The sequence below is a fragment of the candidate division WOR-3 bacterium genome, assembly GCA_029858255.1.
Taxonomy (GTDB): domain Bacteria; phylum Hydrothermota; class Tepidihabitantia; order SM23-42; family SM23-42; genus SM23-42.
Map to the genome: position 1 here is coordinate 1 of JAOUFJ010000006.1, position 57671 is coordinate 57671.

The 57671-nt window shown below is 48.0% G+C and carries 41 protein-coding genes and 1 pseudogene (1 of these 42 running past the window's edge); 19 read left to right on the forward strand and 23 right to left on the reverse strand.

Annotated features, from left to right (window positions below; all coding sequences use genetic code 11):
• Positions 1–163: 163 nt before the first annotated feature.
• From OEV79_04450 to folD, 3 genes are all read right to left on the reverse strand, one after another.
• Complete coding sequence (locus OEV79_04450; GenBank protein MDH4210678.1) at positions 164–1423, reverse strand: hypothetical protein; 1260 nt, start codon at positions 1421–1423, stop codon at positions 164–166.
• A 115-nt stretch (positions 1424–1538) separates the two neighbouring features.
• Positions 1539–2540 carry an S-methyl-5-thioribose-1-phosphate isomerase gene (mtnA, locus tag OEV79_04455; GenBank protein ID MDH4210679.1) on the reverse strand — a complete coding sequence of 334 codons (1002 nt, stop codon included), beginning with the start codon at positions 2538–2540 and terminating at the stop codon, positions 1539–1541.
• Positions 2540–3433: a bifunctional methylenetetrahydrofolate dehydrogenase/methenyltetrahydrofolate cyclohydrolase FolD gene (folD, locus tag OEV79_04460; GenBank protein ID MDH4210680.1), complete on the reverse strand. Its 894-nt coding sequence runs from the start codon at positions 3431–3433 to the stop codon at positions 2540–2542. The genes mtnA and folD overlap by 1 nt, the downstream gene beginning before the upstream one ends.
• Positions 3434–3647: 214 nt before the next feature.
• Here folD and OEV79_04465 point away from each other — a divergent pair, with 214 nt between their 5' ends.
• The 4 genes from OEV79_04465 to purL all read left to right on the forward strand — a co-directional run bounded on the left by OEV79_04465 (position 3648) and on the right by purL (position 10032).
• Positions 3648–4739, forward strand: coding sequence for an inositol-3-phosphate synthase (locus tag OEV79_04465; protein ID MDH4210681.1), 1092 nt, complete (start codon positions 3648–3650; stop codon positions 4737–4739).
• Positions 4740–4756: 17 nt separating this feature from the next.
• The gene (gene tmk, locus OEV79_04470) at positions 4757–5398 is read left to right on the forward strand and encodes a dTMP kinase (protein ID MDH4210682.1); all 642 of its coding nucleotides are present in this window, start codon (positions 4757–4759) and stop codon (positions 5396–5398) included.
• Entirely contained in the window at positions 5395–7077 is a 1683-nt protein-coding gene (locus tag OEV79_04475; GenBank protein ID MDH4210683.1) for a S41 family peptidase, read from the forward strand. Before tmk ends, OEV79_04475 begins: the two co-directional genes overlap by 4 nt.
• 138 nt (positions 7078–7215) lie before the next feature.
• The gene (gene purL / locus OEV79_04480) at positions 7216–10032 is read left to right on the forward strand and encodes a phosphoribosylformylglycinamidine synthase subunit PurL (GenBank protein MDH4210684.1); all 2817 of its coding nucleotides are present in this window, start codon (positions 7216–7218) and stop codon (positions 10030–10032) included.
• Positions 10033–10090: 58 nt separating this feature from the next.
• Here the strand turns inward: purL and OEV79_04485 are convergent, their stop codons facing one another.
• Genes OEV79_04485 through OEV79_04505 form a run of 5 tightly spaced genes read right to left on the reverse strand, consistent with a single transcriptional unit; the run spans position 10091 to position 16847 of the window.
• Positions 10091–12766: a S8 family serine peptidase gene (locus OEV79_04485; protein ID MDH4210685.1), complete on the reverse strand. Its 2676-nt coding sequence runs from the start codon at positions 12764–12766 to the stop codon at positions 10091–10093.
• A gap of 37 nt (positions 12767–12803) precedes the next feature.
• Positions 12804–13475 carry a rhomboid family intramembrane serine protease gene (locus tag OEV79_04490; GenBank protein MDH4210686.1) on the reverse strand — a complete coding sequence of 224 codons (672 nt, stop codon included), beginning with the start codon at positions 13473–13475 and terminating at the stop codon, positions 12804–12806.
• Positions 13456–13947, reverse strand: a complete 492-nt coding sequence (gene ispF, locus OEV79_04495; protein MDH4210687.1) for a 2-C-methyl-D-erythritol 2,4-cyclodiphosphate synthase — start codon at positions 13945–13947, stop codon at positions 13456–13458. Before ispF ends, OEV79_04490 begins: the two co-directional genes overlap by 20 nt.
• A 34-nt stretch (positions 13948–13981) precedes the next feature.
• The gene (locus OEV79_04500) at positions 13982–15829 is read right to left on the reverse strand and encodes an amino acid permease (GenBank protein MDH4210688.1); all 1848 of its coding nucleotides are present in this window, start codon (positions 15827–15829) and stop codon (positions 13982–13984) included.
• A 16-nt stretch (positions 15830–15845) separates the two neighbouring features.
• Complete coding sequence (locus OEV79_04505) at positions 15846–16847, reverse strand: potassium channel protein (GenBank protein ID MDH4210689.1); 1002 nt, start codon at positions 16845–16847, stop codon at positions 15846–15848.
• An 88-nt stretch (positions 16848–16935) separates the two neighbouring features.
• Here OEV79_04505 and OEV79_04510 point away from each other — a divergent pair, with 88 nt between their 5' ends.
• From OEV79_04510 to OEV79_04525, 4 genes are read left to right on the forward strand one after another with little or no spacing between them, the layout of a single operon-like run.
• Positions 16936–17910 (forward strand): ABC transporter ATP-binding protein, encoded by a 975-nt coding sequence (locus OEV79_04510; GenBank protein ID MDH4210690.1) that lies wholly within the window; start codon positions 16936–16938, stop codon positions 17908–17910.
• Positions 17911–17944: 34 nt separating this feature from the next.
• Entirely contained in the window at positions 17945–18748 is an 804-nt protein-coding gene (locus tag OEV79_04515; protein ID MDH4210691.1) for an ABC transporter permease, read from the forward strand.
• 3 nt (positions 18749–18751) lie between these two features.
• Entirely contained in the window at positions 18752–19615 is an 864-nt protein-coding gene (locus OEV79_04520; protein ID MDH4210692.1) for an ABC transporter permease, read from the forward strand.
• Positions 19616–19627: 12 nt separating this feature from the next.
• Entirely contained in the window at positions 19628–21055 is a 1428-nt protein-coding gene (locus tag OEV79_04525; protein ID MDH4210693.1) for a sodium/proline symporter, read from the forward strand.
• 9 nt (positions 21056–21064) lie between these two features.
• On the opposite strand, the gene OEV79_04530 is transcribed toward OEV79_04525, so the two are convergent.
• From OEV79_04530 to OEV79_04560, 7 genes and pseudogenes are all read right to left on the reverse strand, one after another.
• Positions 21065–23272 carry a patatin-like phospholipase family protein gene (locus OEV79_04530; GenBank protein MDH4210694.1) on the reverse strand — a complete coding sequence of 736 codons (2208 nt, stop codon included), beginning with the start codon at positions 23270–23272 and terminating at the stop codon, positions 21065–21067.
• A gap of 59 nt (positions 23273–23331) precedes the next feature.
• Positions 23332–23415: pseudogene (locus tag OEV79_04535) on the reverse strand (SEC-C metal-binding domain-containing protein).
• A gap of 707 nt (positions 23416–24122) precedes the next feature.
• On the reverse strand, positions 24123–24752 hold the full coding sequence (locus OEV79_04540; protein MDH4210695.1) for a hypothetical protein: 630 nt from the start codon (positions 24750–24752) through the stop codon (positions 24123–24125).
• Entirely contained in the window at positions 24749–25591 is an 843-nt protein-coding gene (locus OEV79_04545; GenBank protein ID MDH4210696.1) for a hypothetical protein, read from the reverse strand. Before OEV79_04545 ends, OEV79_04540 begins: the two co-directional genes overlap by 4 nt.
• Positions 25588–26214 carry a hypothetical protein gene (locus tag OEV79_04550; protein ID MDH4210697.1) on the reverse strand — a complete coding sequence of 209 codons (627 nt, stop codon included), beginning with the start codon at positions 26212–26214 and terminating at the stop codon, positions 25588–25590. Before OEV79_04550 ends, OEV79_04545 begins: the two co-directional genes overlap by 4 nt.
• 14 nt (positions 26215–26228) lie before the next feature.
• Positions 26229–27323, reverse strand: a complete 1095-nt coding sequence (locus tag OEV79_04555; protein ID MDH4210698.1) for a hypothetical protein — start codon at positions 27321–27323, stop codon at positions 26229–26231.
• A 103-nt stretch (positions 27324–27426) separates the two neighbouring features.
• Positions 27427–28683 carry an SLBB domain-containing protein gene (locus OEV79_04560; protein MDH4210699.1) on the reverse strand — a complete coding sequence of 419 codons (1257 nt, stop codon included), beginning with the start codon at positions 28681–28683 and terminating at the stop codon, positions 27427–27429.
• Positions 28684–28814: 131 nt separating this feature from the next.
• Here OEV79_04560 and OEV79_04565 point away from each other — a divergent pair, with 131 nt between their 5' ends.
• From OEV79_04565 to OEV79_04585, 5 genes are all read left to right on the forward strand, one after another.
• Positions 28815–31370, forward strand: coding sequence for a TonB-dependent receptor (locus tag OEV79_04565; GenBank protein ID MDH4210700.1), 2556 nt, complete (start codon positions 28815–28817; stop codon positions 31368–31370).
• Positions 31371–31383: 13 nt separating this feature from the next.
• Positions 31384–34134 carry a hypothetical protein gene (locus tag OEV79_04570; protein MDH4210701.1) on the forward strand — a complete coding sequence of 917 codons (2751 nt, stop codon included), beginning with the start codon at positions 31384–31386 and terminating at the stop codon, positions 34132–34134.
• 8 nt (positions 34135–34142) lie between these two features.
• Positions 34143–35171, forward strand: coding sequence for a PorV/PorQ family protein (locus OEV79_04575; protein MDH4210702.1), 1029 nt, complete (start codon positions 34143–34145; stop codon positions 35169–35171).
• A 200-nt stretch (positions 35172–35371) separates the two neighbouring features.
• Positions 35372–36229, forward strand: coding sequence for a hypothetical protein (locus OEV79_04580; GenBank protein MDH4210703.1), 858 nt, complete (start codon positions 35372–35374; stop codon positions 36227–36229).
• Positions 36230–36359: 130 nt separating this feature from the next.
• Positions 36360–37307 (forward strand): T9SS type A sorting domain-containing protein, encoded by a 948-nt coding sequence (locus OEV79_04585; GenBank protein MDH4210704.1) that lies wholly within the window; start codon positions 36360–36362, stop codon positions 37305–37307.
• Positions 37308–37350: 43 nt separating this feature from the next.
• On the opposite strand, the gene OEV79_04590 is transcribed toward OEV79_04585, so the two are convergent.
• Positions 37351–38883 (reverse strand): T9SS type A sorting domain-containing protein, encoded by a 1533-nt coding sequence (locus tag OEV79_04590; GenBank protein ID MDH4210705.1) that lies wholly within the window; start codon positions 38881–38883, stop codon positions 37351–37353.
• 106 nt (positions 38884–38989) lie between these two features.
• Here OEV79_04590 and OEV79_04595 point away from each other — a divergent pair, with 106 nt between their 5' ends.
• Both OEV79_04595 and OEV79_04600 read left to right on the forward strand, forming a co-directional pair.
• Positions 38990–40903, forward strand: coding sequence for a UvrD-helicase domain-containing protein (locus tag OEV79_04595; protein ID MDH4210706.1), 1914 nt, complete (start codon positions 38990–38992; stop codon positions 40901–40903).
• A 30-nt stretch (positions 40904–40933) separates the two neighbouring features.
• Positions 40934–42061 (forward strand): aminotransferase class V-fold PLP-dependent enzyme, encoded by a 1128-nt coding sequence (locus tag OEV79_04600; protein ID MDH4210707.1) that lies wholly within the window; start codon positions 40934–40936, stop codon positions 42059–42061.
• A 27-nt stretch (positions 42062–42088) separates the two neighbouring features.
• Here OEV79_04600 and OEV79_04605 read toward each other — a convergent pair whose 3' ends face one another.
• The 5 genes from OEV79_04605 to OEV79_04625 all read right to left on the reverse strand — a co-directional run bounded on the left by OEV79_04605 (position 42089) and on the right by OEV79_04625 (position 51504).
• Positions 42089–45544: a C25 family cysteine peptidase gene (locus tag OEV79_04605; GenBank protein ID MDH4210708.1), complete on the reverse strand. Its 3456-nt coding sequence runs from the start codon at positions 45542–45544 to the stop codon at positions 42089–42091.
• Positions 45541–47544, reverse strand: a complete 2004-nt coding sequence (locus tag OEV79_04610; GenBank protein ID MDH4210709.1) for a diguanylate cyclase — start codon at positions 47542–47544, stop codon at positions 45541–45543. Before OEV79_04610 ends, OEV79_04605 begins: the two co-directional genes overlap by 4 nt.
• A gap of 83 nt (positions 47545–47627) precedes the next feature.
• Positions 47628–49112, reverse strand: a complete 1485-nt coding sequence (gene lnt / locus OEV79_04615; GenBank protein ID MDH4210710.1) for an apolipoprotein N-acyltransferase — start codon at positions 49110–49112, stop codon at positions 47628–47630.
• Positions 49113–49132: 20 nt separating this feature from the next.
• Positions 49133–50140 carry a Gfo/Idh/MocA family oxidoreductase gene (locus OEV79_04620; GenBank protein MDH4210711.1) on the reverse strand — a complete coding sequence of 336 codons (1008 nt, stop codon included), beginning with the start codon at positions 50138–50140 and terminating at the stop codon, positions 49133–49135.
• A gap of 14 nt (positions 50141–50154) precedes the next feature.
• Positions 50155–51504: a glutamine synthetase beta-grasp domain-containing protein gene (locus OEV79_04625; GenBank protein ID MDH4210712.1), complete on the reverse strand. Its 1350-nt coding sequence runs from the start codon at positions 51502–51504 to the stop codon at positions 50155–50157.
• A 98-nt stretch (positions 51505–51602) separates the two neighbouring features.
• On the opposite strand from OEV79_04625, the gene OEV79_04630 reads away from it, so the two are divergent.
• From OEV79_04630 to OEV79_04645, 4 genes are all read left to right on the forward strand, one after another.
• Positions 51603–52526 (forward strand): branched-chain amino acid transaminase, encoded by a 924-nt coding sequence (locus OEV79_04630; GenBank protein ID MDH4210713.1) that lies wholly within the window; start codon positions 51603–51605, stop codon positions 52524–52526.
• 115 nt (positions 52527–52641) lie between these two features.
• On the forward strand, positions 52642–53097 hold the full coding sequence (gene rpiB, locus OEV79_04635) for a ribose 5-phosphate isomerase B (GenBank protein MDH4210714.1): 456 nt from the start codon (positions 52642–52644) through the stop codon (positions 53095–53097).
• On the forward strand, positions 53072–53929 hold the full coding sequence (locus OEV79_04640; protein MDH4210715.1) for a hypothetical protein: 858 nt from the start codon (positions 53072–53074) through the stop codon (positions 53927–53929). The genes rpiB and OEV79_04640 overlap by 26 nt, the downstream gene beginning before the upstream one ends.
• Before the next feature lie 165 nt (positions 53930–54094).
• Positions 54095–55078 carry a MoxR family ATPase gene (locus OEV79_04645; GenBank protein ID MDH4210716.1) on the forward strand — a complete coding sequence of 328 codons (984 nt, stop codon included), beginning with the start codon at positions 54095–54097 and terminating at the stop codon, positions 55076–55078.
• 12 nt (positions 55079–55090) lie between these two features.
• On the opposite strand, the gene OEV79_04650 is transcribed toward OEV79_04645, so the two are convergent.
• The gene (locus OEV79_04650; GenBank protein ID MDH4210717.1) at positions 55091–55945 is read right to left on the reverse strand and encodes a UbiA family prenyltransferase; all 855 of its coding nucleotides are present in this window, start codon (positions 55943–55945) and stop codon (positions 55091–55093) included.
• Positions 55938–57671, reverse strand: partial view of a tetratricopeptide repeat protein gene (locus OEV79_04655; GenBank protein MDH4210718.1) — the 3' portion only. 339 nt of this gene lie beyond the right edge of the window; only the last 1734 of its 2073 coding nucleotides appear in the window; its start codon lies beyond the right edge, outside the window — the gene reads right to left on this strand; it ends in the stop codon at positions 55938–55940. The genes OEV79_04650 and OEV79_04655 overlap by 8 nt, the downstream gene beginning before the upstream one ends.

Sequence of the window (57671 nt, forward strand, 5' to 3'; positions counted from 1 at the left end):
CCGCTTCGTTGATCCTGAGAGAGGCGGGGGGTAAGATCACGGATTTCAAAGGCCGTGCCTTCAATATCTACGGTGATGAAGTACTTGGTACAAACGGCTTGATACATCGCCAAATGATGAAGGTTTTGGAAAAAGTAGCGGGGTGATGTTGTTGCTGACCCGGCTATAACCGCCGGTTTATTTCGATTCCTCCTGCGTATTGTCTTCCGGTCATAAAGTAGTTGTCGTATATTTCGGATGTGTTATCCGTTACATTATTGATCGCCGCGTAGAATTTGGCGAAGGATAATTTCAAACCAAATGTAGTATTGACAGTGGAGTATGCAGGTAGAGATTTTTCTAAACCGCTCCTTTCCGATATGAACCGCGCATCTACGCTCAGTTCGATAATGCCGATGGTGATGGTCAATGTGTCGGTGACTGAATAATCCGGACTGAATGCAAGTGCGCTATCACTGGTGTTATAGGCAATGTGCAGCCAATTGCTGAACTGGATTAGTCTCAATGGAATGACATTTCGCGCCGATAGGCTCAGGTTGGATTCCTGTACATCCAGGGTTTGAGATATCAAGTAATCACTGCCAATATCAAGACGGCACAGCCATTCCTTGTATGAGCCCGAGAGACTGAAATGGTGGTTGAGGAATTTGATTTCAAGTATTATGTCCGCCGCCAGACTCAGGGTTTCTGCCGGAAGGCTTGTTGGATATCTGACTGGCAGGTGGGGATCGAACAAGGAGATTAGGGTGCTGTGCTGGACACCGCTGTTAAAACCGGTTGATATGTTGAGATATGGTGTTGCGTAGGTTATAGACAGTCGGGGGGAAGGGAAACTTCTATTCACCAGAGAACCCAGTTTTAGGTGAAAGTTCCCGACATTGACCTGAGTATAGAGTGAAGGTTTTATCCGCTGCCCGGTGTACACGCCGGTCATCTCGAATTGTGGTATATAACTTAACCGGTCAAAAGTAAAGAGGATCCTTCCTGAAGCTTCTCGTACTGTTTCATTATTCAACTCCCAGTGATTGTAATCGAGCGCACCGCTTGTGACCAATGAGCGTGAAAACAGATTGAATTCGAACCCTGGTGAGATGTTTTTATATTCCTCATCTCTCGTTACCAGATCCGCCCTCAACCGGGGTTTTAGCCAGATAGTAGGTCCGAACATCGCGTAGGACAACGATGCGCTGCCTATGTCTGCAGTGTCCCATTCGTTCGTCCGACTATAGGCTGCATCGAGTGAGAGATTCCAAAGACAAAGGTCGACACCGGCGCCGAAGAAATGGCCGGCATAGCCGTTGAAGCGAAGGGTATCAGAGGTCTGCACGGACAATAGCTGTGGTTCGGGAAAGTCACTCTTTGAAAGATCGGGGAGAGGCGGTAGGGAATCATAGGTTGCCAGCAGCAGAACGACCAGAATCATATAACTCGATTACCTGACAGTGAACAATGTTATTGAAAGGTCTGATGAACGGTCGAAAATTCCCTTGGTGTTCCCACAAAGATAATTCATGAGGTTCTTACCTCCAAGATATATACTACATCAAATTCGCTATATTCTCTGCATAGGGGCAGGTGATTATGCCGTGCTCGGTTATGATGCCACTGATCAACTCCGAAGGCGTTACATCGAATGCCGGGTTGCATATTTTCGCCGCAGGTGCAACCACACATCTGTCATTAAACGTTCTGATCTCCTCTTCTGCTCTCTCTTCGATCGGTATCTGGTCGCCCGATGCGATTCTGAGGTCGAATGTTGATGATGGTGCTGCAACGTACAGCGGGATTTTGTAGTAACTGGCAATTATCGCCAACCCCTTTGTACCGATCTTATTTGCCACGTCGCCGTTGGATGCAATGCGGTCCGCTCCAACTAGTACGAGTTTCATGCCGGCCATGAAATTTGCGGCCATGTTGTCGCAGATCGTGTAGGTGTCGATACCGTTCTTCGTGAGTTCCCATGAAGTCAATCGCGCGCCCTGCAGCAGTGGTCGTGTTTCACAGGAGAAGACGGAGAATTTTTTCCCTTGTTGGCTGGCCGTGTATAAAACACCGAGTGCCGTGCCTATACCACTCGTGGCGAGAGCGCCGGCATTACAGTGTACCATGATCTTTGCGTTGTCGTTTATCAAATCCGCTCCGTACCTTCCTATTGCCGCGCACGCCTCTTTGTCTTCTGTTTCTATTGCCTTTGCTTCTGCCAATAGTTCGGCGAAATGGTCGCCGGATCCTGCGAGTCTTTTCTCCATGCGGTCGATCGCCCATGAGAGATTGACTGCAGTTGGCCTGGCAGATTTGATGAGGGCACATGCCTTCTTTATTGACTCTTGATCGCCAATTCGGGCAGCCAAGACCACACCATATGCTGCCGCAACACCAATGAGCGGCGCGCCCCTGATATTCATATGCCGGATTGCCCTGCGGACATCCTCGGCGGTTTTGAGGGTCAGGTATACTTCTTCTTCAGGAAGTTTTGTTTGATCGAGAATTGTTAATTCATTCGTCTTACTGTTATATTCGACTGTCTTGAAATCTAGCATTACTCTTTGATACCGGATTGTTTCCTTGCTGCCTTTATAACATTGTGCAAGAGCATGGTGATTGTCATTGGTCCGACTCCACCCGGAACAGGTGATATGGCACTTGCCTTTTCACTTACCTCTTCGAAATCAACGTCGCCGATCAGCCTGAAACCGCTTTTCTTCGTGGCATCTTCGATACGATTCACGCCGACATCAATTACCACCGCTCCCGGCTTGACCATGTCAGCGTGTACCGTGTGAGGTCTTCCGGCTGCGACAACGAGAATGTCCGCAAGGCGGGTGATTTCGCTCATGTTTTTTGTTCCAGTATGACATATCGTTACCGTTGCGTTAGCTTCCTTTTTCTTCTGGACGAGCAGCAAGGCGAGTGGCTTGCCGACAATGTTGCTTCTGCCTACGATCACTACATGCTTGCCCGAGACGTCGATGTCATTGCGCGAGAGCATCTTCTGGATCCCATGTGGCGTGCCGGGAACATAGCCGGGGGCACCGATCATCAGTCTGCCTACGTTTATCGGATGAAAGCCGTCGACGTCCTTCTCCGGGTCAATTGCATACAGGACCTTCTCCTCGTTGATATGATCGGGTAGGGGAAGCTGGACGAGTATCCCGTTGACCTTCGGGTCATTGTTCAGATCGGCAATCAGCTTGAGCAGGCTGTTCTCTTCATAATTAGCGTCGAATTTATACTTATTGACCTCAATGCCCACTTCAGCACATGCCTTCTCCTTGCCTTTAACGTACGACAATGAGCCAGGATCATCGCCGACCAGTATAACGGCAAGGGACGGAACGAGGCCGTGTTTTTCCTTCAATTTAGACAATTCTGCTTTCATTTCATCGCGCATCTTTTGCGCAAGTTCTTTGCCACTCAGTATCTTTGCCATCAAACCTCCCTTGAAGCTCCTGATTCAAATGTAAAGAGATATGGATTTCCGTAACATATCAAGGAACCATTACAAAAAGGACTGAAGCCACGGATTTCCGTGAGATATCAGTGGCTCATCCAAAATATCATAGCCAAAATGATTGCATTGTCAATCTTGGCTTTGCCGACCTTGACATCCTTGGCAAAAGGTGTAAAATTAAAACTAAGGAGGACTCATGTCAAAGGTCAGAGTCGCAATCATTGGTGTGGGAAATTGTGCTTCCAGTTTGGTCCAGGGCATTCATTACTATCGCAATGCCAAAGAAGGAGATATAATTCCAGGTATCATGCACGCCCGGCTGGGTGGGTATCACATTGAAGATATTGAATTCTCGTTTGGCATAGATATTGACAAGAACAAGGTTGGAAAGGATCTGGCCGAAGCAATATATACGAAGCCTAATAATACTTTCAAGTTTTGTGATGTGCCAAGGTTGAACGTGCCCGTCGTGAGGGGCATGACCCATGATGGATTGGGCTTTTATTTGTCGCAAATCATCCAAAAAGCACCCGGCCCGACCGCTGATATCGTCGGCTTACTGCGTGAAACCAAGACAGACGTGGTGATCAATTATTTGCCTGTGGGTAGCGAAGAAGCGACGAAATGGTATGTTGAACAGGTACTGACCGCAGGATGTGCTTTCATTAACTGTATTCCGGTTTTTATAGCCAGTGAGAAATACTGGCAGAAACGGTTTGTCGAAAAAGGCATTCCAGTATTGGGCGATGATATCAAGTCGCAGGTTGGTGCAACGATCCTGCACCGTGTTCTGGTCAATCTCTTTAACGATCGAGGCGTTAAACTTGAGCGGACGTCACAGCTCAATGTCGGCGGCAATACAGATTTTCTGAACATGCTCGAACGCTCAAGATTGGTATCTAAGAAAGTATCGAAAACCAGGGCAGTGACTTCCCTTCTGCATTATGATATTGGTGAAGATAATATATATATCGGTCCTTCTGACTACGTGGCTTGGCTAAAAGACCGCAAATGGGCGCATATGAGACTCGAGGGTCGCACTTTCGGTGACGTACCGTTGAATATCGAATTGAAACTCGAAGTCTGGGATTCTCCGAACTCTGCCGGCGTGGTCATCGACGCCGTGAGATGCGCAAAACTCGCTCTTGATAATAGACTGAGCGGCGCCATGGTTGGGCCATCCAGTTATTTCTTCAAATCTCCGCCAGTGCAGTTTCCTGATTATATATGCCGCGAAAAGACTGAGAAATACATTAAGAGATATACTAAAGGGAAAAAACGAAAATAGGACAACGGTAGTCCCGGATGCATGGCGTTAAACGCGGAATATTGATCAGTTTTGAGGGAGTCGAGGGTTCGGGGAAAACTACTCAGGCCAAAGCGCTGGTAGATTGGTTGGCCGCAGGTAAGATCCCACATATATTTGTGAGAGACCCGGGGAGCACAGAGATCGGCGAGAGGGTAAGAGATATTCTCCTCGATAGAAAGAACCGAGGCATGCACGCCAAGTGTGAAGTGTTGTTGTTTTTGGCAGCTCGAAGTCAGTTGGCATATGAAGTACTACTGCCGGCTCTCAAGGATAAAAAGATCGTAATTACAGATCGTTTTTCCGATTCTACTTTTGCCTACCAGTGCTACGCGCGCGGTCTGCCGCTGCGTTTGATCACTATTTTCAACCGATTTGCTGCTGCGGGATTGAAACCCGATCTGACTTTTCTTGTTGATATCGATGCGGCAAAGCGCCGGGAGCGGGGCAAATATATTGACCGGATGGAGACTGAAGCCGAAGGTTATCATCAGAAGGTGCAGCGCGGCTTTCAATTGATGGCAATGCGTGCAAAGAAGCGATATAGAGTACTGGATGGTGAGAAATCAGTCGATGCGCTTCACCGTGAAGTAGTGAATCATGTTAAGGAAATTTTGGTGAGAAAGGGGTACAAGATATGAAAAAGGCTTATATATTGGTGTGTCTCATTTTCCTCGTTTGCGGGGGAATGTTCATTGGTCAGAAACTATGGGCAGCCCCGGATACCTATTCAATGCTCAGAGCTTTCAACAAAATACTCAAGGAGTTACAGGATAGTTACGTAACACCGGTCAGCCCTGATAGTCTTATAAGGGGCGCGATCGATGGTATGATCGATATGGTCCACGACCCCCACACAGATTTCTTGACGCGTGAGGAATATAGTGCTCTGCGGGAATCGACGACTGGTGAGTTCGGGGGGATCGGAGCGACTATCGGCAAGCGCGACGAGCGTATCATGGTAATATCGCCGCTCGAGGGTACGCCGGCGTATCGGTCGGGTCTTCAGCCTGGTGATGAAATCTTGAATGTCAATGGTGTTTCGACCGAGGGCAAGAGTGTTGATGTGGTCGTAAAGGAGATTCGCGGCGATCCCGGCACCGAGGTTGTGCTCACAATACACCGTTCGTTGATCGATGAGCCATTCGATGTTGAGATCACACGTGCAATCATAAAACTCGATGCCGTGCCATATTTCGGCATGATCGACGACAAGATCGGTTATGTGTACCTGCGTAATTTTTCGATCTCCGCCGACGTTGAATTGAAAAAAGCTCTTGACTCGCTGTTCGCGATGGGCGTGGAAAAGCTGGTATTCGATCTGCGCCTGAATTCCGGGGGTTTGCTCAATGAGGGACTCACCGTGAGTGAACTATTTCTGCCGAAGGGCAAAGAGATCGTTGCTACCAAGGGAAGGAATGAGCGTGAGCGGATGTTCAGGTCACAGAAGACTTATTCTTATGTAGATTTTCCCATGGTGACCCTCGTGGATGGTGGGTCGGCTTCGGCATCCGAGATCGTGGCCGGTGCACTTCAGGATTGGGATAGAAGTCTGATAATCGGTACCACTACTTTTGGCAAGGGTTCGGTGCAGAATATCATACCCTTTGAAGACAGTACAGCTCTTAAGTTAACCACCGCCCGCTGGTATACTCCTTCGGGCAGGAGCATTGACAAACCAGTTGACTGGGACGGGTTGGACGGCAGGGTCACCTCGGCACAGCAAAGGTTAGTCGATAGGCTGATAAATGAACTTGAAGAGCTGCGGGAGCAGGCGAAAACCGATGGTGAGAAGAAGATCGTGGAAATGATCGAGGATGACCTGTATGATATTGAGGATAACATTTACAGGCTTCGCGTGGATTCGACGAAATTGAATGAGCAAAAGGAATTTACTACATTGGGACCGCTCAAGCGCAAGGTGTACGGCGAAGGAGGTATAATACCTGATGTTGTCATCGAACCTCAGCGGTTGTCCCAGCTGGAAACCGATATACTGACAAAGGGCCTGGGTTTTGATTTTGTCGTGAAGTACACGGCGGAACATAACGACATCGATAAGAATTTCGAGGTTGGGGATAAGCTGCTGAAAGAATTCGCGGTTTATCTTCTCGAACACGAAGTCGAGTTCACCGATAAAGAGTATGAAGACGTAAAGGAAAGGCTGCGCAGCCGGTTGAAGCAAGAGTTTTATACGAACCGGTGGGGTATGAAAGAGGGATACAGGATACGCGTGGCTGATGATTCCCTGGTTCAGCAAGCCGTGAAAATGCTAAAGGAGGTTGCGTCTTCGCAGGACCTTTTTCGTCACGCAAAATGATGCAGATTCAACGACACAAAGGCAGCCGCTGACACCGCGTGTACCGTGGGAATTTCCGGTGCTCGTCCTCCTCGCGGCGGTGTTAGCTGGTATTGTATGGTTTATTTCGCGAAGACATTCATGAAGGCGTAGAACTATATGGTGGATGAATCTTTCCGTATTGAGATAACGAATCGCTCAGACCCGAGGGGTAATTTCATTAAGGAGTCTTTTCATTCTTTTGGTCTGTCCGGTGTCGAAGGAGTATTGGTAAGCGATATTTATTACATATCCGGTGCCGTGTCGATGTCGCAGATCGAAAAGATCGCCCGGGAATTGTTATGCGATCCTGTTGTTGAGGAGTACCGAATAGGCGAGGGTGGAGAAGCGGCAGAAGGTTTTGAGGTATTGTTCAATTACGGGGTTACCGATCCCAAGGAAGAAAGCGTAAGAAAGGCGATCGCCGATCTGCGTATCGAGATCCAATCGGTCAAGACCGGCAACAGTTATGTCATAAGAGGCGAATTCGACAGGAAACAGTTGATAAAGAGTGCCGAACTTTTCTTGTACAACCCGTTGATCCAACACGTAAAACACGGCAAAGAGGATACGCACAAGCCTGAAGCATATGAGCTGCGTATTAACTGTGTAGATCTGGGGGGCGACGTACTCAAGCTGAGTCGCGATATGGGGCTTTCTCTTTCAAAGACAGAAATGGAATGCATCAAAGATTACTTCGGTTCGGAAAAAAGGAAGCCAACAGATGTCGAACTCGAGACAATTGCTCAGACATGGAGCGAGCACTGCCGACACAAGACATTCCTCGGAAAGATCCTATTCGACGGTGAGCACATTGACAATCTCCTGAAGAATACAATAATGCAAGCCACACGGGAAATTGACCATCCGCTGTGTCTGTCTGTATTCCACGATAATTCCGGAGTCATTGATTTTGATGAAGATCATGGAGTGTGTTTCAAGGTGGAAACGCATAATCATCCTTCGGCCCTTGAACCTTACGGTGGCGCGGCTACAGGAATTGGGGGAGTGATACGTGATATTCTCGGTACCGGATTAGGTGCTAGACCGATCCTCAACACGGACGTTTTCTGCTTCGGCATGCCCGATTTCGATTACCATGAATTGCCCGACGGTATTCTACACCCAAAGACAATTATCAAGGGTGTGATCCGCGGTGTCCGCGACTACGGCAACCGGATGGGAATACCTACGGCCAGCGGAGCGATATGTTTTGATGAATCATTCCTCTACAATCCACTCGTATACTGTGGCTGCGTCGGTCTGATCAGAAAGGACCGTATAAAGAAAGGTGCAAAGCCAGGTGATATGGTCTTGCTCGTTGGCGGTCGGACTGGCCGTGATGGCATACACGGTGTTACATTTGCCTCGGCCGAGCTATCCGGAGAATCGGAAAAATCATGTGTCCAGATTGGCAATCCCATTATGGAAAGGCGCGTTATGGATTGTTTGCTGCAGGTGAACGAGCAGGGTATTCTGAATTCAGTGACTGACTGCGGCGGTGGTGGATTATCGAGTGCAGTGGGTGAGATGGGGAAGGAGACCGGGGTCAAGGTATTCCTCGATCGAGTGCCCCTGAAATACAAAGGCCTTTCCCCTCGAGAAATATGGATATCCGAATCCCAGGAAAGAATGGTACTTGCTGTCCCTCAAGAGCATATCCAAAAGGTCATCCAGGTCTTTGAAGGTGAGGGAGTCCTGGCAACCGTCATTGGTGAATTCACCGATGATAGACGTCTAGTATTGCACTATAGAGAAAGCGAGGTGTGCGATCTGGATATGGAATTCCTACACGACGGGCTGCCAATGCCAGTAAAGAAAGCAGTGATAAAGGCAAAAGCACCGGGCGAAGTCGATGTCCCCAAACCTGTAGATTTAAATTCATTGATCATCGAAATAGTCAGTGGTTTGAATGCGTGTTCAAGGGAATGGGTCATCAGGGAATACGATCACGAGGTCCAGGGCGCGAGCGCCATAAAACCATTGGTAGGAGTATACGGGATTGGTCCTCAGGACGCGGTCGTGGTTCGTCCCGATCTGAACAAGAAAAGGGGAGTGGTGATTTCCTGCGGGATCAATGTCCGGTACGGCAAACTGGATGCCTACAACATGGCGTTATCGGTCATCGATGAGGCGATGCGAAACATGGTCGCGACTGGCGGTGACATAACAAAGGCCACGATGTTAGATAATTTCTGTTTATCCTCACCGGAACGCGAAGCGGTTCTTGGCGATCTCGTCCTTTCGGCAAGGGGCTGTTATGACGCCGCAAAATGCTTTGGTGTTCCTTTCATATCGGGTAAGGATAGCCTCTATAATGAATGGGTTGACAAAGATGGAAAAGTCATTGCGATCCCACCGGTGCTTCTAATATCAGCGATCGGTATTGTCGAGGATGTGGACAAATGCGTGACAATGGATCTTAAGGAGATCGGTTCTGAACTCTACATGCTGGGCGAGACCAAAGAGGAACTGGGCGGTTCTGAATACTACCGGGTACTGGGCGTGGAAGCCGGAGCCGTTCCGGGTCTGGACCTTGTGAATGCTCCGAAGATAATGGCGCGTCTGCATTCGGCGATCCAGAAGGGTCTGGTTGTCGCCTGCCATGATCTTTCTGAAGGTGGCCTTGCACTGGCCGTGAGTGAAATGGCATTCAGCGGTGATATCGGTGCAGAGATCGACCTTCACACCATTCCATTTACAGGCAAGAAGAAACGGTTTGATACGATCCTTTTTTCGGAGTCCAATACGCGCTTCCTGGTCGAGGTGCGTCAGGAGAACAAAGACGAATTCACCCGATTGTTCAGCGGAACACCCGTTGCGAGGATCGGTAAGACGGTCCGTGACAAGCGTCTAAGAATATTCGCCGACGACCGCAAGCTCGTCGACCTGCCACTTCTTGTTCTAAGGAAGAAGTGGCTTAGAAAAGTTGTCTGATATCCCCGGAACCGTCATTGCGAGGGAGTGAAACGACCGAAGCAATCTCCTGGTGTGATTATTTAACCACAGCGATCTTCACGACATCATTACCCGCGCCGTGTGTTATCAGTAGACAATAGTAAAGTCCGCTTCCCACATCTTTACCATCCTCGTCTGTGCCGTCCCATACAAAAGCCGATTCTCCGGTGTAGCTGCCTGGCAGGAGTAATCCTGAACGTTCTTCCTTTCTGACCAGACGGCCGCTCATCGAATATACTTTGAACTCGACCAAAGATTCGCGGTCCAATCTGAACGGCATGTATATATTATCGTGCTGGCTCAGCAGGAAGGGATTTGGATAAGGAGTCAACCACCCGCTACCCCCAACAGAATCCACCTGGATCGGTGAGTGAGTGATCGCTGCGTAAGCATCAGGCCACCCGTAGCCCATACTATCACTAGGAGTGTCTGCGAAGCTCGCCGTGCTGTAAAGCGCCGTTTGGACCGAATCGACGGTCCAGTTCGGATGTGCTTCGAGGAGCAGGGCACATATGCCGGTGATCATCGCAGTGGCGCCTGAAGTGCCAAATGAATAGAGGTATGAATCGGTTGAGTCTGGATTTATGACGACCGGTGCCGCGGACAGGCACATTATTTCCGGTTTCATTCTTCCGTCAAATGTGGGGCCGTATCCGGAATACTGCCAGCGGTTATACAGCGAGTCGATACCTCCAACCGTGATGACATTCATTGCATCACCCGGTATTTCTATTCTCGGCACCGATACATTACCTGCTGCAGTCACGACCAGAAGACCGCGTTTTGTTGCCTCATAGGCAGCGATCGAAGCGGGCGATGTCTTTCCATCGAAATCCCTGGGCCAGGCATACCAATCTGCATAGCCGAGTGAACTCGATACGATATCGGCTCCCTGTGCTTCACACCATTCAAGGCCCGCAATGTAAGTGTCCTCTTCCACAGGGAATTCGTATGATGTATCCGGATTCTCGGTTTTTGCGACAATGAATTGGGCGCCCGGTGCTACACCGATATAACGACCGCTGAAATATCCTCCAACGAGTGCAAGCATTTCTGTTCCGTGTCTTGGATAATAATAGTCAGGATCAGTGACTGAATAGCCGTCGGTTATCGAATCACCTCTAACACTGGAGAATCGAACGATTTGCGCCTCAGGCGCAGCAAGTGTTGGCAAGTATGCGAATAGTGTGCTCATCGAATCAATACCACCGAAGGTAGTACCATTGTCATTTGATGTTCTTGAGTATATTCTACCGGCTGATTCCCATGTGACTGTTAGCGTATTGCTTGTTCTTGCCAGGGATATCTTGCCGATCGCATTTATTTCTGGTGTCAGGAAAAGATGTGTAGTAAAGGTTTCTCCGAAATCCTCAGATCTCGCGAATAGCACGCGAAACAGCGGGTCATTGGAAGTGTCCTTCCATATTGCATATATCGTGTCTCCTGCGGTGATCGCTTCAGCATCTTTGCCGGTTGTCGTGAACGTCTGGTTGAAAGTTGTCGGAGGTATGGCTGATTTTGTGAAGTACAGTGTGTTCGTTGGTGAAACGTGATAGAATATGCCGATCGCAGAATTACCCGTAACCATCTTTGGCGCCCGGATATTCATGGGGGAAGATTCAATCACCGATTCCTGTGGAAATCCGGATATTGTGCCTCGTTTGAGCAGTAAGAAAGTTGTGTCGCTATCGCTGTCTTTACTGTGATATGCCACGTATACGGTATCACCCACCCTAATCGAGCTTGGTTCCCTGCGCGGCGGGTCGCCGAGGGGCATTGATTGGACGAGGATAGTATCAGTGTGCACCAGGTATTTCAGGCCGTAGCGGTCGCGGTAGAACACGAACATCGTATCACCTCCACAGGCGTCCAGTTCCACTACCCAGTTGTTGTAATAGTTTGTCAACTTAATGAGGTTGGGTGACCATGTCTGACCGTTATCGGTTGAATATGTGTAGAGCAGGTCACGAACCGGGTCATTATATTGTAGCGTGTCTCCGGAAAGGAACAAATTGTAGCGGCTGCTTGTTCTGCGAAATATCAGATCACTGAAAGTACCGTATTTCGGAGTTATGGGCATGTTGTTCATCCAAATTTGGTCTCCACCAAGAAAATCATATTCGGCGATGACGTTCACATTGTTCACTGCGATATGTGTGCGTCTTAATCCGGTATCAAGAAATCCAACTCTGACATTGGAGCCGAATATGCCCATATCATGAATACGTTCGATACCGAACATCTGCGACTGTCTATAGGTCAATCCATAAATTGCCGTATCCTGAACCGTCGCTTCAGCTTCCAGGGGCGCGCGGAAAGGTGCAACCCTGGTGATTTTGTGCACAAAATCGAGCTGTGCGATCTGGTCGATATCTTCGATGGCAATGAGAAAACTCGCGGCATTGAGCCATTTTGAACAGGTGATCAGTAACCCTCCATTGGCCTCAACTTCTGCGATGTAATCTTCGTATACCGGGATATCTGCATAGTCGGTCACGCCCCGGCGCAGTGCCCTCCGCTGCCTGGCCGCGTCTGTCAACTGCGTCCGCACAACCCTGATCGCCGCATCGTAATCTTCCACGGTGATATTCTTGTCGGTGAAGTAGACCCAGGCTCTGACATGAGCATCCGTGTAGCACCTGGGATCAACTTTGTTCTGGAGCGGTGCCTGATAGTCATACATCACTCCCACCAGAAGTAAAAAAGTTAACATCAATCCTCCTTTTTATCCCAAATTAATACAAATTCAATCAGTAAATATTATAATCGATCGTTTTTCCTCTCTTCCTGAAAGGTAGTGCGAGAAGCAGACCGGCAACAAAGCCTCCGATGTGGGCAAAATACGCCACGCCGCCGCGTGCTCCGAGAGAAGAAACTCCAATAAGAAATTGGTACAAGAACCATATGCCGAGAAAGATAAAAGACGGCAGATATGATATTCTCAAAAAGAACCCGAGGGGGATGAGCGCGAGGACCCGTGCTTTGGGGAACAGCAGTATATATGCACCAAGAACACCGGACACTGCTCCGCTTGCACCGATCATCGGGATCTTCGAACCCGGATCAATGGCACTTTGCAGTAGCGCCGCGGCAATACCGCAGGCAAAATAGAACAATATGAACTTCGCGTGTCCCATCCGGTCCTCGACATTATCTGCAAAGATCCAGAGAAAAAGCATATTCCCGAGAATATGCATGATGCTGTCGGCGTGGATGAACATGCTGGTAAAAAGCCTCATATAGCTTTCAATACCGGTCGGATGAAACAGCAGATAAGGGACGACGCCGAACTGCCGGACGAAATCGTTGAGCTCAGCCCCAAGTGATATTTCATAAAGGTAAACGAGGATGTTGGCCGTGAGAATGGCGTAGACAACGACCGGTCTGGTATGCGATTTCAGGTCATCTTTCAGGGGTAGCATATATTCTCCCTATCTGGCAAACAGCCCAGGCAGCGATTGCCTTTCCCTCACCGATTTCGCCCATTCCTTCATTTGTCTTTCCCTTTATGGAGATCGCATCGCTTGAGATGTTGATCGCGTTGGCAATGGTGGTTTTCATTTGTTCGATATGTGGCAGGATTCTGGGTGCTTCTGCTATGACAACAGTGTCAATATGTTTCACCATGTATCCTGTATTTTTCAGGAACTTGCTCACTGATTTCAGTAGCTTCAGGCTCGAGATGTCCTTGTAGCGGTTGTCATCGGGCGGGAAATGTCTTCCGATATCACCTAAATTGGCAGCTCCCAGTAGTGCATCGCATATGGCATGGATCAGTACATCGCCGTCTGAATGTCCCGCAAGTCCTTTTGGAAAATCGATTTTCACGCCGCCCAAAAATAACTGCCTTTTGGGCACGAGCTGATGTATGTCATAGCCGATTCCAACCATCAATAATTCTACTCGGGACGCGCATCAAAGTCAAGAACTAGTGCCTTTTGCGCTTGCCGAGTAGTATGATGTCACGCAGGTCTTCGGTCGTTCCTGCTTTGTGCCACGTTTTGTCAAAATCAGGGTCTTGTGATATCTGAGCAATTGCCATCAGTGCTCTCAGATGTGATCGGCGTCTGTCTTGAGTGCCGACCAGCACGAAGATGATGTGGACTGGTTCAGGCGCATCGGGGAATATTATACCTTCCTTAGCGCGCACAAGTAGCACATCGAATTTATCTTTTCCCTCGATGATGATATGTGGGATCGCCAATCCCGGCCTCAATGCCGTGCAGGATTGTTTCTCGCGTTCAATGAAGAGTTGAACGAATTTTGCCTTTTCAACACCCAGTCGATTGCTCAATTGCTCAGAGGCTATTTGTACAAAATCATCAAATTGCAGGGTTTTTTCGAAATCGAGTACTACGGCTTCTTTGATCAAATGGTCGAAGTCATCCTCGATTATCTCTTCTCGTTCTTTCACTACTTCGCGTAATTCCTCGCGTAGTGTATCTGTCGCGATCTGTCTGTCGGTAACACGTTCGACTATGCACATGAGCGCCGATTCTCTTGTTATCTTCGGCCGTACGTATAGCAAGTACCAGATTAGTGCAGCGGCGATGAATGTCGCTGTCATCGCGAGCGTTAGAACGCCCATGTCAGCGATGAGAAAAAGATAGCCAAGGATGCCGGCGATCTGGATATACGGGTAAAAGGGTGCATGGAAACTTGGCTGATAGTTCTGAAGCCGACTCTCGCGCATTACTATCACCGCAAGATTTGCCGAAATGTACAGGAGGAGCAGCATGGTCGAGGCGGCTTTTATCAGCACCTCGAGATCGAGAAATAGTATTGTGATGATCATAATAGAGGAGGTTACTATTATCGCGATATGCGGTGTCTTGAATTTTTTGCTTATTTTGGAGAAGAAGTGGGGCAGAATTTCGTCGCGGCTCATCGCAAGCGGATAGCGAGATGCAGACATGATCCCCGCGTTGGCGGTTGAAATGAATGCCAGAAGAGCGGCAATAGCAGTAACAACGATGCCACCCATTCCCCAGAATGTTTTTGCTCCGGCGGAAATCGGCGTGAGAGATGTTCTTAACGATTCTGGATCGAGTATGCCTACGGTCACGAAAGCCACGGCGACATAGAGGCCGAGAACCATTATGTACGCGAGCATCATCCCGAGCGGCACTGTTGTTTTTGGGTTCTTGATCTCCTCGGCAACGCTCGCGACCTTGGTGAGTCCACCAAAAGAGATGAACACAAGCCCGGCAGTGGAAAGTACGCGGCCAAAACCATAGGGTGTGAAATTGTCGAGACGGTCCGGATGCACATTCGTGAAACCTACGATCACGTAGAGACAGAGAATGACAAACAGTGCTACAACGAGGAGGATCTGAGTTCTGCCGGCCTCCTTTATGCCTAAGAGATTTACCATCATGAAGAAAAGGCATAATATGACCGCTATTGCCTTGATTGCCGGAATGCTGAGACCGGGGTTGATCAGCAGTGCGAATATTCCCATCCCCATCAATGCAAACGCCGTCTTCAGACTCAGTGACAGCCAGCTTGCCATCCCGGCAACCGTGCCCGGAGCAAAACCCATGCTTCTTGTTATGTAGAAATAGTCGCCGCCTGCTTTGGGCATGGCAGTTACCAGCTCTGCTTTGCTGAGCAGCGCCGGTATAACGAGCACCCCGGCGATTATGTACGAAAGGATCATGGCCGGCCCAGCTTTGGCAAATGCGATGCCGGGCAGCACAAACAACCCGGAACTAATCATGGCTCCGGACGCGATAGCGAACACTTCGAAAAGGCCGAGTTCCTTTTTCAGAGCCATATCAACCCTTTTGTTTTCAGGAACACATTTTTCTGAGCTGAATAATCTGCTCGGGTGATCCGAATCCGATTAGGGTGTCGCCCGGATTGATTATACTGTCCGAACTTGGATTGAAAGTCAATTTGTTCAGTTCTGCAGACTTCAACGCAGGAATGACGATTCCGATCTTTCTGGATATTTCTGTTTCTTTCAGTGTTTTACCGGCGATCGCTGAGCCCGTTTTCACAGTCACTTCATCGAGCAGGAGGTTGAGGTGTTGTCCACGTAGTATCGTATCGAGAAAAGACATGACCGTTGGCCTCAGTGCAGCCGCGGCAAGGTGTATCCCGCCGATCTTCTCCGGAGAAAATACGTAGTCGGCGCCCGCCTTTCTTAGTTTATCGATGGATGCTGCCTCAACGGCGCGCGATATGATGCGTAATTTTGGATTCAGAGATCGCGCGGTCAGACAAATGTATAGGTTATCCGCGTCATTTCCCAATGCGGCTATGATACCTTTGGCATTCTTGATCCCCGCGTACTTCAATACTTCATCATGGGTTGCATCACCTGTAAAGTAGAGTATCTTCGGATTTTCCCTGACGAATTTCTCGAGGACCTCCTGTTCTCTATCTATCAGGACAAAAGGCTCATCGGCACTGATGAATTCCTGTATAATATCTTCGCCGACTGCGCCCACCCCGCAAATCACAAAATGATCTTTCATTTTCGAAATTCTCTGCTGCATTCCTTGCCTCCTGAATATCTCGCCGAACGTTCCCTCCATGATTGAAGAGAAGATGAAGTTAGCACCTGTTGCGATGAGCAAAATGCCGCTGATTATTAGGGCGGCGGTGAAGATCCGCCCTGCCTCGCTTAACGGCCTCACTTCTCCGTATCCAACCGTCGATACAGTGATGATGGTCATATAAACTGCTTCATTGAATGACCATCCTTCGATGACCATATATCCAACCGTTCCCCCGAAAAAAACCGCAACGATTGCCATTACTATGATAGCTACGCGTCTGTGGATCATCTATTTAATTATACTTTTTATCTTTATGCCTGTCAACAATAACTGGAATCCATACTTGAAAGTTGAACATAAATGTGTATTATTGGGCATGGTGGAAAACGGCGAAATCGTTGTCAACGGTATACACAAAGTATTCAAGAAGGGCAAGCCAGATGAAGTCCGGGCAGTGGACGGCATTAGTTTTAATATCAACAAAGGCGAGCTATTTGGCCTGCTGGGTCCCAATGGTGCCGGTAAGACGACACTCATAAAGTGTATCTCGACTCTCTTGATCCCCGACAGTGGATCAGTGGAGGTCGGCGGTTACGATATCTGCCGTGAGCCGGTTGAGGTGAGACGGCATATTGGAGTGTTGACCGGAGGCGAGCGTTCCCTCTATTGGAAACTCACTCCGGTCGAGAATCTGCGTTATTTTGCTGCTCTCTATGGTGTGCCCCGCAAGGTCACGAAAGAACGAATCGGGTATCTCCTTGAGTTAATGGGGTTGAAGGATAAGTCGAAGGTCCGGGTCGAGAAACTATCTTCGGGGATGAAGCAGAAGTTGTCCCTGGCCAGGGTTCTGGTCCATGACCCGCCGATACTGCTCGTGGACGAACCAACACTGGGTCTTGATCCTTATTTCGCACGTTTCATCAGGGATTTTGTGAAGAATGAACTTAACAAGAGACTCAAAAAGACGATTCTCCTGACCACTCATTATATGGATGAAGCCGATGAACTGTGTGAGCGGATCGCTTTTATGAATCGTGGCAAGATCGAGGCCATGGATACTCCAAATCGGTTGAAGCAGAGCATGCCACAGAAACAGGTGCTGGAAATAAAATGTCGGGGCACGATCGAGAAAGAAATGTTTGAAAACATCGAGGGCGCAGCTAGCATCAATATTTCACATGGAGAGGGATTCGCTTATCTGAGGTGGAATACGGACAATTCGGAAATGATCCTGGGTAATATCATTGAACTCGTGCGGGAAAAGGCAAAGATATTTTCCGTGCGTGTGACCGTGCCTACCCTCGAAGACGTTTTTGTGCATCTGACAGGCGCAAGCCTAAAAGACGGATGAGATTAGCCGGACAAAATAAACGATAACGAGAATTATGTGGGTGATAGTCGAGGAAGTGAGAAAGAGCGTCAGAATACTGCTCGCATACCCTGCTGAAGTTATATTCTGGATATTTTCACCGCTGTTATGGGTGATCCCGCTTGTATTTCAGGGCAAGGCATTGGTCGGTGCTTTCAGCAGTACCCAGTTCGGCAGGCTTGCGGGTACTGATGAGTTCATCCCATATGTGCTAATCGGCGCGATCATAAGTACATATATGTTCTCTGCAGTGTGGAGCATGGGTAATTCGTTTCGAGATGAAACATACTACGGAACGCTCGAACACATTCTGTCATCCCCTGCGCGTCCGGCCTACATTCTCATAGGAAAAGGTTTGTACAACTCGATTCTATCTACCTCTTTTGTCATAGTGCAACTGCTTATCTGCGTTTTTATTTTTGGTCTGGACATCACACTGGTCAAGATCCTGCCAATCTTCATGTTTCTGCTTTTACTCATTGTTGGTCTTTACGGTATCGGTTTCATGGCTGCCGCGCTCACCCTTCTTGTAAAGGAAGCCCACGGTTTGTTACACATGTTTGAGTACATACTTTTTCTATTTTCACCGATCCGCTATCCAGTCGAAGTGAATCCCATAACGAAAGCGATCAGTGTTTTTATACCGCTCACTTATGCACTCATTGCCCTTCGCGGTCTTATGCTCAACATCGAATTCAACTTTCTCAAGAACAGCATCATTCTGCTCGGAATTGACTGCGTGTTGATCCCCCTTGGTCTGGTTATCTTCCATTACGTTGAGAAGCGGACAAAGACCAGAGGTACGCTGTCAGACTATTAGTATATGGCATTGAAGCAGGGTCATAAAGGATTAGTCAAGACGTTCTTACACTATCTCCGTGCCGTGAACGCGGAGAATATCAAGGAATGGAAGATTGAATTGACCTACAAACCTGATTTTATCCGGCAATTCATCGAGCCTTTTGTGTATCTGTTTCCTTATTTTTTGTATGGTTTTGCTCTGCTCGGTGGTCGGTACTCAGAGCATCTGAGAAGCCTCACCGGGATAAGTGATATGGTTGCCTATACGTTCATTGGCTACTTGTTCATAGGCTTCTTGAACACCGCATGTTGGGCGATGGGTTTCTCGTTGCGTAAGGAACAATGGTTTGGTACTCTTGAAACGATCTTCGTCGCACCGGTCCCGCGTTGGGTTTATGTGGCTGGGATGGCTCTCCATTCAACATGCCACCAGGGGTTGATAATGCTCATTCAAGCGGTGGTGATCGCTACTTTCTTCGCAATCGTCCTTCACATGAGCGGCATTTTCATGGCGCTGCTGATCGTTCTGCTGATGTTGCTTGGTTTGTACGGGCTGGGCATTATTGTCGCTGGTTTGACGATCGCACTCAAACAGTGGTGGGTCGTTTCAGAAGCGCTCTCGACGCTCATCGTCGTCGTAACCCCGATCGCGTATCCGCTTGCGGTATTACCGTTTGTATTGCGTAAGATATCGATGTTCCTACCGACCACTTATGGCATCATCGGGGTCCGGCATCTCCTGCTGGGCGAGGAACTTGTTATTGGCCTGCCGGCGATCTTCTTGCGTCTCTTCGTGATATTAGTTGTTTGGTTGACATTCGGGATGATCGTATTTCTGGTCATGGACCGGTATGGCCGTAAGAAAGGTTCACTTTCCATATATTAAGAGGAGGAGAAGATGAATAGCATTGTCACGATAGAATTTGTGCTATACCTGGCATTGATCATGGGGATTGGACTGTATTTTGCCAGGAAGAAGATGACCCAGGCTGATTTTCACCTCGGCGGTAAGAAGATTCCCGGCTGGGCACTTGCTCTTTCGGAAAGAGCGACCGGCGAATCGGCCTGGTGTCTGCTCGGGTTAACTGGTTTTGCATTTGCCGCCGGCCTTTCATCGGTGTGGATCGCTGTCGGGTGTGTGGCAGGTATCACTGTTTCCTGGCTCTGGCTGGCAAAAGAATTCAGACGGGAACGCGATAAATACGATACCCTGACGCTGCCCGATTACCTGGCTACGAAATATGCAAGTAGGGGTAAATTCATAAGATGGTTCTCCAGTATCATCATCATTTTCTTCTTTGTCCTCTATGTGGCGGCACAGTTCAGCGGCGGCGGTAAGACGTTGAACATCACATTCGGCATTCCGGTCACATGGGGGATCATTATTTCTGCGGTCGTTGTTATTCTATATGCGATGGCAGGGGGTTTCTTGTCTGTGGTCTGGACCGATGTAGTACAGGCTATTCTGATGATCATAACACTGGTAGTAACACCCATCGTGGCGCTCATTGCCATTGCGCAGAGTAATATATCAATCCCCGGAGCTCTGACTGTTGCCGGAGGTGGTTTGGATTCCTGGACCGGCGGTGCGGTCGGATTTGCCGCGGGGACCTTAATATTCAACAATTTTTCCTGGTTCTTCGGGTATTTGGGCGGACAGCCGCAGCTCGATGCACGCTGGATGGCAATGCGATCTGACCGGGATGTCAAGATCGGCGCGGCAGTTGCGATCACCTGGACACTACTTGCTTATGCCGGAGCGATCACACTTGGTATTGCGGCGATTGCGCTTTTCGGCGCGGGCGTGGTCTCTGATCCTGAACAGATCCTTCCGTTTATGCTATTGAAACTCATGCCTCCCTGGCTTGCGGGTATTCTCCTCGCCGGTGCGGTTGCGGCAATGATGTCGACTGCGGATTCGCAGTTATTGATTGCGACATCATCGATCAGCGAAGACATCGTGCACAAAGCATTGCGCAGGGACTTTGACGATCGGAAGCTGGTTATGATCTCACGTATTACGATCCTTGTCGTCGGATTGATCGCACTCGTCATGGCATTTACTTCAAAGAGTCTGATCTACACTATAGTCAGCTGGGCCTGGGCAGGTATCGGATGTTCTTTTGCCCCGGCCGTCATTCTATCGTTCTTCTGGAAGAAATTCAACTCGCGTGGCGTTATTGCTTCGCTCGTCTCGGGTTTTGTTACGACCATTATCTGGATGACCACGGGTCTCGATTCTATCTTCACCGCACGAGCCGCAACATTTATTATCGCCTTTGTTTGTGCTGTGGTCGTTACTCTCTGGAAATCAGACAGAGACTAACAGCGCACGCTATTTTGTATACCGGAATTCCCTGCCTATTGATATATAGTAATTAACGCGAGCTCCGATAAAATTTTCTTCATCGGTTTCGCCAATTCCCATAACGACGGTGAACGGACCGATCGGTGTATTGGTTCTGACGCCAATGCCTGCACCCCAGTGAAGTTCTGATGCCGGGTTCTCGTTCCGGATAAGATCATCAAGACGTTCAAATGTAGCGACGTTGGAAACCAACTGCAAATATACTGGGTAATCTTTCTGGTCCAGCAGGTTGAGTATCCTGTATTCAAGACCGAGATGCAAGATGGTACGGTTCTTGGTCGTGAAGAATCCATTTTCGTATCCGGTGAGATTACTGCCGCCTGTATGATAATAGTAATCCCATGCCGGATCGCCGTGAGAGAATCCCAGGTTCAATCCCGGATTGATCAATACACGTGAGGACAATGGTATATAGTGATCAAATGAAAAATCGATCCGGATGAAATCAGAGGAAGCTTTTAACCTTTCTGTAGAATATATGATTTCTGTTTTATATGATGAACCTTTATTGGGCAAATGCAGATCGTCGTAAGTGTTGTACTCCATCCGGAAAGTTGGTCCAACTATCCATTCATTCTCTGGTATCGAATCGAAGACCGGTATTTGTGGCAATCTGTGAATCGCTTCCCGTGCCGTAATGCCGAAGTTGAAAAAAGCATTGCGTCCGAGTATATACCCTGCCTCAATCAACGCTCCATGGTAGGTTGTAGTATAAGCTGTCAACCAGGTATTATTCTCGAAAAAAGGTCTATCTATGGATCCCCGGAAGATATCGATCCGGTAGCCCATCGGGACGGCGAATAGCCGGGTGCCTGTTAATCCGAGTCTTACGGCACGTGGATTGCCGAGATTGAGCGCGCCGCGTATGCTCGCTCCGGTTCCCCATAGGTTGCTTTGTCCACCCTCAATGCCAAGGATGAGATTGTCGCTGTTGTCATATCGAACACCCAGTGCGTAGAATCCATATTCAGACTCTTTGGTTTGGTAGATAACTTCAACCGAATCTTCGCCGTGAAATATCAGTCTGTAATTTATGTCCGAGAACAAACCTGTGTTGTATAGCGAGATCATATCTCTGTGCAGCAATTGAAAATCGAGTTTCATGCCTTTCTTCGTCCTCACGAGATGGCTTATAGTCGAAGAACCGGTGACTTCAAGACCTTCAAATCGAATACCGCTTACGAAAGGCAAGGGACGACGCGTTATCCCGTTGGGCTTTACATATGCCTTTCTACCATTCAACTTAGCTCTTATCTCAGGTAATGCAGCTTCCGCTGCTTTTTCGCCGGCCGCGATCAGTTCACGGGCACGGTTGAAGTCCGATGACATGAAAGGATCGACATTCGGTTCAATAACAATATCCGTAAGCTGCAATTGTGCACGGTAATCGCAGATATTTATTAGATCCATTGTGCGTGAAATTACGTCTATCAAACCTTCGTTGTTCGATCTTTGTTTGTTACGGATAGTTGTACTTGCTATGATCAGATCGGGCTCGAATTCAAGCAGAGGCTGAACCGGAAGAAACTGCTGGACACCGCCATCAATGAGCTCAAGTGTATCAATCGTCTCCGGAGAGAATACTCCGGGAATAGCTATACTTGCTCTTATTGCCTGTTCGAGTCGTCCATTCTTCATGGTGATAAGATCGCCGCTTGTGAGATCGACTGCTATTGCCCGATAAGGGATGGGAAGGCTGTCAAAATCGTAGTAAGTGTCGAATTCGATTTCTGACAATAGATTCATTAGCAAGAATTCGACGTTTTGAAGCGATATCAAACCGGACGGAAGGGTTGGAACGAATTTCTTGTGTCCTAATACAAGGATATATCGTTGGTTCTGCTGGCGTTCAGGTAGATAAAGCGCACCAAATGGAACGCTCGAGCTGAAGAGTTTGGAAAAATCTGCGTTGACAGCAATACTCTCTATTTCTGCTGCGGTGTATCCGGCTGCGTACACACCGCCCACGAGTGAGCCCATACTGTTTCCAACAATACAGCATGGGTGAATGCCCTCGCGCTCCAGTACCTTTAGCACACCGATGTGTGCAAATCCAAGCGCAGCACCGCCCGATAGGGCATATCCGATACGGACCTGCGATGTATCACCATCCTTAGTGTCAGGGGAAGGAACGAGGCTAACAAAGAACGCTGTAATGATAAATATCGATATCATCTTATACTGAGCGCAGTCAAACGCAATGGCTTATATTCAGATGTATGCTTATACCGTTATCAGTTCTGCCCGCAGCATTTCTTGAATTTCTTTCCACTGCCGCAAGGGCAGGGGTCGTTGCGGCCTATTTTTGCCTCAGTTTTCGCTTTTTGTGCTGTTTTGCCTTTGCCTGTTTTCTTCGGAGCAACCGGGCTTTTTGATTTCCTGGATTGTGTCCGAGCGGGCAGTGCTTTTTGGAAGGCCTTGTTTTCCTTCTTGATCATTCCATTGAGTTGTTCGCCGTTCTTTATGTGTCCGGTGTCATCGAGAAAACCAATAAAGTCTATCAATATGTCAGATACATGCTCTTTCACTTGTGAGGACAAGGTAAGTTTGCTGGGGGCGTAAACGAGCATGAAGTGCTGGATGTGATTTTCGTGCAGTTCTCTCAGTTCCTTTCTTTCCTCGAAGAAGAGGTAATCGAGCAGGCTCTTGGTCAGGTATTCTGCAGCGTCTTTATATGACTTTGTTTTTGCCTTGAATGCTTTTGACTCAAGAAACCCGCGACTCAATGCATTGGTTGTATGTACCAGTCTTTTTTCCCGCTTCCGTTCCTCTGCGCTTTTTTTCTGAATGTCTGCTAATGCCATACGTTCATTATACGCGGGTTTGTTGCGTTGTCAATCCTGGAGACACGCCTCCGGCTGAAGAAATTTAGCTTCGCTCCTGCAGACACGCTTACGCTGAAGCATAATTTAAAGACAGAAATTAGGAGGTTAAGAGGATGAGAACTTGAGAAACGAAAGTAACGGTATTAACGAGAATAACGAAATTAACGAACGTAACGTCTCTTAGTAAATTCGAAATACCGTCACCGTATTATCCCCAACCACTCTCCCAAGAGGAATTGCAGCCTGCCGATGAGCAGGCTTATACGAGCCATGACCGTATAGCCGAAAGAAGCGCCGAATCCGAGCATGATGAATATAATACCGAGATTCGCCACCGGTTTGATTATGCCCTTGCGTTCCCTCGAGAAAAAGAAGTAGACCAAAGTTGATATGACACCGATCAGTATTACTACAGCCCAGAGGCCTGTGTCCCATTTTGCGAATGCATCACGTACCAGCAAGGTTCCTCGTGTTTGTCCCAGGATGTCTCTCTGGAAGTAAGCAGGAATTGCCACGCCAGAACCCCATCCCAAAACGAATGCGATAGGCAGCCGTATCAGATGATTGAATCTGGGGACAAATCGAGCGAAGTAACATAGTGCAAAGAGGAGCGGTACGATATAAAGCAGGTTACCCTGGATGAACAGTGGTTCGATAAGATTTGGCCGTATTTGATTATGCCAGGTCAGGGCTACAAGATATCCTGCAGAGACGCCGACGAACAAATGTTCGGCAAAGCGGTAGAGTATATTATCACGGTATAGAAATGAAAATATGCAGAGGGTCAGGAAAGCAGCAAGCCAAACCCAGGGATCTGGTGATATATTCATTTCTTCCTCCTGAGGTAGAAATACCCAACATTTCCAAGAATAATAAAGATCATGATCAATAGATGACCGAGTGACTGTGCGTCCATACCTTGTGAAGCCTTGAATGTTCCTTTTGCATATCCCTTTCTTTGTACGAGATTTTCATATTCAGACGCGCCCTTCATTCCTGCGAGGAGCCCGGTGACCTGTCCGGTTTCTACATAAGGATAAACGTCAGCTGCGGATACCGCTGTTACTCCAACTCCGAGGCGCGCACCGTACCTTGATTGGGCAAAGAGTAACCACTGTCGCCATCCAGGATCGCCCGTTGACAGTGTGACGATCATACTTACGTCCCTGTAATTCTTTACCGAACGCATCATTGGCAGCGAATCAAGGGGAGTGCCGTAGTAATCGACAGGGAACACCGCTTTAATGTTTTCGCCCATTCCCAGGAGTACTGCTGCAACACCGAACTTGTAGCCCAGAAAGGCAAAGTCGACACCATATTGCTTGCTGAAATCGTTAGAGAGTTCTTCCAGTCCCATTTCCACCATGCCGGTACCCTGCGGCCAGAGCGCCATGAGAATCACCCTTACGTTCTTCGAAAAGCATTGACGCGATATTGCCAGAAACATTGGGTAGAGCTCAGGGAGTGACTGTGGATCAAAATCACATGATATCAGAACGGGTTTTGATTCGCTGTCGAGTGCCTCGATCGCTTCGAAGAGTTTTTTGCTTTGAGGCATGACATTCACGGGTATTCCTATCGGTATGACAAGAGGTATAGCCACAGCGAGCGCAATAGTGAGAAAGATAATGCGTCGGGGTATTTTTGTTAAAGACTCGAGAAATTTCATTTCGAACCTCCTCCGAGCCATGAGCGTTCGATACCGAGGATGATCTTGAGTGCAGTTGAGATACTGCCAAAGGCAACACCGAAAATTATTCCGCGTTTTGCCGCTGTGTTAGGTACGCTCAAAAGCCATTCAGCGAATTCGGGGAGTCTCGGTGTGATATAATATCCGAACGGGACCATGCCGAGCATTACCACGAAGGCAGCCACGAGCAGTATCGTCGCTTCTGTTGTTCGGGCGCGGAACGCACGGTATGCTGCCGACGCCATGTAGAATGCGAGAATGGCGTACATCGAAGCGCCCAGCGGTAAGATAATGTACGTCCACAGGGTCATGAATAAACTTCCTCTTTGTATACCCCAGAAGATCCCCAGTGTGGCCATTACCGCTAGTCCAGCCAGAGTAACATAACTGAAATACCAACTTTCCTTTTTCCTCCTGATGCGATTTGTGTGGTGGTCGATGATACTCCCGATCCCGAGAACCCAGGCAAACCCGACGATCGCGATGTACCAGCGTGTTGTGTGATCATAGAATTGAGTGCTGATAGAGTGCGGTACGAAGAACTGAATGATCATTGCAAGCCCGAGGAACATACATATTATTAGTGGCATTTTCTTATTCATCTTATCCTCCTACGTCAAATGCTGAATAGATCGCGAATCCACGGCAGGCCAAGTAATATAAGGGCCGAGCCAGCGAGCAGGATACCCAGGATGATCATTTTGCCCCAGTCCTGGCCTTTTATCGATCCCATGAGTAATGGTTCCTTTGATAGATATGCCGACGCCGCGTATAGTTCCTCGCCGATCAGGGTATAGTCACATGCAGTGATGAAGAATGGTAGTTGGAAGACGGAATCGGTTCCGGCGATCTGGATCGCTCCCGTTGCTGCGCCGGTTTCTGCGAGCACTAAAGATTCGGCCCAGAAATATCCAAGGAAGAGATTCGTTGCAGGTTTTTCCCTCACCATCGTACCGCAGACTGCTGCCGTGTACGCCCACTGGTTTTCGGTCAGGAAGTACACATTGTCTGGATTGAAGGCATCCGGTCTGCCCGCATCGGTATAGGCTTCTTTCACTATCTCGCGGGCAACGACGTAGACAACCGGACTTCGGTTGGGCACGAGTAATGTCGTGTTGTATTCGGCTGTTTTCTTGGCGACGAGGGATAGTATGTTCAGTGAGGCAAGGGTTGCGATATCGTCGATCGTAGAAAGGCCAGGAACGTATAGAATGGGTTTACCCATTTCCGTTGCCCTGCCTACCGCGTCTTCCAACGCTTCGAGCCCGGCCAGTTTTCGTATGAAGAGATTTTTCCCCTTACGTGCGCTGTAGATGAACCAGAATAGTAGTATCGCATATATAATGAACCCGATGAGCACATTGGTCCGGTCTGTATTGAACCATTGCTGATAGCTCATTGCGTATTCCGATATTTCAGACTGCGCGATAGCGTCTCCATCTTTGATGGCAAGTATTTGGTAGCGGTAGGGGATACCATCCTCTGTTTGTGAATCAAGATATTCCTGCTCGAGTCGGTTCAGGCTGGCGACTTTTTCGAGTTCCTCGTCCTGTTCAGCGCGCCAGACTTCATAAGCATCGATCGACATGTCTCCGATGTATGGTTCCCAGGAAACGAGGATCCTGCCACCATCATCGTTAGGATTGTCCCTCGCATGCGGTACACCTATTTCCCCGAATAGCGATACTGCAATGATGAGTATTATTCCCATCACTTCCTCCTCACGTGATTGTTGTTGCTATATCATTAAAAATATTGGAAGTATTCCGCGTGTTTGGATTTCTTGATCACTCGGGATGATATGAAATCGCAAACTATTTGGTGAGTGTAAGATATGATATTAGAAGGGATGCGATGACCGCTGTGATTTCAAGATAGTCCTGCCAGAATTTGAAAACCTTTCGCGGCACAAAGACTACATCGCCCTCCTCGATCAGCGGATCACTGTCTACGTCGATCTTTTTGTTATCCCTCTTCACGTATGCGCTTCCCATACTTGCGTCGCCGAGGGGCCCGCCTGCGATGCCGATATAATCAGTTGCTCGCAAGTTGGGTTGGAACGGAAAAGATCCGGGGGTGACAACTTGGCCCTGCACGTAGACCACGGAATTCACGGATGGAACAACCAGAACATCGCCGGTTTTCAATCTTATGTTCTGTTGGCTGCTCGTATCGACAAGAACGTCTGAAAGATTGATGTAGAGTTTATCTTCGTTTCTTTCGATATATGTATGAATTGGGTCAGCCCAGGGTGTAAGACCACCTGCTTTCAGTACTAGATCGGCGACACGTTCGCCTTCCAGGAGCTCATACAACCCCTCGCTTGATTTTTCTCTCGCCGCAGTGAGTTCTGCTACGCGTAATTCGTACTCCCTCTTCCCGAAAACCGCACCCTTCACGACCACTGATTGTTCCATTTTTGGGATTATCACCACGTCTCCGTCTTGAACGAACGGATTCGAGAGTGCATCACCAGTTTTTTCGAATTCTGTGAGATTCACTTTAGCATATAGGCGCCCTTGTCTTCTCAGTTCAATTTTTGCTCTCGAACCGATTGCATTGATGCCGCCAGCGTCATCGATGACCCTTGAGGCCCGGTAGATTGGTAACGCCCGGACGACGCCCGGGTTAGTCACTTCGCCGACCACCAGTACATCAAAGGTGCGCATGCCGATCAGGGTGAGATCCAACCTGAAATTCCTGAGGTATCTGGAGAACGCCCTGGCTACCGAGTCCTTGGCAGCCTTCAGAGTCAATCCGTAGACGGGGATAGCCGCGACTACATCATATTGAGGTATGTAGGACCCATCCATGGTTGGGAGTGAAGCCACAGGTGTATTCAGGGTCATCTTTCCCTCGAAGGTGACACCTGTGATATAGGAATAGTTGGTCGCGCCGGTGATCGTCACAAGCAGTGAGTCACCGGGCATGAGCATGTATTCTTCATCAGATACGACCGGTTTTGGAAATGTTGCTTCCTGGTTTACATCAGATGTTCCTTGTGTTTCGGTTGCATTCGATTGTAGGGCGATGGCAATCAAAACAATGACCAGCAGCGAGAATTTTTTCATGGTTAAATTATACAAAAATCACCGAACCTGTCAACATAAAAAATGCCATGTTCATGCGCCGTAAACATCTGCTTGACGCGCCATGATATCGAGCTATAATCTGTAATAATACTCTAAGAGAAAGGAGGCATATGAGCAAATTACTACTGATTTTGACTCCCCTAATTCTATATGCAGGTACTGTAGGTAAGATAGCTGGTCGCGTACTCGACGGCGAGACAAATGAACCTTTGATTGCGGTCGACGTCTATATTGAGGCCCTCGGTGCGGGTGGTGCCACGGATTTGGAGGGGTACTACTTCATCCTGAATGTTCCTCCTGGTAGTTACGAAGTAGAGGCATCGATGATCGGCTATCGTGCTGAGATAAAAAAGTCGGTAGCGGTTTTTTCTGACCGTACCACTTATGTAGATTTCAAACTCGACCCCACGGTTATTGAACTTGAGACACCTGTGGTCGTTGTGGCAAAGAAACCGGTTATTGAGATAGACATGACCTCGAAAGAGACCCGTATTACACGGGAACAGTTCGACATTACCCCGGTCGAAAAACCTTCAGAAGCCCTGGCTCTCCAGGGCGGGGTAACCACTGACGCGGCTGGCGATCTCCACGTGCGCGGTGGCCGCAGCGGCGAACTGGCATACTATATTGAGGGGATCGAGGTTTCAAACGCCCTGTTGGGCAGTGCCCCGGTCCTCAACAAGAATCTCATCTCCGAAATGTCCCTTCTCTCAGGTACTTTCAATGCTGAGTACGGAAACATAATGAGCGGCGTTGTCAACATCATTACACCGGAAGGTGGTAGAGAGATATCAACAAATTTAGAGTACACTTCTTTTTTGATCAACTCGTCGCCGTATCGTAAGAAGGATTGGATCAACGATATCGATTCTTCTTACTATGACGCGCATCGCACTTTTGACTCCGTCTCGCAGGAGTGGATCTCGGATTACGAGGTGCCTGATTTGATGGATTCCAAGGATTTGCATTTTCTCGGTGAGATAAATGGAAGTATCGAAGGGCCGGTTCCCGGTGACCGTTCGACGCGCTTTTTCATCGCCGGCAATTATGCGAATCAGGAGTCCTATCTTCCTTTTGGCTACGATCTGACCCGGTCGGTCAATGGCAAGCTGACACGGAGATTCGGTCCCAATTTTAAAGTACTTATCGACGCGCAGTACATCGATGATGAATCGCAGCGCTACAGCCACTTATACAAGTATTTGTATGATAACTATCTGGTGAGTCGAGAAAAGAGTATGCGTGGTATCATTGGGTTGAATCATTCACCGGCAAACAATTTCTTCTACAACGTGCGTGTTGGGTATATAGAAGACAGATTCGATACAAAGGTGCCATCGGATAGTTTAGACATATTTGGCTCCATCGAAGAGCCGGTCAGTGATAATTACTCTGAATTCTACATCTCGGGTTACCCGCAATTCCGTCAGGAAGTGAAAACCAAACAGTACATTGCGAAAGCCGACTTCAACTGGCAGCTGGGCAAAATGCACAGCCTGAAATTTGGCGGAGAACAAAGCTTCTACGTTTTTGAACTGGCGAACCGGCAGCAATTGTTCCCGCGGACGCCGATCATATATCAGCAGTATGAGCAGAAACCACGTGATGCGGCAATCTTCGTCCAGGATAAGATCGAGCACAAGTATCTCGTGGTAAATGCTGGCTTGCGTTTTGACTACAGCTACCCGAATGCTGATATGTGGGAGGATATAGAGGACCCTACATCTGATGTCACCGATGTGAAACCGCAGTACCAGGTTTCTCCAAGGCTGGGCCTTTCTCATCCTATAACCGATGATGCGATGCTTCATTTCGCTTACGGCCATTTCTTCCAGATGCCGCCTTATGAGATCATGTATTTTAACAGCAGCTACGTGGCCAACCCCGAGGACATCCCGCGGTACGGATTGGTCGGTAACCCGCGCATATTGCCCCAGCGTGCGACCGCGTATGAGGTTGGCATAAAGTATGCGATCCTGGATATCTACGGCGTCGATGTTACACTTTTCCTGAAGGATATCAAGAACCTGCTTTCGACGACCGAAGTGCGTACGTTTCCGTACAATTACATAATCTACACGAACGATGATTTCGGGAGCGTGCAGGGGATCGATGTTACGTTGCAGAGGGAACTCGTATCCAATATCGGCTTTAGCATTAACTACACTTATCAAGTGGCGCGCGGTAACCGCTCGTTCGCGATGCAGGGTTTCTATGATGTCTACACTGGTCTGCCCGAGCGCATAAAGGAATACTTCCTTGATTTTGACCGCCGACACACGCTCGCGTCAACGTTCCAATTTCTCCTGACAGAGCGGGGCGGTATCGGTGTCAATTTCAGGATTGCGAGTGGATTACCTTACACACCTTATATCAGTGAAGGCGTAGTCGTTGAAGAGAATTCCGCACGCATGGCCTGGTCGTATTCGCTGGACATCCTTCTTCATCAGGGTATTCAGGTTGGCGGCGCACTGCTTGAGTTCTTCGTCAGCGCCACGAATCTGACCGATGCAAAGAATCCTCTTTACGTCTATTCACGCAGCGGTGAGCCGTGGGTGACTGGCGAGGAAGCAGGTGGACTAATGGGCTCGCAAGACTATATCATCGATCCTTCGAACGTCGGACCAAGAAGAACGATCAAAGCCGGTCTGAGAACAAAACTGTGAACAAGGAGTCTGTATGTTATTAATTCTATTTTTGTTTTTCTACCCCGAGGCCGATAAGGCAGTCGGTATTTCGGACAAAGGTGAATTATCCAACGTCACTTCCAACTTCGGATTGATCGCGAATTTGCATTATTTCACGCCAGCCTTCCACTGGCCGAATTCGGCACCTTTTCAACATCAATACAGTCCCGGATGCGGAATCTTTGCCGCGAGGAACGATACGGTTATCGAATCTTTCCTGAGTCTGGCAACTCCGGAATGGGCGCCGTTGGAGGGTTCATACGGAACGTTCTATTCAGGTACAGTGACGACCCCCGACGGCACGCCAGTCATCGCCACATCGGATGACATGGAGACGTGGCCGTTGATAGGAGGAGTACCTACATGGCCGGGACCGTGGCGCAAGGATACCACAGGGCAGCAGGTGCCTGGCGAATTTACTTCGGACCAGGATCTTTTCTGTATCTTCAACGACCAGTCTGTCTTGGGGTTGCAGGTGAATCAATCCACTTATTCTTACGGCCGTAACTACGCCCAGGATTTTATCTTCTACGATTTTAAAATCTACAATACAAACGGTACATCGATCGATGATATCTATTTTGGTTTCCGGGGGAATTTCAGGTGCGACTATGACATGCAGGACTATGTCGGACTCTACCGTGACTCTGCCGTGACATTCGTTTATCACTGGGATGCCGATGGTATACCGCAGGATCCCTGGGAATCGGTGGGTATGATCGGCGTGGCATTTCTTAATCAGCAGATCGACAATTTCCATTACTATCGCAAAGAGGATGAGCCGAGTGATGATTTCCGTCTGTTCCCGATAATAGCATCTGACCCCAGTAATCCTAATATCGATCCCAGCCTTTACTTCCATGGTTCGAATGTTTATATTGATGACCCATCGTTCGTGCAATCCCTGCCACCTGAATCGACAAGCGCATACAATTACATGGTTTCAGCGGGACCCAGAACGATCATGCCTGATGATACGCTTCAATTTACGATTGCAGTCATCTGTGGTGAGGATTCGGCAGACTTGTTCGAAAATCTCGAGACGGCGCTCATGATGGCCGACAACTACTTTCTGGGTAGTGGTGCACCAGCAGCACCGACAGTGCAGGCAGTGGCTGACTACAGGAAGATCACGTTATTCTGGGATGCGCAACCCTCCGAATCATCGACCGACATACTGACCGGTAAACAGGATTTCGAAGGTTACAAGATATACCGAAGCGAAGATCTGGGTATTAGTTGGGGAGACGAGATTACCGATCATACAGGGTCTTTGGTCGGGTATGTCCCGCTCGCTCAATTCGACCTTATCGACGGCATCGAGGGAGTAGACCCGGCTTTCCCGTATCAGTCCCTGGGTCGTGAGACAGGATTGGCGCATACCTTCGTCGATACTACGGTCTATAATGGTATCGAATACTGGTACTGTGTCGCTGCATATGATCAGGGCAATCAGGTTCCTGATTCTCTCGAACCGTCCTATGAGAATTCCAAAGGACGTCCCAGCGCAGCCAATGTTGTTTCGGCTGTTGCCGCGACAATGCCATCTGGCTATGTCCCGGCCTACATCGAGGGCGGTGATACGCTCGCTCCTATCGGTGGCAGCTGTGACGGATCGGCGTTGGTGAGAGTCATTGACCCCGCTCAGATCCTACCTCATACCTACCGGATAACCTTTTCGGTTGATTCTGTATACCACCCGGCAGAAACGACATGGGTCGACACTACTATGTTCACTCTTTTCGACGTGACCGATCAGGAGACCCTCCTGAGCAAATACGAAATTTCCGATAACTCACTCGATAACATTCCTGTAGTCGATGGTTTCAGACTCATCCTTGCGAATTCAGAGAAGACCGTGTCAATGGATTGGACTCAAACCTCAGCCACGCCAAGCACTTTCGAGTGGTGGGTTTGGTCTGAGCCTTATAGCCCTATGGTTGGCCCGTCCTATATTTATGGTAATCCAAACTTCCGTGTTGTCGTGGACCATGATGCGCACTCTGTATTCGGCATTGAAGACGGTTTTGGCGGCGATACCCTGACGATCGAGATGCCATTACGGGTATACGATATAACCGACGAGTTGAACCCGGTCGACGTCAGCGAGTACTGCTGGCTGCTCGATTATGCATACTCTGACGTCTTCTCACCGCAGATCGAATCATTGTATTTCGGTCCGGAAGGATGGGACCTCATTCCGGGCGGGGCTGGTTATAACGGCACGGCTGCCGGGCAAACTGCCGGGTTCTATGATCAGCTCGGGCTGTGGAATGGCGACGCGTCAACGGCAACGGCTGTTGTCTACTTTGGTACTCAAAACGGCGACAGCAGCGCAATTCCGCCGGTGGATGGTGATGAATTTACGGTGAAGCTCCTGGCTCCTTTTTCCGATTCAATATCATATGAGTTCAGTGCCGTGCCATACGCGATCAACGCCGCGCAGGTACGCCTGGATAGTGTCAGGGTCGTGCCCAACCCCTACATACTTGCATCGAAATTCGAGAGCACGCCATATGACCGCCGGTTGATGTTCACGCACCTGCCTGAGGAGTGTAAAATAATGATATACAACGTTGCTGGAGAGCACATCAACACAATAGAGCACAACAATAATCTGGGCTACGAGTACTGGGATTTACGCACGAAATTCGGTGTGGAAGTGGCATATGGAATGTACATATTCGTGGTTAGAGCGGATGGCAATGTCAAGGCAGAAGGCAAATTCGTAATAATCAAATAGGAGGAGTCATGGTGAAAATGATAACACGCATAATGAAAATGGTTGCCCTTGTGGTCATGATATCCCTTTCCCTGGGTTTCTGTTTCACTAAGGTTGGTACTACAGCGGCACCTTTCCTGAAGATCGAGTATGGTGCGCGGCCTGTGGCGATGGGCGGTGCATTCGTGGCTTTGGCTAATGATCCATCCGGGATATACTACAATCCTGCCGGCATTGCTGAGATCAAGACTGCTCACTTCATGGGTGGCTATACTGTATGGTTTGCCGATCTGAAATACAACTATGCCACGTTCATATTGCCGACTCAAAGGATGAACTTTGCCCTCTGGGGTTCTTTCCTATATTCTGATGAAATTGAGGTTACTACAGTAGAGAATCCTGAGGGTACTGGGCAGGAATTCAGTTATGTAGACGGTCTGCTCGGTATTACGGTGTCAGCATTTCTGTCAGACCGGCTTTCAATTGGGATCTCAGGCAAGTATATCCAGCAGAAGTTGTTCAATGAAAGCGCTTCAACATTTGCCCTGGATGTTGGTTCAATACTGCGTACACCTTTGAAAGGTGCACGACTGGGAATGTGTCTGGCGAACTACGGCGGGCGGATGCAGCTGTTCGGTAACGATCTTATCGTGCAGACAGATCCCTGGCCTGAATATACGGGTAACCCGGAAGTCGAAGCGAGGCTTACAACAGAATCATTTCCGCTGCCGCTCGCCTTCAAACTGGGTATTGCAGTCGACCTTTTTGGTCCTGGGGAGGCGTTCGCAAATAGTGAAGTTCACCGGGTGACGCTGGCAGTGGATGGAATACATCCAAACGATGGCGAAGAGAAATTACAGTTCGGCATAGAGTATGGTCTCTATAACACGCTCTTTCTCCGCGGTGGGTACAAGGTCAATTATGATACCCAGAAATACACCGCGGGTGCGGGCATGAAGTTCAGTATCGGACAGCGAACCTTCGCATTCGATTATGCCTACGTTGATATGGATGTGCTGGAAGCCACACATCGTTTTTCACTTTTTATCGGGTTCTGACACTGTGAAACGGTGAAAATGAGAAGCGGAGGCCCGGAGAACATGCTTACTATATGACAACCACGATTATGACAATATTGATGAATTGTCGGTTCCTAAATCTGACTATCGAATGACCTGGATCCGGCCTACGCTTTCTGTTATTTGTATTTTGGGTTTGTTTAGGATTTCGTGTTCAGTTATTAGTGGAAGGAGGTTGCATGGATAGAAGAAGTTTTCTGAAAACGATTGGATTTTTGGCACCGGTCGTCGTTTTCTTTGGTAAAATACCACGGTTGCTGTGGGCCGGGAAGCTGGAGCGCGGCAAAAAGAATTTCTGGCAGAACGGTGGGTTCACCCAGCCATCCGTAAATATTTCGGGATACGAGAAGGGTATCATAAAGGCGCGGATTGACAATGAATGGCACGATTTCAATATACGGAACGCCAGTAAGGATTTCGTCGAGTGGAATATGAGCAAGCGTATCGAGTTTCTCGAGCACATAAAGACAGGGCAGATGCCCGGATTTGGTGGTCCGCATTCCGGCGCGGTCGCCACCTATGGGCTCGGCCGCCTCGATTCGGAGTTCACGCTGAATAACGCGATCAAGGGTATTGGTCTGGCGCCGAAAGATGAGAACATCGATACTGCGATCGAGCGATTGCGCGACACTTACGAGAGTTCAATGAAGGAAAAGATGGATGTGCTAAAATCATTCTATGAAGACCCCGATTTCATCGATTGGCGCAAGCAGACATCACTCGAGTTGTATGCTACACCCGATTTCGAGACCCATACCTTTCTCAATGTCATGGATAATCCGATCGCGACCCTGGTCTTTCTTGATATTCCTTCGATTGAGCTGAGGACCATCGCACGAATCGTACATCCGGATGACAAGAATGCATTGCCGTCGGAAAAGAAACTGCTCGAGTTCGTTAACCTGGCCCACTCGTATATGCACGGAGAATTCCCCCGCCTTTATCCGCTCCTGCTTTTCTACATCGTTGAGGAGTTCGATAACACGCCGGGACGCAAGCGCGGTATTAGAGTTGTGCCAGAAAGACCAAAAGAATAGACATGGACAGAAGGCGGATAATGGTTGGAGAAGGCGGAAAAGGGCAGTAATGATAAGTCGGACAAGCCTGAATAGCCCGCTTTTTGCCTTTTTGATCTTTTTTCAGCCTTCTTAAGATAGGGGAGGTATTATGAAGTTATTATGTACAGTCATGTTGTTGAGCAGCATGCTCTTCGGTCAAATACTTTATGAAGAGCATTTTACGGGTGGTGCCACTCAGCTGCAATGGGATCCCTGGGTTATATACACGACAATGGATGTGGTCAATGATCCCACCACTCCTGGCGGTGATTCGTGGATAGGCAGTGTTTCAAATGATTCTGCTCCGATCGCCGCTATGTACGCGGGCAGCTACGACCTCAACGATTATATCGCTGAGGCATGGATTTTTACCGAAGTCAGCCCGGCAATGGGATCATACAACGGGCTATGCGTGAGGATCGACACGGCGACCGGCGTGAATGCATTGTATCACCTGGTTTCAGATTTTGACAACAGCGCAAGGTTGATGTTGCGTCATATCACCGGTGCCACGCCTTCGATTATCAGGGAATGGACGTCCGGAGAGATCCCCGGAGGAATACCGGCCTCATCGTCCTGGCACAAGTTCAAGATAAAGATCGTAGCAGATTCGATCTGGGCATATTACGATGATGTCGAACTACCAGACTGTCCGTTCATCGACAATCGCGTGACAAAGGGCTTCTTCGGAATATATTTCTTCAATGCACTTGCTTTCAGTTCGACCAACTGTGATGATATCGTTGTAACCGGTCCGACCGGTATCAGTGAATATGGTTCCGAGTCAGTAAGTTCCTTCAGAGTCTATCCGAACCCTTTCCGCACCACGACAGCTATCAGATATCAGATACCAGATATCGGAAATCCGTCACTCATGATATATGATGCGGCAGGACGGCTAGTCAGGGATATTTCAAGTCAGGTATCTGTTATCGGTGATCAGGTATCGGTAAGCTGGGACGGTCGGGATGCCTCAGGTAATGCGGTTACGCCCGGTGTGTATTTTATTGCCGATGGTATTGGTAACGGACTTGAAAAAGTGATCAAACTGCCTTAGTCAGTATGTAAAAAAAAGGGGGCAGCTAGGCTGCCCCTTTTTTTTATTCGATCTTGACTATTTTTCGCGTGATGGCGTCCGTACCGATCTCCGCTCTTAGCAGATATATGCCGGTGGGCAGAGACATGCCGTTCATGTCTCTCATGCTCAGCAGCATGCTATTATTACCGGCATTAAACCTGCCACTGTAGATTGTATTGATTTTGCGTCCAAGACAATCGTAAAGAACCAGGTTGATGTGTTGTGCATCATCGAGTAGCAGGCTTAGGTTGATTTGGTCGCTCACCGGATTACTGACAGAAAGTTCGGTACCAGGAAGTGTATTGATAACGTTTTCTGCTATCTGTGTGCTGTGTCCGGTCGGTTTAAGAAAAGGATCACCGAGTAGTGTCATTCCATAATGCCAGCAAACTCTTTCAAGTGTTATGCCGATGGAATCGTAAATGCAGTCAAACCAATAACGGAATGCTTCGCCCATTGTTTTGTATTCACCCAACGGTCGGTAGAAGAATTGAAAGTCGAGCATGCTACCGGATTTGGTTGAACCGATCGCACCTATTCCATAGTCTTCGTTAAAGATGGCCTGACCGCCGCCATAGCCGGCTTGTGTGTAACGGCAGAAAGAGCACGCGAAGAAATTATAGAAGTTTGTTGGCGGGTTCTGGTTTATGTATTCATAGGCATAGTAATAATCATACTGGGAACCACTATTATAGGAGAATTGGTGTATGCTGGGTGATGAATGGGCAAATACCGAGACCCATGCCTGCAAGCTGTCGAGTCTTGTCCGGTATAACGATGCCCTGGTCGTTTCTGGATGCCAGTAATTTGTGGTATCAGGGAAAAGTAGTGATACGTCATTTGCCCACGTCGGAGCCCAGGGTACCCAGTCGTCATCAACAAAGACGAGCGCACGTTTCTGCAAATTCATCGAACCTTCGCGGTATCTTTTGTCCTTAGCGAAGTATTTTCTCAATACGAGCGTGTCGAGGCCAATACCGGTCGGGAGCAACCTTCCAACATATATTTCGAGGTTGGTGTTTCCAACATGTCCGTCGTATTTTCCGTTACCAGTGCTTATGGTATCGAGCCAGGTGCCGTCCAGATCCATGTAGAAAAGGTCCATGGGGAACTGGGCCAGACTTCCGCCGTAATCGTATACTTCAAACCATGCGACCGGCATGTTTCCAATCATCAGGACACCTTCGATCCCATCGGTGCTGTATATTTCTTGCAGAAAGGTCCGTAGCGTCTCGGGCGTGCCTCCTGAAGTCTGGTAGTCGAATACGGTGTAGCCCTCGGCGGTCAATGATTGTGCCAGTTGTTCGATCTCGGTTTCCAGATACTGGGCGATGGTTTGTTCCGTAAGAACGGCAACATTACCGAGACGGCCGTCACCCTGGTACACTCTGTTCAGTATGTAGTGGAATTGACTGTAAGGATGATCTTCCATCCATTCTTCATAAGTACCGGGCCTGCTGCCTGATGGATCTGCCCATTTGAGTATTGGAATGTCTTCTATGCCAGCACCAAATAACGAAGTCAGGCAAAACAATATTATCATGAGTCGAATCATTTATCCTCCATGAGAGATTATAGTAATGAATTCAGATAAGTCAATGAAGCAATGGCGGTGAGGTGGGTTCCTTGACTTGAAATTGAATAATGATATAATGATGAAAATGGACGAGTTGCTTGCGCAATTGAATTCTGAACAAAGTAAGGCCGTCAAGATCACCAAGGGGCCGATCTTGATACTGGCCGGAGCTGGCAGTGGGAAGACGAGAGTGATCACCTACCGGATTGCATATCTGATAAAGAACAAGAAAGTAGCCCCGAAGAACATACTTGCCATAACGTTCACGAACAAGGCAGCTGGTGAGATGCAATCGAGGATTCAGGCGCTCCTGGGAAGCGACCATGAAGTCTGGATAAGGACATTCCATTCGACATGCGCCAAGATCTTGCGGGGTGGAGCAGAGAGAATTGGTATCAAGAACAATTTTGTGATATATGATGAATACGATCAGCTCAGTGTCATAAAAGAGTGTCTGTCCGACCTTGAAATAGACGCAAAAGCTTTTTCACCGGCGTATGTTGCCGCGGTAATCAATAACACAAAAGAAAATCTGTCATCGGCCAGCACGATCGAGGATGATACACTGAGGCATATATACAATTTATATAATAAGAAATTGTCCGAATACAATGCGCTCGATTTTGATGATTTGATAATGAAGGTCGTGGAACTCTTCAAGATTGATGCAGACATCCTGGAATACTATCAAAACAAATTCAAATACATCCTCGTTGATGAGTACCAGGACACCAATCGAGCGCAGTACGTGCTCACAAAAATGCTGGCAGATAAACACCGGAATCTCTGCGTCGTGGGGGATGACGACCAGTCAATTTATTCCTGGCGCGGTGCCGAGATCAGGAATATACTCGATTTCGAAGCAGATTTTCCAGATACGACCGTAATCAAGTTGCAGCAGAACTACCGTTCGACAAGGAGGATCCTCAAAGCTGCTTCTGCAGTGGTTAGTAATAATGAGTACCGTAAATCGAAAACCCTCTGGTGCGAAAACGAAACAGGGGAGAAGATCGTTTTTTTTGACGCCGATGATTCCTATACTGAAGCAGCCTATGTTGCGCGTAAGATAATGGAATTGAGATTGAGGGGTGTCAATCTCGGCGATATCGCGGTATTCTATCGGGTTAATTACCAGTCGAGGTTGTTTGAGGAGTGTTTCATAACATATCGCATTCCATATGAGGTAGTTGGATCTTTACGTTTCTATGAACGGGCTGAGATCAAGAACGTGCTTGCCTATCTTCGCGTCATAAATAATCCGCTCGATGCCGTGAGTTTGAGAAGGATAATAAATGTCCCGTCGCGTAAGATCGGTCATGAGACCATGGAGAAGATAATGGCTTACGGTGAAAAAAAGGGTATCAGCAGTTATGAAGTACTACACGAGATAGACAGTATCAAGAAGATAAATACGGGTACACGTAAGAGAATAAAGGACTTCACGAAAATGATGGATCGGTACATCAATGCACAGCAGCGAATGGACATCTATGAGTTGGCACTGCAGGTAGTCAAGGATAGCGGATATTTGACCAGTCTCAGTGAAGACAAGACCGAGCGCGATTACGTGCGGCGCAAAAATGTGGAAGAATTGCTCATTTCGATGAAGGAATACGTAAGGGAAAGACCGCAAGCAACTCTCAATGATTATCTCGAGGAAGTGTCATTACGCAGTGATATCGATGACTGGAACGATTCCACCGAACGGGTGAATTTGATGACCCTGCATAATGCCAAAGGACTGGAATTCGATGTCGTCTTCATTACGGGATTCGAGGATGGTCTGATCCCCCACTACAAATCACAGCAAGATCCAAGGCAATACGAGGAAGAGCGAAGGCTTTTGTATGTTGGCATTACACGGGCGCGTAAGTTGTTACACATGACCTATGCCCGACAGCGGGATATGTTCCGTGCCGGGCCGAGTTACACAGAGCTATCGCCGTTCTATGACGAAATTCCGCGTGATCTAATGTGTGCCGGATACGGTGTTGATTGAGATACCGTGGACATGATGGCCAAGGATACGATGGCGGAATACGTTGAATTTCGTAGGCTTTTTCCGATCACAGATAACTGCATATATTTCAATCACGCGGGAACCGGACCAATGTCTCTGCCTGCTCAACGTGCCGTCGAACAGTGCTTGGGTGTATACTCGAGCCAGGCGGAATTCGATACCGAGAGGTATTTTTCGATGATCCGGGAGGCACGTTCAACCGTGGCGCGTTTTATTAATGCAATACCAGAAGAAATAGCATTCACTCATAATACCTCCGAGGGTATATACATCGCTTTGTGTAATCTGCCATTCAGTGAGAATGATATGATACTGGTAATGGATGAAGTTTTTCCCGCTGTGAGATATGTCGTAGACCACAACCTACCACATGTCAAAAAGAAATATATCCCTTTCGCAGGGCAGGACCCCATTGCCGTTGTGGGATCAAATATGGACAAGAGGTTAAAGGCCGTTGTGGTAGATTATGTTCAATTCCTGAGCGGTGAAACGATCGACCTGCAGCGGCTTAGCGAGTTCACGAGCGAACGTGGCCTGTATCTTGTTGTCGACGGCATACAGGGAGTTGGTGCCATGAGTTTCGACGCGGCAGAGAGCAAGGTGGATTTTCTCGCATGTGGAAGTGCCAAATGGCTGTTCGGACCGAGCGGCGCAGGGTTTCTTTATGTGAACAAGCGAAACTTCGATAAATTGAGGTGCCAGCATACTGGCTGGCTTGGTGCTGGTTGGACTGGATTTGAAGACATCACGAGAAACCCTCCTTTATATGAAGATGCGAGAAAATATGAGATGGGTACAAGAAATGTAATTGGAATACAGGCATTATCTGAGAATATTAACATATTACTTCAATATGGTATGACTCAAGTCGAGGCGCGTATATTAAAACTTAAAAGCCTCCTGCGAGACTCCTTTGAAGATTTGGGATTGAGAATATTGACACCAGCCTCAGGTAAGCAGTCCGGCATCCTAACAGTTTGTCCACCGGTAGGAGTCGAGGGTCTCTATCATCGCCTGAAAGAGGCCGGGATGATCGTATCAATGCGCAATCAGAGCCTTCGGTTCTCACCCCATTTCTACAATAGCGAAGAAGAAGTGGAGCAGGTAGTTGAGACGATCGCTCAATACCGGGTTTGAACTTCAATAGTAGTGCTGCAACCCTCCTTAATGGATAATGATGATTTTCTCGCTCGTGACATCATTAGCAATGGATAGTACTGCGAAGTAGATTCCTGGCGCCAACCTTCTGCCCTTATCGTCATGGCCATCCCAATTTACTGATGTATGCAAGTCAATATGTGATGATAGCCCAGAAAAAGTTTTTACCAGACGTCCAGTAACATCGAAAATTCTCAGGTCGACTTCGCCACTCGCATACTGGTTTCTGTAATCATTTACGACGTATCGGATATCAGTTGAATACCTGAATGGATTTGGTCTGACATCGAGAATAAGTGGATAGATGTTACTACTGCTATATTCCTCAAGGAAGGTTATGGCTTCAATATTAATGTCATCAATGTAGAATCCTTCTGCAACATCTCCATCATAGTCACTCTTGAAGGCAATTCTTAGTTGGATTGTGTCGCCGCCCGCGTATTGCCCGAGTGGATATTGGTCTTTGAACCAATCACCCTGAATGGCGCGGCTGCTGTCCAGCGCACCGCCTGTACCGATGAAGTTCAACGTGTCCGAGCCATTTCCATGCACTATTATGACATAAATGCCGTCAGAACCATAAATCGGTACTTCAAACCAACGCATGAAGTTGAGTGTTGAATTATGGTCGACCATGAAAGGAATCGTTTGTATATAGCAATCCATATTATTGAGATAAAGACCATTTGATTCTTGGCCGCAATACCATGCGTGATCGGCTGAGAATGCTCGGCGCGTTGAGATATGCCATTGGTTGTTACTTCCGCCTGTTGTCCAGAGGCCGCTGCCCGATTCCATATCGTCAATGAATCCGGTTTCGCCAATGAGTAATACTATGTCTTGGTTAAAATTGTACGATTCTGTTGCCATATTGAATGACAATTGCGGGTGATGACCAGGTGGGCAGGAAGATGATACTGCGACATGGAACGGACCAACTGCACATGTTGTGTCCGGTGGAATTTCCCCAGCGCTGACGCTATCGGTAATAACGGTGACGTACGGGTCTGTCGAACTCAATGAGATCTGGGTTGTGTGAGCAAAACCATAGCCTGCGTTGGCGATACTAATGTTGATCTGGGCGGTGTCACCTGGCATGGTCGGGGCATTCGATACGGAAAAATCTGGTATGCTCAACTCCGGCGTACCCACCAAGATGCCGGGGTAGTGGGTTAGTGTCCTGCTTGCTTCTGTTATTTCGAGTTCAAAACTCAAGGTATGTGCATTTGTTGTATTACCAACGAGAATGGAAAAAGCATGGTCGAGGCATGTTGAGTCCTGCTGATTCAGTGTGCCTAGATACTCAATACTGTCCGAAATTATGACGTAAGGATCTTGCGAACGCAGCCGGAAATCCATATTGTTAGCCGTTGCGTTACCGGTATTCTTGATCAGCAGTGAAAGCAGAATAATTTCGTTGGGATTGGCAATACCGTCGCCATTGCCGAGCGAGTCGTTGAGTATCCATCTCTGGTAATTTACATACGGGCCACTGACCACGGGAAGGGTCGTCTCCAAAGGAACGTAATTTTGTGCCGTAACAGTGAGTTCAAAATCACCAAGGGTGGCCGGGCTTGCCTGCAGAAATATCTGTCCACTCACATCTGTATAGCCTGCGGCGTAGGATTCATCTGCCTTCATGAGGCAGACCAAGGCGTTTTTGATGGGCGCGTTAGTGTTCTTGGCCCTCACTGAGATGAGGATGCTACTGCTACCAAGAGCAACTGATTGGGGTGCAGCTACGGCGATTGATTCTGGTAATGCGGTCCAGACCATCATTTCCGGTTCGCCCAATAGATTTAATTGATACTGATGCCAGCGGTAGACATTCTTTTCACGTGAATACGGGATAAAGTATGCTTTACACATTGCCAATGCTTCCCCGATGTGGTAGTTATTCTCGACGAGCAGTGAGTAGAAGAAACGGCTGTCGAATATGTCGGATATTCCGAACCCAGGATTCCCGGGTGATCCCCACCCGTAGCTTGAATTCCCGACGAATGCTACGCCGCCGCCATTTTCGTTATTCATCCAGCCTTCAGCGATGCATGCGAAATCAAAGGCGGCAGTCCAGCAGCCAAGGCTAAAGATAATGCCATAACGCGGCGCATTTGTGATCGTATCGAGGTCGATCGTATTGAGGTATCCGACACCTACACCCATGACACTTGTGCTGCCATGTCCGTCGTGATTAATCAGATTCTGTCCACTCCTTATTGCGGCCATTACGCTTTGACGGTTTTCATTACCAAGTGTTTCATAGAGTTTGGTTACAACAAGATTGGGTAGGAATGATTCTTCCTCTATACGGTTCTTATGAATCGCCTGGTCGGTGAACGGGCTCTGCCAGAGCACTTCAGCGAGCAAGAGTGCCTTATCGAGATATTCGTTTGGTGGATTCTTTTCATAGGTCAGGATTTTGTTGACAAAATTCTGTGCTTCTGTTACGGAAGAGACCGGGGCTCTTCCGACCGATAGGTCAGGATATAGATCTATGCTATCTTCTACCTCACCATACAAACCATCACCATCAAAATTCCAGTTACCCTGCAAATCGGCATAGTACAGGTCACAAGGCAGTGAATCCTCTCGGTTCCAAATGGAAGCACTGCACGTCATTGCATAGGCAAATCGACAGGGGATCATGTATGTATCACCACCAAGCAGGACGTACTGAATGTTCGAATCAGGCAGAGTCTTTATGTAATTACGAATGCACGCAGCGTTATCTTCACCGGTGTAATTCGCCAGTATCCAGTCGACTGTCCTAACGTGTGCCGGTAGTCCTTTCTTAGTTTTCCAATCTGCCAACCTCTGGAAAACTGTGTCGAACGGCGGATTACTAATGATGAGATAGGTAATATCATCAGGATCACGAGTTCTTTCATATTCCGAGATATCCTCTGGATTAATGATCATCTTTTTTAAAAGAGAAGATTGCGCGGTGCGTTTAGTCCCTCCACGGTAGGTGATGCGGAATCTCACTGATCTGTTAAAAATGAGTTTTCTCGATTCTGGCTTGTATTGTATGGGATAGACGACGAGTTCACATATTTCATGATTATCCAGCCGTCCCACGCCTCGGAATTCAATGATCTGCCCAGGGTACAACCGGTTCGACGTGTAGATGTCTTGATTCGGCAGCACAGGTTGTCGCGGCTCGTCTTTCGATAAGACTTGCGGTGGCTGGGCACAAGATAGTAAATATTCGCCAGCGAGGGTTTCAGTTTCAGTCGCGATGATCTGGATACCTATATCGGTTGCTCCGTAGGGCAGAGCGATCTTCAGCGCCCTTGTTGGAATCTCCGGTGCACCGACATCATTGCTTATCTCACAACCCATGATCCGTACCCTGGTATATCCGTCGATCACAGTGAATCGAAGTTGTTCTGTGGTAAAATCGATTTGCTGCGTTGGCGTATACTCATAGGCTATGAGGAAGGACAACATGAATGCTATCATCTATCCTCCTTTGGTTTAAAGGTGAACATGACGCGGTTCCCGCCCCGCTGTTTTGCCTCGTAGCAGGCCTGGTCAGCCAGGTCGATCAGCTTCGATTTCTCACGCGCGTCATGGGGGAATGAAGCGATGCCGATGCTCAGTGTTATCTTGGGCTGGAACCTCTGTGCCGCGATCTTTTTCCGCATCCTTTCCGCAACATCGAGGGCAAAAGAAGCGTCGGTTTCCGGCAGGATTGCCACAAATTCGTCGCCGCCGTACCGGCACAGGAAGTCTACATCCCTGATTATTTCCTTCATTATTTTGCTCAATTTTTGGAGTACGATGTCGCCCGCCATGTGGCCATATTTGTCGTTATAATTTTTAAAATTGTCGAAGTCTATCATCATCACCACGAACGTCCGGCGGTATCTTTCGGCACGTCGTATCTCGGCATCAACGAAGAGCTCGTAGCTGCGGCGATTCGACAGCGATGTCAGGGCGTCAGTCAATGACAGTTTTTTTGTCTCAGCGTATAACCTCGCGTTGTCAATTGCAATCGCGATCTGTGCACTCAAACTGGATAGAAGAAGTATTACGTCTTGAGAGAATCCGTCCACTTCTGAACTTTCAACATCGAGTACGCCAATAAGGCGGTCGCCAATGAGCAGAGGAAGGCCAACTTCACTCCGGGTGTTTTCTATTCCTGTAACATAATACGGGTCTTTCGTTACGTCTGGGCAATGATACATGCGTTTTGTTTTCGCGACATGACCGGTTATGCCATCCTTACCGATCCTGAGTCTCAATTCTCTGTCCTCAGGTGAATAAACAAGGCTCGAGTGGGCATAAAGGACCTGCTTCTCTTCATCGATCAGGAGAACCGAGACGTTGAGGAAGTTGAACGTGTCTTTTAGGCGCTGCAGGATATTTCTCAACAGTTGTTCAAAGTCGAGCGTTGAGATGAGGCTCTGGCTGACATCATACAACAGTGCGGTTTCTTTTGCTTCCCTTTTTACTTTTTTGTTGAGCGCAATGTTTTCGAGAGCTATGGCACTCTGGTTTGTGAGAACGGTGAGGTTGTCGATCTCGGATTTCCCAAATGCTCCACTCGTGGTGCTTTCGAGGAACAATATTCCAAGGATCTTGCTGCGCGCTGTGAGCGGAATACCTGCAGCTGAGAGGTATCCCTTCGGGTGGGCTGTTTGATGTACACTGGGCGACTCGCTTGTGTCGGATACGGTCACTGCTTTTCTTGAGTTCAGGATCTCGAGAGGCAACCCTTCATCCAGACTCTCTGTTGGTCTGTAGTGCTGTATTTTGCCCGACCCCTTGTCGTACTCGAATGCATCGATCACCATACGGTTTTCATCATCTATCAGAATCAATCTGCTTGAGATTGCCTTTGTGACGCTCGCTGCAGCGGATAATAGGGTTTGCACCAGTTCATCGATTGCATATGATGAAGCTGTAATTTTTCCAATATCATGAATACTCTTGATGGTTCTTTTTTTATCGAGCAGCTCGCTGCTTGCGCGTGCATGTGCGATTGCCTGGGCGGCTATTTCGGTGAAGATGTGTGCGATTTCCTTTCCTTCAAATGTCTGGATCGGCGATGAGTAATAGACATTTATCGCGCCGATTGCTTTACCATCAACCAGCATGGGTATCGATACTACCGATGCGATTCGCTGTGCCTTGAGTAGTTGAATCACTGCCTTACCGCCCCCACGGTAAATTTGCCTGATGTCCTTCACTATTTTTATCCTCTTCTTTTCACATGAAAGATGAGCGATCTTCAAATCTTCGTCAGTAAGGTTTCTATATGACCTGGATAGATTGTATGCACTGACGGCATGCAGCTTCTTCGTACCTTCGCTGTAAATGAAGAGGAGTGAGGCGTCGGCTTTCAACAGTGCACAGATATTCTTTGTGATGTTATCGTAGATGCGCTTTGGCTTCTTGACGGCGTATAGGGTTTTCGCGTATTTCAATAATCCATCATATACAGGTATCCTATGCATAATTTTATTATACCGATATTGATTTTTGTGTCAACAGAATATTACGTCAAGCCCTCCTTGCGCGCCCGTATTTTAGATGGCTGTTATCTTTTTCTTTGAAAAAAACGACCTGCCGTGAATATCGTTGCCAGAAGAAGACAGAAGATAGGTAGCATGTCTCCTATCTTTCTGTAGGGCGTGCGGATAGGCTCAATGTACACGGATGTTACTATTGTTTCTTCTACGAAGAGCGGTTTTTCAACTGTGACCCGACCGTACTGATCCACTATCATCGATATGCCAGTATTAGCACTGCGCAACAGCACGACCCCGTTTTCGACGCTTCGGAGAATTGCCATGTTATTGTGTTGCTGGGCCCCGGATATCTTGCCAAACCAACCGTCGTTGGTGATGTTGAGGAGGACTTCGGCACCTTGCTTGACCGCTTCTCTGGGTAACCCGGTGAAAATGGATTCAAAACATATGAGACAGGCAAATTTGAATTCGGGGATCTCGAATACAGTTATACTCGTCCCCGCCGCATAATCGCCTTCGCCGAAATCAACTTTGCGCAGGATAGGTATATTCCGGTCAAAAGGTATGTGTTCGCCGAAGGGCACGAGATGGATCTTGCGGTACTCCTGCTCTATGCCGTGGTGCGGTTCGATGAGCACAGCGCCGTTGAATATGTCACGTGTCTTGGATTCATATATCGCCGTTCCGGTCAGAATCGGTGTGCCCAGTCGGTCCACGAGATGTTTGACCAGATCCTGATACTTCCCGGGTGATTTTAGAAAAACCGGGGTGGCTGTTTCGGGCCAGATTATCAGGTCGAGAGAATCACCAAAGTTGTCTACTGAGGTACGCATGCAGTGCACCGAGAGGTTCATCAAACTTTCGAAAGTCTTGTACCTCAACTCCCTGCTGAATTTCAGGTTGGGATCAATGTTAGGTTGTACGATACCGACGTGAATCATCCTCTCTTGAGATCTCTGCGGCCGGGCGATTCCATAGATTACCGGCGCTATGAATATGAGAAATACCATGAGCAGATTTTTTATTGTCCGTTTTCTCAGGGCATCATAGATAGAGACGTTAAGGAACACTAGCCATAACGATATTCCGTATACACCGTAGATGGCCGCCTGCTGTATGAACAATGGGTATCGCGCCTGTGAGTATCCAAGTGTCAACCACGGGAAACCCAACTCCCCGATCCCTCTTAAGTATTCCAGACCTGTTATGATCAGCGGTAGAGACCATATACCGATGATACGTCCAACAAGCATGGAAATTCCGAAATAGGCGCCGATATAGAGGAAGAGGAGGAAAAGCCCGCCAATTATCAAGATCTTAATGTTCGTCTCGATCTGCAAGAAGACTATCCAGAAGAGGGTGAACATTGAAAAAAGGAAACCGAATACTACACCAGTCCTGAAGGCCTGAGCAGGGCGTGCTCTCTCGATCGCATAAAGCAAGGGAACCAGGCCGAACCAAGCGAGGAAGTGCAGCTGGATGGGGTGAAACGAAAGTGAAAGAAGCAGAGCGCTGACCGCGGTTAGAACTGTATTACGGATGTTATTCGTCATTACCATTAGTACTGATTTGTCTATATTTTGACCAGCTGTTCCTTCTGAGCCGACGCGTAAAATGCTTCGGTTATTTCCGCTATCATCAAACCATCGTTGTTGCATATCGGCGGTTGTTTTTTACCCGTCAGGCATTCAAGGAACATGTGGTTCTGCAATTGATATGATGTTTTGTAAATGTTCTTATGGGCAATTGTTGGTGTTACGTTATAGAGCTCCCCGTGCAACTCCTTCTGTATCTTTAGAGGATTGAGCAGAGCAGCGCCTTTGTTCCCAAATACATTGCAGTATAGGAAATCCTTTTCGAAGAGAAGGGACCAACCAACTTCTATCGTCAGTAATGTACCATCGCTGAAATTGATGATGCACATGGCCGTGTCTTCAACATCGGCCTCTACTTCTTTTTTGTGCAGGGATGCAAAGACACTCTTTACGACTTTATTTGCCAGCAGATACAACGCGATATCGAGAAGATGTACGCCAAGGTTCAGGAAAGCTCCGCCGCTTCGAGAGAGGCTCTCCAGACGTCCTGGACTCAAAATCCATTCACGGGTACCAATTAACCAGCCGCTTTTTGCATAGTATATAGTGCCCAATTCATTTTCCTGGATGAAGTTCTTGAGTATCTGCACATCGGGACGTACCCGGTTATTCATTGCCAGCACGAATTTGTTCTTTGCTTTCTTAGCGACCCTGGTTATTTCGCGCGCCTCGCGCAGGTTGACCGCCATGGGTGTTTCGCATAGCACGTGCTTACCATACTTGAGTGCGGTAACCGACATAGGAACGTGCAGGTAGTTTGGAGCCGCTATTACCAGGGCGTCGATTTCGCCGTCCTCGACAATTTCTTGAAAATCCTGGTATCTCCTGGGGACACTGTACTTTGACCCCAGGTAGTCGATCTTTCGTAAATCAGTATCACAGATCGCCGTCAGGCGGCATCGGTGGTTCCTGCTAAAAAAAGGCAGATGCGCGATCTGGGCGTGGGTCCCGCATCCTACGACACCGATGCTGATTTGTTTTCCCATGCAGTGATTGTCCGCTAAGCACCAAAGTACAGGGTGAATTCATGGGGGTGAGGTCTGATATGTACCTCTTCTAATTGTTTTGTCTTTACCTCGATCCAGCTCTCGAGCAGGTCCATGCTGAATATCCCGCCTTGCAGCAAGAATTCATGGTCTTTTTTCAAAGCCTCGATCGCTTCATACATATTTGACGGTAGTTTCTCCTTTTTTTCCGGTTTGGTTTTATTCTTTATCCCGTCGATCCCTGCGAGCACTACCGCTGGTATCGCAAAGTAAGGGTTCGCCATGGCATCGGGGATCCGATACTCGATATCGAGCATTCTGATGTTCTTCAGGTAGCCAGGGATGCGGATCGCCGTTGTTCGGCTGGCGAAGGCAAAGTCCGTATATGTTGGTGCCTCAAACCCGGGGATAAGGCGTTTGTATGAATTCGTGCTGGGGTTGGTAATTGCGCAGAGCGCGCGAGAATGGTGCAGGATGCCTCCGATGTAATTCAGTGCCACCTCGCTCAGGTTATGGTCTTTGTCCGCGGCATAGAACAATGATCGATTCTTGCTTCCGAGATACTGGTGAAAATGCATTCCATTACCTGGTTCATCGAAGAATGGTTTTGGCATGAATGTGACCCACTTGCCGTACTTCTGCGAAACGCATCTTATCAGGTACTTGGCCATGAATACGTCATCGGCTGCCTTGACCAGCGGTTCAAAAACCAATTCGATCTCCACCTGTCCTTTTTCACCGACCTCATGATGGTGATACTTTGATTTAATACCGCAGAGTGATAGGGTGTCGACTATTGAGTTTCGTATGTTGAAGTACAGATCCTGCGGCGGGCCAACATGATAGCCACCCTTTTTCCTTATCGGATAGTAGACACGGAGGTTTTCATCGTCAATTTCCGGTCCGATTTCAAAGAAGCTGTAGCCCGAGCCTTCGCCGTAGCGGCACTGTCCGAGCATGTAGAACTCCAATTCAGTCAGGAAATGGACATCCGTGTTGAGTTCTTTACGGACGTACGCGGCGGTCTTCTTGGCAAGGTTTCTGGGGTCGCGTCGGTAAGGGACGAGTGTATCGGGTAAATGTATGCTGCACAGGAACGAAGCAGTTTTTTGCTCGAAGAATGGGTCGAAGAATAGGGTAGACAGATCCGGAAAGAGCAGCATGTCTCCCTTCTCTACAAGTTTGTATCCGGGGAGACTTGAGCCATCCACACCCACGCCACTGTCGATTATCCAGTCAAATCTCTCGAAAGGCACGGTTATGTGATGCAGATTCCCGATCAGTGAAGGGTATTTTAAATCTATAAACCGTATCCCCATGGTTTCCAGTTTCTTTTTCAATTTTGCATTATTGTGTTTCTTCATTGTCACTATTATAGATAGAATATTTTTTTTGTCAACGCAATAATTTTCTTGACTTCACTGGCTATTTAGTTATAGTTAATTATTCAAGGAGGAACAACATGGCGATGGCGCAGACCAAATATATTTGGATGGACGGAAATTTCGTCGCATGGGAAGATGCAAAAATCCATATCATGTCCCATGTCATACACTACGGTACCGGGGTCTTTGAAGGCTTGAGATGTTATGATACGCCTAAAGGACCGATGGTCTTCCGACTGAAGGATCATACCGATCGTCTTTTCAATTCCGCCAAGATATACCGCATGGAAATTCCTTACGAGCGCGAAAAAATCAACAAGGTCACAGTAGAGTTGATAAAGATGAACGGATTGAAGGCAGCGTATATCAGACCGATCGCTTACCGCGGTTACGGTGAGTTGGGTGTCAATCCTTTTCCGTGTCCCGTGAATGTCACCATTGCCACGCTTCAATGGGGCAAGTATCTGGGCGATGAGGCACTTGAAAATGGCGTCGACGTCATGATATCATCATGGAATAGAATGGCTCCGAATACTTTTCCGGCTATGGCAAAATGCTGCGCAAATTATATGAATTCGCAACTTATAAAAATGGAAGCCATCATGTATGGCTTCACCGAAGGTATTGCCCTTGATAACACCGGTTATCTCAGTGAAGGTTCTGGTGAGAATTTGTTCGTGATCAAAAACGACACAGTCTATACTCCACCGCTTCATGCCAGTATCTTACCAGGGATAACCCGCAACTGTGTAATGACCATTGCCCGAGATATGGGGTTCGAGGTTATCCAGGAGAAACTCGCGCGCGAATTTCTGTATATCGCCGATGAGGTCTTCTTCACTGGTTCGGCCGCCGAAATAACGCCAATCCGTTCGGTCGACAAGATAACCGTTGGCGCCGGCAAAGCCGGTCCAATTACCAAAAAATTGCAGAAGAGATTTTTCGATATCATCGAAGGCCGTGAGCCTGACAAGCACAACTGGCTGACAAAGGTCGGTTGAGTGGCGAGAAGGTTTAGTTGATTGCTCCTGTCCATGCAGTGCGTCCTGGGTATTCCGGTGGTTTCATGGTTACTGCAGTGTTTTCGGTGTTAAGGTTTTTCAGTGTTTCAGTGTCATGAAGATCGCAATCGGTGCGGATCATCGTGGGTTTGTGACGAAAACAAAGGTCATTGATTATCTTCGCAAGAAAGGATACGATGTGCTAGATTACGGTGTCGATTCTGCCGAGCCAATCGATTATCCGGATATTGCCATAAGGGTCGGTGAAGCTGTCGCTTCCCGAAAAGTTGCCTACGGCATCCTCTTCTGTTACAGCGGTCAAGGTATGGTCATGGCCGCCAACAAGGTGAAGGGAGTAAGGGCGGCGTTATGCATCGACCCTACCTACGCACGTTTTGCACGTGCCCACAACAATGCTAATGTTCTGGTAATGCCGGCAGGTTTCATAAAATACGGGGCCAGGATGAGGAATATTGTTAATACCTTTATCCTCACTGAATTCGAGGGCGGCAGGCATCTCCGCCGCATAAAGAAAATAGGGCAATATGAAGATTCTACCCATTGCATTTGATTCACTGGGTGTGAGGAGCATGGCAACCTACGTTGAGACTTCGGACGTTCGGGTCTTTATTGATCCTGGGGTATCGGTTTCACCTGACCGTTATTCATTGCCTCCACACCGTATCGAGCTCGACCGCCACAGAGAAATGTGGGAGGCAATTACACGATGGGTAGGCATGTCAGATATCGTGATCATCACCCACTATCATTTCGACCATCATAATCCGGATCACCCGGAAATTTTCCACGGAAAAGATGTTTTTCTCAAACACCCGCGTGAATTCTTGAATCAAAGTCAGAAGGAACGCGCGGCGACATTCCTGAGCCGTATCGAGCCGTATGCGAAGTCGGTCAATATTGCCGACGGCAAGTCTTTTAACTTTGGCAACACACGCATCGCTTTTTCCGAGCCGGTGCTCCATGGTCTCAGCCAGAAGCTCGGATATGTTGTGCAGGTCATGGTGGAAGACAACGAGCGGTTTGTGTTCACATCCGATGTTCAGGGTCCGTTGAACAACGGTGCCCTGGATTTCATCCTCGATGCAAAACCGAACAGTATTGTGATTGATGGCCCAGCTACCTATCTATTGGGGTCTCATTACAAGAAATCAGACATCGATAAGGCCTTGGAGAATCTAATGAAGATCGTTGATCAGTGCCGGTTGACCAATATGATCGTGGATCATCACCTGTTGCGAGATCTTAACTGGAGCGATTATGTGGGTTGCTTCAGCAAAACAAAAAGAGGTTTGAACGTATGCTCAGCCGCCGGTTTTCTTGGAAAAGAAGAGGACCAACTTGAGGCGAAACGTAAGGACATGTACAATGGTCAACCATACTGAAGACCAAAATGTGGATAAATTTGTAAAAGCTGTGGATAAGTTATTTGCATGGAATTTCGAGCCTTTCTAGTTAATTTTAATTCACAATATTATGGGTTATCCACAAACTCCTGCAATAACGCAGATTCTTAACAACATTATTTCAGGGCGATTTTTGGAGAACTAATGAAGAAAACCGACCTCAATGATATTGACGAGCTCCGGAAAAGTTATATAGGGATGCGTGATGAAATCGGCAAACTTATCATCGGTCAGAAAGAAGTGATCGACCAGGTCCTGGCGTGTCTGTTTTGTAATGGCCATTCTTTGATAATAGGGGTGCCGGGCCTGGCAAAAACGATGCTTGTCAATACTATCGCGGACATCCTTGCCCTTACATTTAACCGGATCCAGTTCACCCCTGATCTAATGCCCGCCGACATAACCGGCACGCAGGTAATTGAGGAAGATCTGAGCACCGGCCGAAGAAATTTCCGTTTTGTCAAGGGGCCTATTTTTGCAAATGTCATTCTGGCCGATGAGATCAACCGCGCTCCACCCAAAACGCAATCGGCTTTGCTGCAGGCAATGCAGGAATACAAGGTCACTTATGGCGGTGAGACACACAGTCTGTCCTTGCCTTTCTTTGTGCTGGCAACACAGAACCCGATCGAGCAGGAGGGCACTTACCCACTGCCTGAGGCACAGCTAGACCGCTTCATGTTCACGATTTTCATAGAATATCCATCCTCAGAGGAAGAGGTCGAGATCGTCCGGACCACAACTTCGGCTTATGAGGTCGATCTGGAGAAAGTGCTCGACGGGAGCAAAGTCCTCCGTTTTCAGAAACTAATAAGGAAAATGCCGGTTGCTGATGATATCATCGAAAAAGTGGTCCGGCTGGTTTCCTTGACCAGGCCGAATCATGCGAGTGCTCCACAAAATGTGAGGAATTATGTCAGTTGGGGCGCAGGACCACGTGCTTCCCAGTATCTCATCCTGGGCGCGAAGGCCGTTGCTGCCCTTGACGGTCGGTACTCACCAAACCTCGAGGACGTTAGAAGCGTTGCCCGGCCGGTATTGAGGCACCGGGTCATCACCAATTTCGCCGCCGAAGCTGAAGGGGTGAAGTCGGACAACATAATCGAAGAGCTTCTGCAAGCTCTCTGATTTCAGCGTGGTCTATTTGATGATTATTGAAGGATTCAGATTGAACAAGACAGTAAGTACTCCGATAAATACAAAATAAATCACGAAAACACGCTTCTCACTGAGAGGCTTCTGGATGCATACATGGCCGCTGGCCAGACCCAGGGGGATGCAAATGGCAAAGAGCAATGAATATTGAAGTATGACTGCCACGGAAACGTAGGATAGTAATATCAGTACAGCATTTACGAGTCTCCCTCTTTCAAGTCCAATCAAGGTAAACAGCGTCGTTGTGTCTGTTCTGCGGTCACCTTGATAGTCTGCAAGGTCTCGGAAGTTCAGGGCTAGAAAAAGAGGTACCATGATGAATAATGACGCTCTCAGAGGAAATGATAGAAATGGCCTCGATGCTTCGTAGAGACTGTATCCGGCGATCGCTGCGAGTAATGCCCCCAGCGCAAGCAGGAATATCGATAGTGGATAGAAGCGTTTCAGCCGAAATGGTTTCGAGGAATATGCAAAGTGCAGGATATTGCCGAGTATGACAATAAGCAGGGTGCGGTAGCCGGTACCCAGTGCCAGCAAAATGGAGATCACGAGGCACACTACTGCAATTTGCAGGTATGCCCCCACTGAAACGTATCCGCAATTGATCGGTGTGCGTCTTTTTACTATCGCATCAGCCCTGACGTCGTTGACGTCGTTCAGAATCACCGAAGCCTGGAAGGAGAAGAATACGGACAGAAGAATGAGGCAACTATTCAGTAAATAGATCGGTTCGTTGAATGTCTTTGCACCCAGAAAGATACCGAAGGCGGTCGGAAAAAGATAATGTACTGCGATATATGGCCTTGAGCCGAAAAACAGACAGCGGATGATCCTAATCATTTGTCAGTATCCCATCAAGTGCGATTCTGGCCTGGGTAAAGCCAGGATTGACTTTCAGCGCGTCCGAATACATGTTTATTGCTTCTTCATTCCGGCCAAAAGCTTGCGCGATCAGGCCAAGATTATAATACGCCTCAGCCTGGAGCGGATTGATTTTCAGCGATTTCCTAAAATGATCCTCAGCTTTCTTATATTCCTTTTTCATCATATAGATGGCGCCGAGATTATTGTACAGTGCATCAATATCAGGATCGAGGACCAACGCATCGAGGAACGCCTGCTCGGCTTCAGAGAGATCACCTTTGGCATAGTACGCCATACCCCTGCCTGCATATGCTAGTGTCGACCGTCCATTATCGTATATTGCTCTGTCGTACTCTATTATCGCTTCTTCGTAATTACCTGATTGTAGAAAACAATCTCCCCGTATCTGGTGAAATCGTGCCCGGTGCATGCCGTGCTTTTTCCCGGCAAGTAAGAATGCATCCATCTGTACTTCTGAACCCCTACGAGCCGCTGCTTGAGCGAGCAGGGTAAGGAATTCAGCGGGTTCGATATTTTCACTTACAGCATGACGATATAAACGGTCAGCCTTATCCTGCATGCCTTTTTGCATGTACGCTTGCCCCAGGGAGAGTATGGTTTCGTAATCGAGGCGGTCGACTGCCTGGAGTATAGCAATGCCTTCATCGCTTCTACCTTTATGAAGATATGATTGACCGAGTCTCTTTCTGATCTCATCCGTTTTCTCGAATGAATAGGCGATCTCGTAATGTCTTATTGCATCGCTATGATCACCGTTGATGAAATAGTCCCAGCCCGTGATTTTGTGGCCATGCGCTTCAATTCTGGCATGGTCATAGGGGATGATACATGACAATGTGGTTTCCTGGAAGATGATTGCGAATCCAGCGATGAAGGACAGTACAGAACCTACTCCGACAGTCATGTATTTCGACAAAAAACGGTTGGAAATTGTTTGCTCCAGCTTTGGAGCGAGGTAGGTGGCATAAACGAAGTACGAAAGAATTACAAAGAAAAAAGTCAATCCGATCGCGAGTGCTGCGAAAAGAGCGGAAATCGACAGAAGGATGAATGGGAATGATGATTTGTCTCTGATCGAGGCCAGCTTTGCCGTATGAACAGTGAATAGCGCAGCGAGTAAGATAAGATAGTGTATCGGACTGATAAAGATGAATGGGAAATATGGACTGACCAGGACGACGGCGTAAGCAAGGCCCAACAGCGTGCCGATGATCAGCAGAAGGGATTTTCTGATTTCCAGTATGTCGTGGGCAAGTTCACGATCGTATTTTCTCACGACAAACCAACCGATGACGACTGTCGAACAGATGAAAATGATCGAATAATTCTGACTGTCAACGTTCAGTATGCCGGCGGAGATGATTGTTCGGTAGTGTAATTGGGTAAACCCTAGAGACGAAGGGATCTGCGCGATCGTGTTGGGCAATGCACCGTGAATGAAAATGATCAAATATGAAATAACGGGTGCAATGAGGGTTTTCAGGATACTCCTCGTTTTTGTGAAGACATACATGCTGGCACCGAAAAGGATGGCTACGATCTCGATGCGTTGGCCCCAGCTCGCCTGGAGCAATTCCTGTCTGAAGTCAAAGAGTCGGTAAATTTGTGTGAATTCTTCGATTCCTTTCAAATAGGTCAGTGTGTACCCGCTGCCGCGTGATACGATTATGTCGATGAAAGG

What these genes read in the sequence shown, in the direction of transcription:
- OEV79_04550 (MDH4210697.1), bottom strand. Translation starts at nt 26,214, where the DNA reads ATGAATAAGAAAATGCCACTAATAATATGTATGTTCCTCGGGCTTGCA.
- OEV79_04475 (MDH4210683.1), top strand. Translation starts at nt 5,395, where the DNA reads ATGAAAAAGGCTTATATATTGGTGTGTCTCATTTTCCTCGTTTGCGGG.
- OEV79_04625 (MDH4210712.1), bottom strand. Translation starts at nt 51,504, where the DNA reads ATGAAGAAACACAATAATGCAAAATTGAAAAAGAAACTGGAAACCATG.
- OEV79_04565 (MDH4210700.1), top strand. Translation starts at nt 28,815, where the DNA reads ATGAGCAAATTACTACTGATTTTGACTCCCCTAATTCTATATGCAGGT.
- OEV79_04490 (MDH4210686.1), bottom strand. Translation starts at nt 13,475, where the DNA reads ATGCTACCCCTGAAAGATGACCTGAAATCGCATACCAGACCGGTCGTT.
- OEV79_04515 (MDH4210691.1), top strand. Translation starts at nt 17,945, where the DNA reads ATGTGGGTGATAGTCGAGGAAGTGAGAAAGAGCGTCAGAATACTGCTC.
- mtnA (MDH4210679.1), bottom strand. Translation starts at nt 2,540, where the DNA reads ATGCTAGATTTCAAGACAGTCGAATATAACAGTAAGACGAATGAATTA.
- rpiB (MDH4210714.1), top strand. Translation starts at nt 52,642, where the DNA reads ATGAAGATCGCAATCGGTGCGGATCATCGTGGGTTTGTGACGAAAACA.
- OEV79_04540 (MDH4210695.1), bottom strand. Translation starts at nt 24,752, where the DNA reads ATGAATATATCACCAGATCCCTGGGTTTGGCTTGCTGCTTTCCTGACC.
- purL (MDH4210684.1), top strand. Translation starts at nt 7,216, where the DNA reads ATGGTGGATGAATCTTTCCGTATTGAGATAACGAATCGCTCAGACCCG.
- OEV79_04510 (MDH4210690.1), top strand. Translation starts at nt 16,936, where the DNA reads ATGGTGGAAAACGGCGAAATCGTTGTCAACGGTATACACAAAGTATTC.
- OEV79_04620 (MDH4210711.1), bottom strand. Translation starts at nt 50,140, where the DNA reads ATGGGAAAACAAATCAGCATCGGTGTCGTAGGATGCGGGACCCACGCC.
- OEV79_04525 (MDH4210693.1), top strand. Translation starts at nt 19,628, where the DNA reads ATGAATAGCATTGTCACGATAGAATTTGTGCTATACCTGGCATTGATC.
- OEV79_04590 (MDH4210705.1), bottom strand. Translation starts at nt 38,883, where the DNA reads ATGATTCGACTCATGATAATATTGTTTTGCCTGACTTCGTTATTTGGT.
- OEV79_04545 (MDH4210696.1), bottom strand. Translation starts at nt 25,591, where the DNA reads ATGAAATTTCTCGAGTCTTTAACAAAAATACCCCGACGCATTATCTTT.
- OEV79_04465 (MDH4210681.1), top strand. Translation starts at nt 3,648, where the DNA reads ATGTCAAAGGTCAGAGTCGCAATCATTGGTGTGGGAAATTGTGCTTCC.
- OEV79_04560 (MDH4210699.1), bottom strand. Translation starts at nt 28,683, where the DNA reads ATGAAAAAATTCTCGCTGCTGGTCATTGTTTTGATTGCCATCGCCCTA.
- tmk (MDH4210682.1), top strand. Translation starts at nt 4,757, where the DNA reads ATGCATGGCGTTAAACGCGGAATATTGATCAGTTTTGAGGGAGTCGAG.
- OEV79_04595 (MDH4210706.1), top strand. Translation starts at nt 38,990, where the DNA reads ATGGACGAGTTGCTTGCGCAATTGAATTCTGAACAAAGTAAGGCCGTC.
- OEV79_04530 (MDH4210694.1), bottom strand. Translation starts at nt 23,272, where the DNA reads ATGATATCGATATTTATCATTACAGCGTTCTTTGTTAGCCTCGTTCCT.
- OEV79_04575 (MDH4210702.1), top strand. Translation starts at nt 34,143, where the DNA reads ATGGTGAAAATGATAACACGCATAATGAAAATGGTTGCCCTTGTGGTC.
- OEV79_04505 (MDH4210689.1), bottom strand. Translation starts at nt 16,847, where the DNA reads ATGATCCACAGACGCGTAGCTATCATAGTAATGGCAATCGTTGCGGTT.
- OEV79_04520 (MDH4210692.1), top strand. Translation starts at nt 18,752, where the DNA reads ATGGCATTGAAGCAGGGTCATAAAGGATTAGTCAAGACGTTCTTACAC.
- lnt (MDH4210710.1), bottom strand. Translation starts at nt 49,112, where the DNA reads ATGACGAATAACATCCGTAATACAGTTCTAACCGCGGTCAGCGCTCTG.
- OEV79_04640 (MDH4210715.1), top strand. Translation starts at nt 53,072, where the DNA reads ATGAAGATTCTACCCATTGCATTTGATTCACTGGGTGTGAGGAGCATG.
- OEV79_04650 (MDH4210717.1), bottom strand. Translation starts at nt 55,945, where the DNA reads ATGATTAGGATCATCCGCTGTCTGTTTTTCGGCTCAAGGCCATATATC.
- OEV79_04500 (MDH4210688.1), bottom strand. Translation starts at nt 15,829, where the DNA reads ATGGCTCTGAAAAAGGAACTCGGCCTTTTCGAAGTGTTCGCTATCGCG.
- OEV79_04555 (MDH4210698.1), bottom strand. Translation starts at nt 27,323, where the DNA reads ATGGGAATAATACTCATCATTGCAGTATCGCTATTCGGGGAAATAGGT.
- OEV79_04570 (MDH4210701.1), top strand. Translation starts at nt 31,384, where the DNA reads ATGTTATTAATTCTATTTTTGTTTTTCTACCCCGAGGCCGATAAGGCA.
- OEV79_04600 (MDH4210707.1), top strand. Translation starts at nt 40,934, where the DNA reads ATGGCGGAATACGTTGAATTTCGTAGGCTTTTTCCGATCACAGATAAC.
- OEV79_04645 (MDH4210716.1), top strand. Translation starts at nt 54,095, where the DNA reads ATGAAGAAAACCGACCTCAATGATATTGACGAGCTCCGGAAAAGTTAT.
- OEV79_04485 (MDH4210685.1), bottom strand. Translation starts at nt 12,766, where the DNA reads ATGTTAACTTTTTTACTTCTGGTGGGAGTGATGTATGACTATCAGGCA.
- OEV79_04450 (MDH4210678.1), bottom strand. Translation starts at nt 1,423, where the DNA reads ATGATTCTGGTCGTTCTGCTGCTGGCAACCTATGATTCCCTACCGCCT.
- OEV79_04585 (MDH4210704.1), top strand. Translation starts at nt 36,360, where the DNA reads ATGAAGTTATTATGTACAGTCATGTTGTTGAGCAGCATGCTCTTCGGT.
- OEV79_04605 (MDH4210708.1), bottom strand. Translation starts at nt 45,544, where the DNA reads ATGATAGCATTCATGTTGTCCTTCCTCATAGCCTATGAGTATACGCCA.
- OEV79_04630 (MDH4210713.1), top strand. Translation starts at nt 51,603, where the DNA reads ATGGCGATGGCGCAGACCAAATATATTTGGATGGACGGAAATTTCGTC.
- OEV79_04610 (MDH4210709.1), bottom strand. Translation starts at nt 47,544, where the DNA reads ATGCATAGGATACCTGTATATGATGGATTATTGAAATACGCGAAAACC.
- OEV79_04580 (MDH4210703.1), top strand. Translation starts at nt 35,372, where the DNA reads ATGGATAGAAGAAGTTTTCTGAAAACGATTGGATTTTTGGCACCGGTC.